The following is a 57,671-nucleotide window of genomic DNA, read 5'->3' as shown; positions in this document are numbered from 1 at the left end:
CGTGATCGGCCGCGTGGAGGAGATCCGCCGCACCATCCAGGTGCTCAGCCGCCGTACCAAGAACAACCCCGTGCTCATCGGCGAGCCGGGCGTGGGCAAGACCGCCATCGTGGAGGGCCTGGCGCAGCGCATCGTCAACGGCGACGTTCCGTCCACCCTGCGCGACAAGGACATCGTGGAGCTTGACATGTCCGCCCTGGTTGCGGGCGCCAAGTACCGCGGCGAGTTTGAGGACCGCCTGAAGTCCGTGCTCAAGGAGGTCGGCAAGTCGGACGGTCGCATCATCCTGTTCATCGACGAGCTGCACACCATCGTGGGAGCGGGTGCCACCGAGGGCTCCATGGACGCTGGCAACATCTTGAAGCCGGCCCTAGCTCGCGGCGAGCTGCACGCCATCGGCGCCACCACGCTCGACGAGTACCGCAAGTACATCGAGAAGGACGCGGCGCTCGCCCGCCGCTTCCAGACCGTCATGGTCTCCGAGCCCACCGTGGAGGACACGATCTCCATCCTGCGTGGCCTCAAGGAGCGCTACGAGCAGCACCACCGCGTCCGCATCACGGACTCCGCGCTGGTCAGCGCCGCGGACCTCTCCAACCGCTACATCTCCGACCGCTTCCTGCCGGATAAGGCCATCGACCTGGTGGACGAGGCGGCAAGCCGCCTGCGCATGGAGCTCGACAGCATGCCCGCGGACATTGACGCCGTGGACCGCCAGCTCACGCAGATGCAGATCGAGGAGCAGGCCCTCATGAAGGAGGAGGACGCTGCCAGCAAGGAGCGCCTCGAGGCCCTGCGCGGCGAGATTGCCACCACGCGCGAGAAGCTCGACGGCATGAAGGCCAACTGGGAGAACGAGAAGGGCGCGATCGACCGCGTGCAGGACCTCAAGTCCAGGATCGAGGACGCGCGCGTGGAGATGGAGCGTGTGACCCGCGAGGGCGACCTCGCGCGCGCCTCCGAGCTGCGCTACTCCACCATCCCGGCCCTCCAGCGCGACTACGAGGACGCCGAGTCGGCGCTCGCCGCCAAGCAGGAGGCGGGCGGCCTGCTCAAGGAGGAGGTCACCACCGAGGAGATCGCCGAGGTGGTGAGCTCCTGGACCGGCGTGCCCGTCTCCAAGATGATGCAGGGCGAGATGGACAAGCTCAAGAACCTGGAGGCGGAGCTCCACAAGCGCGTGATCGGCCAGAACGAGGCCGTCTCGGCCGTGGCCGCCGCCGTGCGCCGCAGCCGCGCCGGCCTCTCCGACCCCGACCGCCCCATCGGCAGCTTCTTCTTCCTCGGCCCCACCGGCGTGGGCAAGACCGAGCTTGCCAAGGCGCTCGCCGAGTGCCTCTTCGACGACGAGCGCGCGCTCGTGCGCATCGACATGTCCGAGTACATGGAGAAGTTCAGCGTCCAGCGTCTCATCGGCGCGCCCCCGGGATACGTGGGCTATGACGAGGGCGGCCAGCTCACTGAGGCCGTACGTCGTCGCCCGTACTCCGTGATCCTGCTCGACGAGATGGAGAAGGCACACCCCGACGTCTTCAACATCCTGCTCCAGGTGCTCGATGACGGCCGCCTCACGGACGGCCAGGGCCGCGTGGTGAGCTTCAAGAACACGATCATCATCATGACGTCCAACGTCGGGTCCCAGTTCATTGCCGGTGCCAACGCATCGAGCGACCCGGACGAGGTTCAGCGCGCGGTCAACGACGCCCTGCGTCAGACCTTCAAGCCGGAGTTTTTGAACCGCATCGACGACGTGGTGGTCTTCCACGCCCTCGGTCTCGAGGACATCGAGAAGATCGTGGACATCCAGCTCAAGGACGTGCGCGAGCGCCTCGAGCGCGACCGCATCCGCCTGGAGCTCACGCCGGCGGCCAAGCAGTCACTCGCCTTCGACGGGCTCGACCCGGTCTACGGAGCGCGCCCGCTCAAGCGCCTCATCCAGCGCCAGGTGGTGGACAGCGTGGCCAACCTCATCATCGACGGCAGGCTGGGGGAGGGCGACGTGGTTCGCATCGACGTGGGCGACGACGACCGCCTTTACGCCGAGCCGGTGATCCCGGGCGCCGACGAGCCCCTCGAGCCCGACGCCCTCGAGTAGCCCCCTGGGGTGCCCGGCTTGCACTGAGCGCAAACCGGGCACCCCTGAGCTACAATCGAGCTTCAACGAAAGGTTGGAGGCGATATGGCATCGACTGAGGACAACGAGAGGCCCGTTGCGGACGAGACCGTCATGATGTCTCCCGAGGAGCTTCCGACCACGATGATGCCGGAAAGCCCCGCGCCCTCTGTCGATCCGGCCCCTGCCGCCGGCCCCGCCCCCGCACCCAACCCCGCCTCGGACCTCACCGCGCCCGACGGCATCGACGCCCTCGACGACCCGTACTTCTCGCCGGTCGTGCCGGAGGACCTCACCACCGCGCACCAGCCCGTCTCCATTCCCTCGCCGGTAGAGAGCCTGCCCGAGCGCAAGCGCCGCCTCCCGCGCTGGGGAATCGCGCTCATCGTCGTGGTTCTTCTCGCCGCGGCGGGAGCCGTGGCCTGCCTTACCTACGAGAGGGAGCTCTGGGGTGGAAAGACCATTCCCAACGTGATGGGCATGAGCGCCGACCAGGCCGAGCAGACCTTGACCGACCTTGGCTTTAGCGTGGATGTTTCCTATCAGGCCGCAGACGAGAACCTGGGCGTGGTCATCTCATGCGACCCGGTGCCCGGCATTCGCACGGACCTCTCCGAGACCATCACCATTACCGTGACCGCCGAGCGTGTCATCCCCTCCGTCGTGGGCATGAACGTGAACGACGCAACGCGCGCCCTCGCGGAGGCGGGTGCGGCCAACGTCTCCCTGACCTACCTCAACTCGGAGCAGGAGAGCGGCACGGTGCTCGACGTGAGCCCCGGCGAGGGGAGTGCCTTCGTCTCGTCCGACCAGGTGACGCTCACGGTTGCCCGGACCTACGCGGTCCCCAACGTCGCGGGTATGACCGCAGAGGAGGCCCTGGCCGCGCTCGAGCGCGACGGGCTCACGGGCAGCGTCACCTACGTCGAGTCCGACGCCGAGCGCGGAACCGTTGTGGCCGCGAACCCCGACGTGGGCTCCGAGGTCTCTGCTGGCAGCACCGTTGAGCTGAGCGTCTCGAGCATCTACCCCTCGTCCCCCACGAGCCTGCTCGAGTACTTTGAGGTGGAGCCCACCGATCTTGCCACCTATCTCGATGACGAGGGCTACACCCTGCGCTACGGGGCAACCTTTGCGGCGGGCGGCAACGCCCACGCGGCGTACGAGGGCAAGGACGGTGACGTCCTGCAGATCACCGACGCGCCTGAGACGGGCAGCTACGAGGGGGACTCAAAGGCTGACGTGCTCGCACGCGGCGCGGGCGTTGGGGGCGTGCGCTACGCCTTTGCCGCCGCCTCCGTTCCCGAGGGCGGTTCCGTGGAGAGCGAGAAGGGCCTGCGCGCCGTCATGGAGGCGTGCGGCCTCACCGGCCTGCGCAACACCTGCACCCAGGAGGACGTTGAGGCCCCCAACGAGCTCAGGGGGAGCGAGGCGTTCAAGGACGCGCACTTCATCTGCGGTAGCGGCGTTCAGGGTGGATACACCTGGGCGGTGCTCATCGGTGGCACGGGCAGCTCGACGCACGTCGTGGCGCTGGTTGCGCCGTCGAGGCACTTCTCGGAGCTGGACCTCTCCGACTACGGCGGGGACGTCTGCGACTACGTTGCGTGCACGGATTTGTTTGCGGCGATGCTGAGGAGCGACGCGCATGAGTGACGAGAAGGACAAGCGGGCAAAGCAGGCCGAGAAGGACGAGTTTATCCGCGCCGAGAACGAGGACGACGACGGCTACGACCCCTATTCCGACCGGCGTCCCGACCCCGAGCCGCTCTTTGAGCGCGATCCCTGGAGCTAGCGCGGCGCGCCTGCGCCCCTACAGCGAGGCGGCGCCCCAGTTGGCCTGCATGTACTCCCAGAGGAAGTAGACCACCACGGCCAAGACGGCAAGGACCACGATGAGCGCGATGGCGGACTTGATGCGGGTCTTGCGCTCGCGCGACGCGAAGATGTCCCGGCGACCCTTGGGAATCTCGAGGTACTGACCATAGTGGAGGTCGCGGCGGAGCTGTGCCCCCTCAGAGCGGGAGCGACGGTACGCGCCGCCGGAGAGAACGCTGCCGCGCGTGGTGAAGTCTGAGTCGTGCGCGTAGCTCTCGGGCTCCTCGGCCTCGTGGGCAAGGTCGTCGATGGGCTCGACGCTGCGGTGCGCGGGCCGCTGGCGGACGTAGGGGGCGCTCTGCTCGGGCATGCTCTCGGGCTCGCGCCCGAGCTCGTTCTCGTTGCTCATGTATCGTGCCTCCGATGAGAGTCTCGCACGGCAATGCACTCATGATAGGGCAGGCCGGGGCATGCGCGCGCCCCGCTGGAAAAGACTCTCAAAAATGTAAGGAGCGCGCAACAGCCTGAACAATATCTAAGTCATAGACGCTTAGATATGATGAGTATGTGACGCTAAGAAAAAGTGTCTCTGTGCGTATAAAAGCGGCGACGCGGGGAACAAATAAGCATGAGCAACAAGGGCGCCAACCCGGTGCCCGCAATCACAAGGGAGTGATTATCATGGCAAGCATGGTTCCTTACGATCGTTACGCACGTGCGCTCCGCAACTGGCCGTTCGATGAGATCGACCGCTTCTTTGACGCGCCGTTCGCGGCGCTCTCCACCGGCAACGCCGGGTTCAAGATGAACGTCGAGGACGCGGGCGACAGGTACGTGGTCACCGCCGAGCTGCCGGGCGTCACCCGCGACCAGATTGACGTCGAGCTCAACGAGGGCCGCCTCTCCGTCTCCGTTGAGAAGAAGGAGTCCGACGAGGAGAAGGGCAAGAACTACCTCTACAAGGAGTCCGGCGAGTGGAGCGCCACGCGTGGCGTCTATCTCAAGGACGCCGCGGTCTCCGGCCTTTCCGCCAAGCTCGAGGGCGGCATCCTCACGGTGAACGTTCCCAAGCAGGTCGAGAAGGCCAACGTCACCAAGGTCTCCATCGACTAATGATGACAAAGGTGACAGGGTAAACTGTCAGGTTTTGCGACGGGTCGGGGCCTTCGGGCTCCGGCCCGTTTGCGTGCGGCGGTAAGAGAGGCGAGAAGGGCCACGTCGCCCTACCACACGCTCATCGGCCAGTCCTGCGCGGCACAGCAGATCGTGAGCCGACCGTCTTTCGTGCGCGCCTCAGGACGGCCCTCGTCATCGGCTCCCACCTGCGCTCCCATGGCCTCCGCGAGCGTTCGCACGCAGACGCTCGGCCGGTTGTTCTCCTGCGAGAGGTGCATGGCCACCACCGTCTCGGTGTCCTCGCCCACAAGGCAGACCAGCGCCTCCGCCGCCTGGGCGTTTGAGAGGTGGCCGCACGGCCCGCCCACGCGCGCCTTGAGGTAGGCGGGGTAGTCGCCGGTTGCGAGCATGCGCTCGTCGTGGTTGGACTCAAGCGCAAGGATGCGCGTGCCCGCGAGCGCGTCCAGGGCCTCCTCGCCCAGCTCGCCGGTGTCCGTGCAAAAGCCGAGCGCGTCGTCTTCCGTCGAGAAGCGCAGGCCCACCGGGTCCGCCACGTCGTGCGAGGTGGGGAAGGTCCGAACGCGCATCCCCGCCACCTCAAACTCGTCGGAGTGTCCCACCAGCACAAACGGCAGCTCGGTGAGGTAACGCCGCGCCCCGGCGGTTCCCGCCGTGGCAAAGAGCGGCCCGTCAAAGCGGTTGCAGAACACGCTGAGCCCGCCCACATGGTCGGAGTGCTCGTGCGTGAGGATGACGCCCACGATGCGCCCCGGGTCCACGCCCAGCTCGTCCGCGCGGGTCAGCAGCGCCTTCCGCGAGATGCCGTCGTCCACGAGCACGATCCCGCCCGGCCCCTCTATCAGGGCGGCGTTGCCCTTTGAGCCGCTGGCCAGCACGTGAAGGTGAATCTCGGGGGTCATCGCGCTCCTCCCTGATGAAAAGCGACGGTCACTTTTCATCGTTGTCGTACACTTGAGTCCGCCATCTAGGGTAACCGTTGGGAGGTCGCTCATGCCAAGCGTTTCTCGCCGATACGCGGGCGGCAAGTCCCGCTTTGACCGCCCGAGCGGCCGTGCGGACGAGGAGCTCGCCGGCCCCGTGATCCTCATGGTCTCGGGCGGCGCGGACTCAACGGCGCTGCTCGTGCTGGCGGCCACCTCCACCCTGGACATCGACGACGGCCGCGGCCCCGCGCGCATTGCCCGCGAGCGCCTTCACGTTCTGCACGTCAACCATCGCCTGCGCGGCATAGACGCCGAGGAGGACGAGGAGTTTGTGCGCGACCTCGCGGCGCGCTACGGCATCCCCTGCACCATCCGGCGCGTGGACGTGGCCGAGCTCGCCGCGCGCACGGGCGACAACGTGGAGAACGCCGGCCGCGCCGTGCGCTACGAGGAGGCGGCGCGCCTCGCGGGCGAGCTCTCCCGCGAGCTCGGCACCCCCAGCTCGGCGGCGCGCATCCTCACGGCCCACACCGCCAACGACCGCGCGGAGACCTTCTTCATGAACGCCATCCGCGGCACGGGCGCCTCGGGTCTCTCGTCCATCCCGCGCCGTCGCAACCGCATCGTGCGGCCGCTGCTCGACCGCACGCACGAGGAGCTCTGCGACCTACTGCGCATGCGCGGCATCGTCTGGCGCGAGGACGACACCAACGCCGACACGCGCTACCTGCGCGCCTACGTGCGCCACGAGCTCATGCCCGTGGTGGAGCGCCGCAACCCACGCGTCACGGCGAGCCTTGCCACCACCTGCGACATCCTCTCGGACGAGGATGCCTACCTCACCTCCGTTGCCGCGCGTGCCCTGCGCGACCTCACGCGCCGCGAGGCCGAGGGGCTTCTCGTCCTGGACGCGGCGCGCCTGGCCGCCCTTGACGTTGCCATCGCGCGCCGCGTGGTGCGCGCCGCCCTGCTCGCCGTCTCGCCCGAGGCCCGTCTTGAGGCACGCCACATTGCGGGCACCCTGCGGGCGGTGGCGGCGGGGGAGGGCTCGCTCACGGTTCCCCTTGCGGTTGACGTGCGCGTGGAGCACGGCCTGCTCCTCCTGCGCGCCCGCTGCGACGCGCCCGCGCCCCCTGCCGTCTGGCTGGAGGTGCCCGGCCGGGTGGAGCTGGCGGACGGCCGCATCCTCACGGCGCGCGTTCGCAAGGTCCCCGTTGGCAGCGACGTGGAGGCCCGCGCCCGCGCGCATGCGCTCGAGTGGGCGGGGGAGTCCGTTCTTCTCGACGCCAAGGCGGCCGGCGTTGACCCCCTGCGCGGCGGGCGCCTCTGGGTGGACGGCCTGCATCCCGGCGACGTGCTCTGCCCCCTGGGCATGCACGGCCAGTCCAAGAAGGTGTCCGACCTCCTGAGCGAGGCGCGCGTGCCGCTTGAGGAGCGTGCGGGCGTGCCCGTGGTGCGCACCTCGCCCACGGGGTCCGTGGTGTGGGTGGCGCCCGTTCGCGCCGACGAGCGCGCCCGCTGCACCCCGGCAACCAAGTGGCTGCTAGAATTAACCATCAGCGAGTCATGACAAAAGTGACAGGGTAACTTGTCACGTTCTGCCGCCCGAGCCATCAAGGAGAGGAGAGGGCAATGGAGACGCTGCATCCCGACGTGAAGGAGGTCCTGTTTTCCGAGGAGGACATCCGTGCCATAGTGAGCCGCATGGGCAAGGAGATCTCACGCGACTACGCTGACAAGAACCCGCTGATCGTGGCCGTCCTGCGCGGGGCGGTGGTCTTCACGGCGGACCTCATGCGCGCCATCAGCTGCCCGCTCTCCATCGACTTCATGGCCGTCTCGAGCTACGGCGAGGCCGCCAAGAGCTCCGGCGTGGTGCGCATCGTCAAGGATCTCGACACCAAAATCGAGGGCCGCAACGTGCTCATCGTCGAGGACATCCTCGACTCCGGCCTCACGCTCTCCTACCTCATCGAGCTGCTCAAGGGCCGCGGCCCGGCCTCGGTTGAGGTGGCCGCCTTCCTCGTGAAGGACGTCGAGGGCAACCGCCCCGCCATCGACCCGCGCTACGTGGGCACCCACGTGCCCGACGAGTTCATCGTGGGCTACGGCCTGGACTACGCGGAGCGCTATCGCAACCTGCCCTACATCGGCATCCTCAAGCCCGAGGTCTACAGCAAGTAAAACGCGCCGCCGCGCCGCCGACGTCAGGCTTGGGCGGCGCGGCGGCACGCAACCAGCAAGGAGAAGTACGTGCCCGAGAAGAACAGCCGCTCGGCAAGCATATCGACGCTCATCATCCTCGCCATCGTCGTGTACCTGGCGTACTCGATGGGCACGAGCGTGATGGGTGGCGCCCCGTCGCAGGACACGCTCGCCACCAACGAGTTTGTCTCCGCCCTCAAGGACGATCGCATCGACGACGTCACCTATCGCACCGACGACGGCTCCGTCACGGGCTCCTACTGGCGCGAGGACGCCGAGAAGGGCAACGAGGACCAGCTCACGGGCTATAAGAGCGTCTACGTGGGCTCTGACTCGCTCGCCGAGCTCATGGCCGCCCACCCCGACGTCACCTACACCATCGACACGGCGGACTCGAGCATGCTCGAGACCATCCTCGTCTCGGTGGTGCCCACGCTGCTTCTGGTGGGCGTCTTCGTTTACTACATGAACCGAATGTCCGGTCAGCAGGACAAGACCATGTCCTTCTCCAAGACCAAGGCGCTCACCGCTGAGGCCGAGCGCCCCAAGGTCACGTTTGCCGACGTCGCGGGCATCGACGAGGCCGTCGAGGAGCTCCAGGAGGTCCGCGACTTCCTCTCCGATCCAGACCGCTACCACAAGATGGGCGCCCGCATCCCGCGCGGCGTGCTGCTCGTGGGCCCTCCGGGAACGGGAAAGACCCTGCTCGCCAAGGCCGTGGCCGGCGAGGCGGGCGTGCCGTTCTTCTCGATCTCCGGCTCTGACTTTGTGGAGATGTTCGTGGGCGTGGGCGCCAGCCGCGTGCGCGACCTCTTCAAGCAGGCCAAGGAGGCAGCTCCCTGCATCGTCTTCATCGACGAGATCGACGCCGTGGGCCGCCAGCGCGGCGCAGGCCTGGGCGGCGGCCACGACGAGCGCGAGCAGACCTTGAACCAGCTGCTCGTTGAGATGGACGGCTTTGAGGACAACTCCTCCGTCATCCTCATCGCGGCGACCAACCGCCCGGACATCCTGGACCCGGCCCTGCTGCGCCCCGGCCGCTTTGACCGTCGCGTGACCGTGGACCGCCCCGACGTGGTGGGGCGCGAGAAGATCCTGCGCGTCCATGCGGCAGGCAAGCCCTTTGCCGACGGCGTGGACTTTGAGCGCCTTGCCAAGGTGACGCCGGGCTTCACGGGCGCCGACCTCGCCAACCTCATGAACGAGGCCGCGCTTCTCGCCGCGCGCAGGCACGAGGAGAAGATCGGCCCCGCCGAGGTGGAGGAGGCCATGGAGCGCGTGATGGCGGGCCCCGAGCGAAAGAGCCGCGTCATCACCGAGAAGGAGCGCCGGATCATTGCGTTCCACGAGTCCGGCCACGCGCTCGTGGGGCACGTGCTGGAGAACTCCGACCCCATCCACAAGATCAGCATCGTGAGCCGCGGCCAGGCCCTTGGCTACACGATGCAGGTGCCCGAGGAGGACCACTTCCTGGAGACGCGCGACGGCATGCTGGACCAGATCGCGGTGCTTCTGGGCGGGCGCACGGCCGAGGAGCTCTTCTGCGACGACATCACCACCGGCGCGAGCAACGACCTCGAGCGCGCCACCAAGCTCGCGCGCACGATGGTCACGCGCTACGGCATGAGCGACGAGCTGGGCGCGCAGGTCTTTGGCGAGGCGCAGCACGAGGTGTTTCTCGGCCGCGACTACGCCAACCACCAGGACTTCTCTGCCGAGACGGCCAAGCGCATCGACGACGAGGTGGAGCGCATCATGCGCGAGGGCCACGAGCGGGCGCGCGAGGTGCTGGAGGGGCGCCGCGAGCAGATGGGCACGATGGCGCGCGTGCTCCTGGAGCGCGAGACCGTTGAGGGCGAGGCCGTGGAGGCCCTGCTCGATGGTCGCTGGGACGAGTTCTCGGCGGGCGAGAAGAGCAACGAGGAGTAGTCCTTCTCGGCGCGCTGCGTTCTCTGGGGCCGCCGCCCCGTAACGTTTTCCCAGGTTTTGGGCAACAAGTTTGATGCGGCAGACGCCATCGCATCAAACTTGTTGCCCAAAACCCTTTGAATCAGGGTGAGGGCGCACATTTTGCGTACAGCTTGCCCTCCTGCGGGCTTCTCCGTATCAAATGTGTTGCCCAAAACCACTGCAAAGCTCCCCAAAACGCCTCCCCACCGAGCGCGGCAGCCCCTCACAAAACAAAACTTCGATTTCGCGACAAGGGCCTTGCGCCCGGACCGCCCCTTGCCGCGAGTACAATGGTCCCAGCACACAAGCGAGAGGAGCGCCATGTCCATCAACGAGGCCAGCCGCGCGTACGGCGCGCAGAAGTCGTCTATCCGCGAGATCTCCGCCTACGCCAACGCGCGCAAGGCAGAGATCGGGGCCGAGAACGTCTTTGACTTCTCGCTGGGCAACCCCTCCATCCCCGCGCCGGATGCCGTGCGCGCCTCCATCGAGCGCGCGCTTGCGCTGCCGGCCACCCAGCTTCACGGCTACACGCCCGCAAACGGCCTGCCCGCCGTGCGCGAGGCCGTGGCGGCAAGCCTCTGCCGCCGCTTTGGCGAGAAGACCGCGTCCGCGGGCGACCTCTACCTCACCTGCGGCGCCGCGGCATCGCTCTCCATCACCTTCCACGCCATCGTGAACCCCGGCGACGAGGTCATCGTGATTGCGCCGTACTTCCCGGAGTACCGCGTCTGGATTGAGACCTCTGGCGCCACCTGCGTGGAGGTCATGGCCGACGCCAAGACGTTCCAGATCGACGTGGCGGCCGTTGCCGCGGCCATCACGCCCCGCACGCGCGCCATCGTGATCAACACGCCCAACAACCCCGTTGGCTCCGTGTACTCTCGCGAGAACCTTGATGCGCTCGCCGCCGCCCTCCGGGACGCCGAGAAGCGCCTCGGCACCACGATCACCATCGTCTCCGACGAGCCATACCGCGAGATCACCTACGGCGCCGAGGTGCCCTGGGTGCCCGCGCTCTATGACCGCACGATCGTGTGCTACTCCTACTCCAAGAGCCTGTCGCTTCCCGGCGAGCGCATTGGCTGGGTGCTTGTGCCGCCCACCAACCCCGAGCACGACGACCTGGTCTTTGCCGTTGCCGGTGCTGGTCGCAAGCTGGGCTTTGTCTGCGCCCCGGCGCTCTTCCAGCGCGTGCTTGCGGACTGCGTGGACTGCCCCACGGACGTTGAGGCCTACGCCGAGAACCGCCGCGCGCTCACGGATGGCCTGGCGCGGCTGGGCTACGAGTTCATTAAGCCTGAGGGCGCGTTCTACCTCTGGGTCAAGGCGCTCGAGCCGGACGCAGGCGCGTTCTTCGAGCGCGCCAAGGCCCTCGAGCTGCTGCCCGTTCCCTCCGACTCCTTTGGCTGCCCGGGCTGGGTGCGCGTGGGCTACTGCGTCTCCCACGAGACCATCGTGAACTCCATGCCCGCCTGGGAGAAGCTCGCCGCCAGCTACCGCTGATTCGAGGGGTGATTCAAAAGGGACAGCCCCTTTTGAATCGCTTTGAGGGGAGAAGCATGCTACAGAACCGCTGCGACGTCCACACCCATACGCTCTACTCGCGCCACGCGTACTCCACGGTGCGCGAGGACGTGCTCGCCGCACGCGAGGCCGGGCTCGAGCTTCTGGGCGTGACGGACCACTTTAGCGACATGCTCTTCCCCAACACGGACCTCGCCCACGCGAGCCTGCGCGACTACCAGCACTTCATCAACATGCGCGTGCTCCCGCGCGCCTGGGAGGGCGTCCGCCTGCTCCACGGGGCCGAGGCGGACATCCGCGGCTTGGACGGCTCGCTCTTTGGCCAGGGGATCGAGGTTACCGAGGACATCACCGGCCGCCCCGTCCAGCGCGTTGCCACGCTCTACGACCGCGTGACGGCAAGCTGCGACTACGTCATCGCAAGCGTGCACTACAAGGACTTTGCCGCCGGAGCCACGCTCGCCCAGACCACCGAGATGTACCTCGGCGCGCTCGCCCAGCCCAAGGTTCTCGTGCTCGGGCACACCGGTCGTGCCGGCATACCGTTTGACGTGCGGGAAGTTGTGGGTGAGGCGGCGCGTCGGGGCAAGCTCATCGAGATAAACGAGCACAGCCTCGAGGTCTCGCGCGAGGGCGGGCGAACGCAGACGAGCTGCCGCTCCATCGCGGAGGCATGCGCCGAGGCCGGCTGCCAGATCGCCGTCAACACGGACGCGCACGTCTGCTGCGCCGTGGGTCACACACCGCGCGCCCTTGCCATGCTCGAGGAGATCGGCTTCCCGCAGGAGCTCGTGGCCACGCGCTCGGCCGATGCGTTTCTTGCCGCCATGGCCGCCACCGGGCTTGCCGTGCCGGGGCTCTAGGAGGGCCGAGAAGCACCCCCAAGGATTCGGATACGCTAGCGTGAGCCGGCAAAGAGAAAGGACCGTCATGCCCACCCCTCGCGAGCTGCGCCTCGTTTCATGGAACGTCAACGGCCTGCGCGCCGTCATGAAGAAGGACCCAAGCTTCACGGACGTGGTGGAGGCAACGGGCGCCGACGTCTTTGCCATTCAGGAGACCAAGCTGCAGGAGGGCCAGATCGAGCTTGACCTGCCCGGCTACCACCAGACGTGGAGCTACGCCGAGCGCAAGGGCTACTCGGGCACCGCGGTCTTCTCGCGAGAAGAGCCGCTGCAGGTGATCAACCACATCGGCGCGCCGGAGGCGGACAACGAGGGCCGCGTCTGTGCGCTCGAGTTTCCCAGCTACTGGTTTGTGGACGTCTACACGCCCAACGCCCAAAACGAGCTCGCCCGCATTGACACGCGCCTTGCGTGGGACAGCGCCTATCGCGAGTTCCTCACCGGACTTGCCGCCGAGAAGCCCGTGGTGACCTGCGGAGACTTCAACGTTGCCCACAACGAGATCGACCTCAAGAACCCCGGTCCCAACCGCGGCAACGCGGGTTTTTCTGACGAGGAGCGCGAGAGCTTCACGCGTCTTCTCGACGCTGGCTTCACGGATACGTTCCGTGCGCGGCACCCGGACGTCACGGGCGCCTACAGCTGGTGGAGCTACCGCTTCAACGCGCGCAAGAACAACGCGGGCTGGCGCATCGACTACTTCCTCGTGTCAAACGACATTGCCGACCGCGTGACGGGCGCCTCGATCCTCTCCGAGGTCTACGGCTCAGACCACTGCCCCGTGGAGCTCACGATCGAGCTTTAGTCGCTCTCCGGCATCATCGCCCGGGCCGGGGATGTCGTTATCCCAGCGTGATGTAGCCGGTGCCCTGATCGGGGTCGGCGGGCTGGGGGCCGGCGTCCGGCGCGCCAAACAGGAACTCGCGCAGGCGCGGCAGCTCGCGCACGTACTGCTCGTGACCCGCGTCGTAGGCGGCGGCGAGCTTGTGCGGGTCAACGGTGGAGTTCTCCACGGGCATCTCGTCCGGGTAGATGACGAGCGCCTTGCCTGCCTCCGCGAGCTCCTCCACGTGGTCGAGCGCCGTGTTATAGCGCTCCCAGCGCGTGAGCAGCGCGTTTCTCAGGTAGGGGTGGTCCTTGGCAACGGCCTTGAACATCTGAGCGTCGCGCGTGCCGGGCTCCTTCTTGCGGTAACCGCGCGGTCGCGTGGCCACAAAGACAAAGCGGTCAAAGCCGTCGTCCTCAGCCATGCAGAGCGGGATGCCCGCGCCCGTGCCCAGGCCGCCGTCCAGAAGGACGCGCCCGTCAACCTCGAGCGGCTTCATCATGCCCGGCAGCGTGGAGCTGGCGCGCACGAGGTCGATCATGCGCATGTCGCTGGTCATGTCCTCGCGACCAAAGCGCACCGTGCGGCCGGTGTCGCGCTCAAACGCCTGGATGCGCAGGCGGGCGGGGTTGGCGGCAAACGTCTCCCAGTCAAACACGAGCGTCCCCTCGCGCAGTGCCCCCTCGTAGAGTGCGTCGGCGTCAAAGTAGCCGCGCCCACGAAGCAGCGAGCGCAGTCCCACAAGGCCCCGAGCCGGGCCGTCGGTCATGAAGGCGTCGCGCACGCGCTTGCGGTCGCGCGAGAGGTAGTTCACCGTGTTGCTCGCCCCGGCCGAGAGGCCGCAGACGTAGTCAAAGTAGATGCCCTGCTCAAGAAGGACATTGGCAAAGGCACAGGTGTACGCGGCACGGTACCCGCCGCCCTCAAAGATGAGCGCGCAGTCAAAGACGTTGCTCTCCGGTGCGGTCATGGGGCCTCCTTACGTCGTGCATGAAGCTGTTTCTTCCCCAAACGCGCTGGATCGAGTCCATCCCGACGGATTCTCCAGAAAGGCGTCGTGAATGGTACCAGCGGTGCGAGAATGGGTGTGACACACGATTGGCCAACGGGTGAGGAGGCTTCCATGGCGCGTACGATCACGGACCCTGCGGAGGCGGCGGCTGAGCTCAGGGAGCGCTTCGAGAGGGCGAGAAGCGCCGTCTTCTTTGGCGGCGCAGGTGTCTCCACGGCAAGCGGCATCCCGGACTTCCGCAGCGCCGACGGCCTCTACCATCAGCGGTTCAAGTACCCGCCCGAGGAGATGCTCGGGCACGACTTCTTTGCCGGTCACACCGCCGAGTTCTACGACTTCTATCGCGAGCGCATGATCTGCCTCACGGCGCGGCCCAACCAGGCGCACCTCAAGCTCGCCGAGCTGGAGCGCGAGGGGCACCTCGCCGCGGTGGTCACGCAGAACATCGACGGTCTGCACCAGATGGCGGGCTCGCGCACGGTCCACGAGCTCCACGGCTCCGTCCACCGCAACGTCTGCCTGCGCTGCGGCGAGGTCTACCCCGCTGAGTGGGTCATGGCCACCACGGGCATCCCCAAGTGCGAGAAGTGCGGCTCTCTCGTGAAGCCGGACGTGGTGCTCTACGGCGAGCAGCTCAGCGAGAGGGTCCTTCTCGCCAGCGTTGAGGCCATATCAAATGCGGACCTGCTCGTCATTGGCGGCACGTCGCTCGTGGTGTACCCGGCGGCCGGGCTTGTGAACTACTTTGGCGGCGATGAGCTCGTGGTTGTCAACCGCGACCCCACCCCCGCGGACGCCCGCGCCGGCCTCGTCTGCGCCTGCGACATCGCCGCCGCCTTCGATTGGTGAGCTGCAAAAACGCGTCCCCTTTTTGCGCACGGCAATGCGGGGGAGCCGGCGCGGATGGGCATCTTCAACGGCTTGAGGGCCGTGCGGCGCGGGCCGCCGAGCCGGGTACAATGGGTGAGAGGAAGCCGCCACGAGGAGGAACACCATGCTTCGAGAGAACTACGCCACCTGGCACTGCGGGTCTCATGAGATCTCGCTCACGCGCCCGCGGATCATGGGCATCCTCAACGTGACCCCCGACTCCTTCTCCGACGGAGGGGTGAACCTCGACCACAAGAAGGCCGTCGCGCGCGGCCTTGAGATGCTCGACGAGGGCGCCGACATCATAGACGTGGGCGGCGAGTCCACGCGCCCCGGGCACGAGTCCGTCTCCGCGCAGGAGGAGGCCGAGCGCGTTGTCCCCGTGGTCCGCGCGCTCGTGGAGGCGGGCGCCGTCGTCTCGGTTGACACCCGCCATGCCGACGTGGCCCGCATGTGCGTGCGCCTGGGCGCCGCCATCGTGAACGACGTCTCGGGCTTCACCGACCCCGAGATGGTCCAGGTTGCGGCGGACACCGACTGCGGCTGCGTCGTCATGCACTGGAGCCACGAGGGCCTCGGCACGCGCGCGCCGCGCCGCCAGGTCCTTCTCGACGAGTCGCGCCCCACGGGCAGCGCCATCCAGCACCCCGTTAGCTCCCAGCGCCGCTTTACCCTGCCCGACCAGGCCCAGGTCATGCGCCAGGTCATGGGTTTTCTCGGCGACCAGGCCCGCGTCCTCATGCGCGCCGGGGTCTCGCGCGACCGCATCTGCATGGACCCGGGCGCGGGCTTTGACAAGCTCGCGGACGAGGACGTGGTCATCCAGCGCGCCACGCGCTCCATGGTCTCGATGGGCTACCCGCTCATGTGCGCCGTCTCGCGCAAGCGCTTTGTTGGCGCCGTCTCGGGCGTGGCCGACGCCGCCGCGCGCGACGCCGCCACTGCGGGCGTGTGCATCTCCGCCATCGAGGGCGGTGCCCGCATCCTGCGCGTCCACAACGTCGCCGCCGTCTCCCAGGCCGTGAACGCCTATTGGGCGGTCTCGCACCGCGACCCGCGCCAGGGCTTTGTCTCCCTGGGCTCCAACGTGGGCAACCGCGTGGCCAACCTGGCCCGCGCCGCCCAGCTCATCGACGACATCCCGCTCACCTGCGTGGTGAGTGTGAGCCACGCCTACGAGACCGAGCCCGCCTACGGGATCGCCACGCCGGTGGCCAACGCCGTGGCGGAGATTCGCACCGAGCTCCACCCGCTTGTGCTCATGGACAAGCTCATCGAGGTCGAGGACGCGCTCGGCCGCATCCGCGAGAAGGGCCGCGACCCCAAGAAGCCCGGCAGCGCGCCGCGCATCATCGACTGCGACCTCATGTGGCTCGAGGGCGAGACCCATGCCGGCGCCCGCCTCACGCTGCCGCACCCCCGCCTTGGGGAGCGCGACTACGCAATCGTGCCGATGGAGGACCTCATGCACGACCCCGAGCGCTTCCTCGCACACGCCGGCGTCCCGGTGACGCCGCGCGACGAGCGCGTGGGCCACGTGACGGCCGACCTGGGGGAGATCTCATGGGAGTAGCGTCGTTCACCGTCCGTCCCGCGGTGCCGATGGGCCACGTGACGGGCGTGCCGTTTGTGGTGGCGCTCGGCGTGGCGGAGTCGTTGGATGCGCGCCTGGGCTGGCCGTACGAGGTGCTCCGGGCGCCCGGCGAGCCGCTGGCGCACGTGCGCGCCCGCGCCGGCTACGATGACGAGGGCGTCTTTGTGGCCTGCGACGTAGTTTCGCAGGGCGAGAAGGACCTCGATGCCGCCGCGCTTGAGGCGGCCGCGCGCGCCCGCGTTGACGCCTGGGCCGCCGACGTTGCCGCCGGCCGCGCCGCCGCCGGCCCGCTCGCGCCCGTTTTGGGCACCTACTTTGATGCGCTTCTCGGCATGGGCGAGACGTGCGAGGTCGTGCGGGCCGGTCGCGTCATTGCGCGCGGCGAGCTGGCTGGCGTTGACGTGTGGGGCCGCGCCACGGTGCGCCTCGAGAACGGCACGCAGGAGCTGGAGATTGCCCCCGAGCAGGCCGAGCTGCGCCCGGTGTCCGCCTAAGAGCTGCCCCCTCCCAAACCTGCGCTTCTCGCCCCAAAACGTTGGGGCGAGAGGGATTAAGCTGTCTGAACCCTTTCAAACACACATTCTGACCCCAAAAGTGTGGGTTTGGGAGGGAGCATGCCGGCCCCCGCCGAGAAGAGCTCGCCGGGCTACTCGCGCCCGCCCGCCCGCTCCCAGAGCCAGATCTCGCGGATGCCGCGCAGCGTGAGGTCGGGGTCGATGGCGTCAAAGAGCTCGGTCGCCTTTGCCACCGTGCGCGCCAGGCCGCCCGTGCCCACCACGGTTGCCCCGGGCGCGCCCAGCTCCGCGCGGATGCGCGCCACGAGCCCCTCGGCCTGCGCCGCCGCGCCTATGACCAGGCCGGACTGCAGCGCGGCCTCGGTGCTGTCGCCCAGGGCGCGCTCGGGCGCCTCGATGGGGATGCTCGCCAGCTTGGCAGCGCGCGAGAAGAGCGCCCCGGCCGAGAGCATGAGGCCCGGCGAGATGGCGCCACCGCGGTACGCCCCGCTCGCGTCCACCACGTCGATGTTCGTGGCCGTGCCAAAGTCGACCACGATGACCGGCGCCCCGTACGTGGAGCGCGCCGCGATGGCGTTGGCGATGCGGTCCGCCCCCACCTGGCGCGGGTTGGGCATCGCGACCTCCATGCCGTAGCTCTCGCCCGCGCGCACGACGAGCGGCCGGTGCCCGAGGTGCGCCTCGAGGCAGCGCCGCCAGGAGCGCTCGAGCGCCGGGACCACGCTCGCCACGCCCGCCTCGCTCACGCACCCCAGCTCGAGCCCGTCCTTAGCAAAGAACGAGAAGAGCCGCGCGTGCAGCATGTCCGAGGTGTCCGTGGCGGTGGTGGACATGCGCCAGCCGCGCACGAGCGAGCCGGCCTCGTCAAAGAGCCCGAGCGTGGTCTGCGTGTTGCCAACGTCGATCGCGAGAAACATGGGGAACCTCCCGGCCTGCCGCCCAGCGCGGCGCGTTCTTCTCGCCCCATTATCCCACGGCGCCCGGCTCGCCGCCGAGTTCCCTCCCATACCTTTGTTTCCCGGGCCCGGACGTGGGTTTGAGAGGGTTCAGGTTGCTTAATCCCTCCCGCGCCCACGCTTTGGGGCGAGAAACGCGGGTTTGGGGGGGACTAACGCCGCGCGGCGAGAAGTACCTCGCCCCGCAAATCTCCACAGACGCGCCACAGCACTTCTGATATAGTCATACAGCTATTGTGTCTTGGTCGGAACCAAGACGAACCCCTGCCCTGGTCGGAAACCAGGGCCGAAGAAGAGGAGTCCTGCCATGAAGCAAGGTATCCACCCCGACTACGTGGAGTGCACCGTCCGCTGCACCTGTGGCAACACCTGGAAGACCCGCTCCACCAAGAGCGAGATGACGGTCGACCTCTGCGACAAGTGCCACCCGTTCTACACCGGCCAGCAGAAGCTCGTCGATACCGGCGGACGCGTCCAGCGCTTTGCCGACAAGTTTGGCGGCGCCGCTGCCGCCCAGCTCAAGAAGGCCGAGGAGGCCAAGGCCGCCCGCGCCGCCAAGGCTGCTGAGGAGGCCGCTGCCAAGAAGGCCGCCAAGGAGGCCAAGGCTGCCGAGAAGGCCAAGCGTGCCGCCGAGTACGCCAAGAAGGCCGAGGTCGAGGCCGCTGCCGCCCCCGCCGAGGAGGCCGCTGCCGAGCCCGAGACCACCGAGGCCGAGTAGCCCGCACGCTCACACGCAGCGCAAGGCGCCCCGTGGCAAGCCAGCCACGGGGCGCCTTTCTGTTTGGCTCAGTCGCACCTCTTGTTGAGAGGGGCGCGCCGGCTACGCGTTCTTTCTCAGCGAGAAGAGATCGGTGTAGGTGAGCGTCTCGTCCACCGGGAAGAAGAGAATCGAGCCGGTGTGCTGGTAGGAGCTCGTGAGGCGCGCCGTCACGGCAGAGGGGTCGTCCTCGGTGCCAAAGCTCAGGGCAAGCGTGGCGGACCCGTCCACGTCCTCGGGCAGCTTGGCCTCAAACGCGAGGATGCCGCCCTCCGACTCCACGAGCTTGGCGGTGAAGGGGACGTCCTCAAGGACGAGGTCGCCCTCGCAGTCGGTCGCGTCCTTGTTCGGGTGCTCGTGGTAGTGCGCAACGCCCGAGATGGTGCCGGAGATCTCGTCGGTGCCGGCCTCGCTCACCACGACCGTCATGCCGGCATCGCGCGCGGCCAGGCACTTCTCGCCGTCCGTGTCCTGGCTCTGGAAGGTCCCCGTCCAGGTGCCCAGCAGCGCATCTAGGCTGCGCTCGCGCGCGCCGTCCGCAACGGAGACCGACTCCACCTCCCACTGCCCGCTCGCTTGCCTAAACGCAAAGGTCACGGTCATGGTGCAGGCGTAGGAGGAGAACGCCTCGCCTCGCGTGCAGGTGAGCGTGAGGGTGTCCGTCTGGGCGTCCTCGTCAAAGTGCTCGTCTGAGACCTCCGCCGTGGCGTTGGCGTAGAGTTCGGCGAGGGGCTGCTCTCCCTCGGGGACGCCCTGCTCGTCCGCGCGCTTAAGCAGCAGGTGGGCGTTGCGCACGACCTTCTCCTGGTCCACGCCCGCGCTCGCGCGCCACGCAACCTCAACGTCGCGCGCCCCGCCAACGTCGACCCACGAGCCGTCCAGGAGGGCGTACTCGAGCGTGGCGCCCTGGTCGGCGCTGACGTACGAGCCGGTGTAGGAGACCACGACCTCAGCGCTCGCGTAGCCCGAGGCGCCAAACTGCGCGTTGTCGCCCTCGCTCGCGGAACCCGAGCGCGAGATGCGGCGCACGTCGACCACGCGCGCAACCAGCGCGTCGTCGTGGCCAAACGTCCCGCCGGAATACGCGGGCGCGGAGAGGCGCTCTCGGGCGTCCGCGTCAATGAGCTCCCCGCTCGGGACCCTCCCTGCCTGGGCAAACGCAATCGCAAGGGCCGCCACGGCCACCACCGCGAGCACGGCGAGAAGGACCGTCGCCGCGCGATGGCGCCTCGTAAAGGAGGCGAGCGCCTCGCGCCGGCCCCTGACGTAGTCGCCAAAGGTCCCCGTCACGTCGCGCAGGCGCGGCGCGGGCTCCATCTGCGTCGTTGGCCGCGCGGACGTCTCGTCGACGAGCGCGCGGCGCACCGTGGGCTGGGTCTCCTCGGGGGAGCTTGCGCTCTTCTCGCCGGCGCTCTTATCGGTCTCGGGCGTGTCCATGGGCCTCCGTCCCTTGTCTCTACGCATAGTTTGGCACAAGGGGCCCTTGCGCTCACCACCTCCACAACTCCGCAGCGTCCGACCCCCGCGCCCCGCGCACGGGGTATGATGTGAAGGTTGAGACAACAAGGTGGGAGAATGCGAGACCCCGCCCCGCAAGGAGAGAACATGCGAGACAAGCTCACCAAGATCATCAAGGCCTACGAGGAGCTCGAGGCCAAGCTCATGGACCCGGCCGTGGTCTCCGACCCCAAGGAGTACGCGCGCCTGGCCAAGGAGCACGCCAGCCAGTCCGAGCTCGTGGCGCGCGCCCGCGAGTACCTGGGCGCGCTCGATGACATCGACGCCGCCAAGGAGATGCTCCACGAGGCGGACGCCGAGGAGAAGGCCATGCTCCAGGAGGACATCTCCGCCAACGAGGCCAAGCTCCCCGAGCTCGAGGACGAAATCAAGTTCCTGCTCATCCCGGCCGACCCCAACGACGAGAAGGACACGATCGTTGAGATCCGCGCCGGCGTGGGCGGCGACGAGGCCGCCATCTTTGCCGGCGACCTCTTCAAGATGTACCAGCGCTTCTGCGAGAGCCGCGGCTGGAAGATCCAGATCCTCTCGTCCTCCCCGAGCGAGGCCGGAGGCTTCAAGACCATCGAGTTCAAGGTCACGGGCGAGAAGGTCTACTCCGTCATGAAGTACGAGTCCGGCGTGCACCGCGTCCAGCGCGTGCCCAAGACCGAGAGCCAGGGCCGCATCCAGACCTCCACGGCAACCGTGGCGGTGCTCCCCGAGGCCGACGAGATCGACATCCAAATCGACCAGAACGACCTGCGCATTGACACCTACTGCGCCTCCGGCCCCGGTGGTCAGTGCGTCAACACCACCTACTCCGCCGTGCGCATCACGCACCTGCCCACCAACACCGTGGTGCAGTCCCAGGACCAGCGCTCGCAGATCCAGAACCGCGAGGTCTGCATGCAGATGCTGCGCGCCCGCCTCTACGAGATGGAGCTCGAGAAGCAGCAGGCCGAGCAGGGCGCGGCGCGCCTCTCCCAGATTGGCCACGGCAACCGCTCCGAGAAGATCCGCACCTACAACCAGCCGCAGGACCGCGTGACCGATCACCGCATCGGCTTCAACGGCACCTACAATGGCGTGCTTCTGGGCGACGCGCTCTCCAGCGTGATCGAGGCCCTGGCCGCCGCCGAGCGCGCCGAGAAGCTCGCCCAGGCGGTGTAGCGCTTTCGCGGGCGCCTCTCGCCCCCCGTTGCGTTCTATGCCGCCGCGCTTCTCGTCCCCGTTACGTTTTTGCCGGTTTTGGGCAACAAGTTTGATGCGAAGTCCTTCTCACCATCAAACTTGTTGCCCAAAACCCTTTCTAGCTGATCAAATTCATGTCTTGCCCATATAACTGAACAGCGTCGTTGTATAACACATAAAACCTTTTGCCCAAAACCAGGAGAAAACGCTCCGAGAGGCGCTTCTCTGCAGCGCGCGGGCGAGAAAAACCCAAAAGCTGGCATTTTTGGACAGACCTGCAGCGTCTCCGGCGCCTCGTCCCCGCATGCCGCCATCCCCTGAGGCCGCATGCGCTATGATGCGGTTTCCTGGACCCGACGAGAGGGGGCGGCGTGGCCGCTGACGAGCTCTGGACGATAAAGCGCGTGCTCGACTGGACGAGCGGCTATCTTGAGCGCAAGGGCGACGAGCACCCGCGCCTTTCCGCCGAGTGGCTGCTCGCAAACGTGACGGGGCTCTCGCGCGTTGAGCTCTACGTGAACTTTGACAAGCCGCTCGAGGCGGGGGAGCTCTCCGCCATGCACGCCGCGATCGAGCGCCGCGCCGCCGGCGAGCCGCTCCAATACGTGACGGGCGAGATGCCCTTCCGCCACATCGTGCTCAAGTGCGAGCGCGGGGTGCTCATTCCGCGCCCCGAGACAGAGATCCTCGTGGACGCCGCCCTTGAGGGCGTGGACGCGGCGGCCGAGAAGCGCGAGAAGCCAGAGGATGCCGAGAAGAACGTGCGCGTGCTCGAAGTGGGCACCGGCACGGGCTGCATCGCGCTCTCGATTGCCTCCGAGCGCCCCGGAACGCACGTTACCGCGACGGACCTCTCGGAGCGCGCCGTGGCGCTTGCGCTGCGCAACCGCGAGGCGCTGGGGCTTGAGGACGCCGTCGACGTCATCGAGTGCGACCTCGCCTCGGGCGTTGACCCCGAGCTCATGGGCACGTTCTCCGTCCTCGTCTCCAATCCGCCCTACATTCCCACGCGCGTCCTGCGCGAGGAAGTGCCCGCCGAGGTCGCGGACTTTGAGCCCGAGCTCGCCCTCGACGGGGGAGACGACGGGCTCGACGTCTTTCGTCGCCTGCTCGAGCTTGCCCCGCGCGCGCTCGAGCCGGGCGGTATGCTCGCCGTCGAGCTCTTTGAGGGCGCGCTCGAGCGTGCCGCCGCGCTCGCCCGTGAGCAGGGCGGCTGGTCGCGCGCCGAGGTGCGCGAGGACCTCACGCACCGGCCCCGGATCCTTGTTGCCGTGAGGGAGGTATAGCCATGGGCGCCGTCATCACCGTCGATCAGGCCCATCCGTCCGCCGAGGTCGTGGCGCGCGCCGCGGCCGTGCTGCGCGACGGGGGAGTGGCCGTTGTCCCCACCGACTCCGTCTACGGAATCTGCTGCGCCGCCGTTCCGGGAAACCCCGCCCACGGCCGCATCTTTGAGATCAAGCGGCGCGACCGCGCGCAGACGCTGCCGTGGTTTGTCGCCGATCCCGCGGACCTCCTCCGCTATGGGCGCAACGTGCCCGCATGGGCGCTCCGCCTGGCGGAGGCGCACTGGCCGGGCGCCCTCACGCTTGTGGTGCGCGCCTCCGACGAGGTGGCGCCCGAGTACGCGCAGCCCGCTCCCGACGGGGCGACGATTGCCCTGCGCGTCCCCGAGTCCGAGCTCTGCCGGGCCCTGGTGCGCGCCCTTGGCTGCCCGCTCGCTCAGACGAGCGCAAACACGCACGGCGCCCCGGCGGCAACGTCGGGTCACGGCGTCGAGCCGGGCATCGTGGACGCCGTCGACCTCACGCTCGACGGTGGGGCGGCACCCGTGGGCGTGCCCTCAACCATAGTTGACGCCACGGGGCCAGAGCCGCGCATCCTGCGCCTGGGAGCCCTCTCCGCCGCGGACGTGACGGGCCGGTAACGCCTCAACCCCTCGGCGCGCCCGCCTTCCGGCGGCGTGCTACGCTGAGTGTGGCCCGCCAGCAAGCGCCGGCATGCCGTGCGCTTCTGCACAAAGGAGGTTCCATGACCTACGAGCACCTGAGCGCGTCCGACCCCGAGGTTTTCTCCGCCATCTCCGACGAGCTGCGCCGCCAGCGCTCCTCGATCGAGCTCATTGCGTCCGAGAACTTCGTTTCCCCGGCCGTCATGGAGGCCGTGGGGTCCCCTCTCACCAACAAGTACGCCGAGGGCCTTCCTGGCAAGCGCTACTACGGTGGTTGCTGGGCCGTTGACGAGGTCGAGAACCTCGCCCGCGAGCGCGCCTGCAGGCTCTTCGGCGCCGCGCACGCCAACGTGCAGCCCCACTCCGGCGCGCAGGCCAACTACGCCGCCCTCTCCGCGCTCGCCCAGCCCGGCGACAAGATCATGGGCATGGCGCTCGACAACGGCGGTCACCTCACGCACGGCTCACCTGCCAACTTCTCCGGCAAGCTCTACGACGTGGTCTCCTACGGCGTGGACGAGAAGACCGAGCGCATAGACTACGATGCCGTGGCCGCCCAGGCCCAGGCCGAGAAGCCCAAGGTCATCATCGCGGGTGCCTCCGCCTACCCGCGCATCATCGACTTTGAGCGCTTTGCCGAGATTGCACACTCCGTGGGCGCCGCGCTCATGGTGGACATGGCGCACATCGCGGGCCTCGTTGCCACGGGGCGCCACCCCTCGCCGGTGCCCTGCGCGGACGTGGTGACTACCACCACGCACAAGACGCTGCGCGGCCCGCGCGGCGGCCTCATCCTCTCCAATGATGACGAGCTGGCCAAGAGGCTCGACTCTGCCGTCTTCCCGGGCAGCCAGGGCGGCCCGCTCGAGCACGTCATCGCGGGCAAGGCCGTGGCCTTTGGCGAGGCCCTGGCGCCTGACTTTGCGGACTACGCGGACGCGATTCTCGTCAACGCCCGCGCCCTCGGACGTGGCATGGAGTCGCACGGCCTGCGGCTGGTCTCCGGCGGCACCGACAACCACCTCCTGCTCGTTGACCTCACCCCGGCGGGCGACGTCACCGGTCGCGACGCCGAGCGCGCCCTCGACGAGGTGGGCATCACCGTCAACAAGAACACCATCCCCGGCGAGAAGCGCTCGCCCTTTGTCACGAGCGGCATCCGCGTGGGGTCTGCCGCCGTCACCACCCGCGGCTTCTCCGAGCAGGAGTGCGAGCGTGTGGGCGAGCTCATCGGCGAGGTCGTGGGCGGCCTCGACAAGCCCGACCTGCTCGACCGCGTGAGCATGGAGGTCCGCGAGCTTCTCGCCGTCCACCCCCTCTACCCCGAGCTGTAATTTGGGGATGTGTTTTTTCTGACAGAGTTTTTGGGACAGGTTTTTGAAAGCGGCGCCGCGCGGAGCAAAGGAGCAGTCATGGCAAACGAGTTCGACCCCAAGCGCTTCACCGTCATTGACCACCCGCTCGTGCAGCACAAGCTCTCCTTCCTGCGCGACAAGGACACCTCGACCAAGCAGTTCCGCGAGCTTGTGAATGAGCTCGCCATCCTCGAGGGTTACGAGGCCACGCGCGACCTGCCGCTCGAGGACGTTGAGGTCGAGACACCGCTCGAGAAGGCCGTCTGCAGGCGCCTCTCCGGCAAGAAGGTCGCCGTCATCCCCATTCTTCGTGCCGGCATGGGCATGGTCGACGGCATCCTCGAGCTTGTCCCCTCCGCGCGCGTGGGTCACGTGGGCATGTATCGCGACCCCGTGACGCACGAGCCGCACCAGTACTACTGCAAGCTCCCGTCCGACGTGGAGAGCCGCACGTGCCTCGTCGTGGACCCCATGCTCGCCACGGGCGGCTCGCTCACCGCCGCGATTCAGTTCCTGCGTGAGGCGGGCGTGCGCGACATCCGCGCCCTCACGATCGTCTCGTCCCCGGAGGGCGTGCGCGCGGTGCTCGACTTTGACCCCGAGGTGCGCCTCTACACCTGTGCGCTCGACCGCCAGCTCAACGAGCGCGCCTACATCCTGCCCGGCCTCGGTGATGCCGGTGACCGCATCTACGGCACCAAGTAGCGACAAGTACGACTGCAAAAAGGGGACGCGTCTCCCGCCCGGGGGGTTTGGTGACAAAGGTGATGGTGACAAAGGTGACAGGGTAAATTGTCACCATGGGTTCCATGGTGACAATTTACCCTGTCACCTTTGTCACCATCACCTTTGTCACCAAACCCCCCGGGCGGGAGACGCGTCCCCTTTTTGCAGAGTGTCATGTCCGTGTGAGGACTCGATTTCTCCCACTTGACGTTTCCCGCCGATGGTCTAGAGTATCCGTACTCTGACAACCGTCCGAGCAAGGAGGCGGGCCATGGACCTTCCGGTCGCCGTCGTCTCCGGCGCGCTCTTTGGGCTCTTGGGGTGCGTTGCGCCAGCCGCGCTGTTCGAACGGGCTCTGAGGGGCCGCGTCCCGGTGAGTCTTGCCGCGGGCATGGCGGCGGTGCTCGTCTCTTTTCTGACGCTCACCGTCGTGCTTCTTGTGGTGTACCTGGCCACGAGCGAGCACTTCTTGGAGTTTGGCATAGCGATGGTCGCCTCCTACCTGCTTCTCTGGGTCGTGGAGGCGGCAAGGGCCTGGCGGGCGGCCAACGCTCGCCCGTAAGTTGAGAGGGAAGGACATAGCGTGGGCAATCCTCTGGACAGCCTGGGCGAGGAGGTAAACGAGCTCGTCAAGAGCTTCACGTCCCAGCCGATCTTCGGAGACCTCAACTCCGTCGGCCTCACCCAGTACACGTTCTGGTTTGCGGTCGCCGTCATCTTGATGCTCGTGGCGCTGTTCGCCTTTAAGAAGCGCCAGGCGCGCGGGCTCGTCCCGCAGGGCGTCTTCGTCAACGGCATGGAGTACCTCGTCGAGTTCGTTCGCGACGACATGTGCAAGGGCCTACTCGGCGAGTCCTGGAAGCGCCACTTCCCGTTCATCGCCACGACCTTCCTCGTGGTGCTCGCCAACAACATCGTGGGCATCATCCCGGGCTGCAAGCCGGGCACCGGCACCATCTCCACCACCGCCGCGCTCGCGCTCTGCTCGTTCGTCTACTTCATCGTCTGCGGCATCAAGAAGAAGGGCACGCTCGGCTACGTCAAGAGCCTGGCCCCGGCGGGTGTCATGTTCCCGCTGAACGCCCTCGTCTGGCTGATCGAGGTCTTCTCCACGATCCTGCGCCTCATCACGCTCGCCGTCCGACTCTTCTGCAACCTCTTCGCTGGTCACGTGGTCATGGGCACCTTCGCGATCCTGGCGTCCCTCTTCTTCGAGCCCATGATCCAGGCCTTCTCGGTCGCCACCGCCGTGCAGGCGGGCGCGTCGGTGCTGTGGGTCGGCATCCTGCTCGTCATCTACGTCGTGGAGATCATGGTGGCCGCCATCCAGGCCTACGTCTTCGCGCTTCTCTCCGCCGTCTACATCCAGATTGCCGAGTCCGACGAGGAGTAGGCGAGAAGAACGGCAACTCGCGGGCGTCCGCCTGCAGAGGAATAGCACGTTGGTTTGAAACTCGTCCCGGCCCACAAACCAATCGGGGCGAATGTCAAAGGAGGAACAGTGGGAGCTCTCGGTGTCGTTGGTTATGGTCTCGGCGTTATCGGCGCGGGCATCGGCATTGGTCTGGCCGCCAGTGGCGTCGCGCAGGGCATGGCGCGTCAGCCTGAGGTCCAGGGCCGCCTCTTCACGGTCTTCATCCTCGGCTCGGCGTTCGTCGAGGCCCTCGCCCTCATCGGCTTCGTCGTCAGCCTCATCGTCAAGTAGCGCTGTCGTACGTTTCCGAGTGGAGGCAAGCATGAAGAACACTGTCACGAAGCTGCTTGCGCACGCGGGCATCGTCGGTGGCGTCGCCCTCGCGACGCCCGTCGTGGCGCTCGCCGAGGAGTCGGCGGTCGGCCCGGACATCCTGATTCCCAAGCCGGCGGAGCTCATCCCCGCGCTCATCGCCTTCCTCATCATCCTCGTCGTTATGGCCAAGCTCGTGTGGCCGCCGGTCCTCGAGATGATGGAGAAGCGCCAGCAGAAGATTCAGGACGACCTCGACGCCGCCGAGCGCTCCAAGGTCAAGGCGGCCGAGGAGGCCAAGAGCTACGAGTCCAAGATCCTCGAGGCTCACCACGAGGCCGACGCCATCGTCGCCAAGGCCAAGAAGGAGGCCGAGGAGGTCCGCTCCGCGGTGCTCGCCAAGGCGCAGCGCGAGGCCGCCGACATCATCGCCAAGGCCCACGGCGCCGTGGACTCCGAGCGCCACAAGGCCATGATCGAGCTCTCGAGCTCGGTGGTGGACCTCTCCGTGGAGATTGCCAGCAAGATCATTGGAAACGACCTCTCCGAGGACGAGCAGCGCAGGCTTGCCGAGAAGTACCTCGCGGAAGTGAGCACCCCAGATGAGCGGAAGTAAGCGCGCGGAGGCCGAGAAGGTCGAGGCCTACACCCGTGCCCTTCTCGAGGCGGCGCACTCCGAGGGCCGCGCCAACGCGGACCTCGTGCAGTGGCAGCATGCCAGGAAGTTCACGCCCGAGGTGCTCGAGACCCTCGCCGCCATGCAGCGCGAGGACGACCTCGGTCTGCTCGACCAGGTGGCCAAGCGCTACAAGGAGCTGCTCGACGCCCAGGACACCACGGTCTCCGTCACGGTGACCACGGCCGTCCCCATGGACGACAGCCTCCGGAGCAAGGTGCGCTCCAAGGCCGAGGCAGACCTCAAGTCCCCGGTCTACCTCGTCGAGCGCGTTGACCCGGCCATCATCGGCGGCATCATGCTCGAGGTGCGCGGCAAGCGCTACGACGCGTCCGTTCGCGCCCAGCTCGCCAACATCAGAAAGACCCTCTCGTCTACCTTCATCGAAGGCGAGGAGAAGTAATGGAAACGATTAGCTCCGAGAAGATCATGAGCACGCTGCGCGAGGAGCTCGCGCAGATCAACGCCACGGTCGACCGCCAGGAGGCCTCCGTCGTCACCGAGGTGGCAGACGGCATCGCCCGCGTCTCCGGCCTCAAGAGCGCCATGTCCGGCGAGCTGCTCAAGTTCACGAGCTCGCTCACCGGTCTCGACGTCTACGGCCTGGTCCAGAACCTCGACCAGGACGACGTGGGCGCGGTGCTCTTTGGCGAGGCCGAGGAGATCAAGGAGGGCGACGAGTGCCGCACCACCGGCCGCGTCCTCGACATCCCCGTGGGTCACGCCATGCTCGGCCGCGTGGTGAACCCGCTCGGCCAGCCCATCGACGGCCTTGGTCCCATCAACACCACGCACCGCCGCCCCATCGAGTTCAAGGCGCCGGGCATCATGGACAGGAAGCCGGTCTGCGAGCCCGTGCAGACGGGCCTCATCGCCATCGACGCGATGGTGCCCATCGGCCGCGGCCAGCGCGAGCTCATCATCGGCGACCGCAAGACGGGCAAGACGGCCATTGCCATCGATACCATCGTCAACCAGCGCGGCACCGACATGATCTGCATCTACGTGGCCATCGGTCAGAAGGCCTCGACGGTCGCCGCCATCCGCGAGTCCCTCGCCCAGCACGGCGTCCTCGACCGCACCGTCATCGTGGCGGCAACCGCGGCGGACTCCGCCTCCATGCAGTACATTGCGCCCATGTCCGGCGCCGCCATCGGCGAGTACTTCATGTACAACGACGAGCACGGCAACCCCGCCGATGCCGAGCATCCCGGCGGCCACGCCCTCGTGGTCTACGACGACCTCTCCAAGCAGGCCGTTGCCTATCGACAGATGTCGCTCACGCTGCACCGTCCGCCCGGACGCGAAGCCTATCCCGGTGACATCTTCTACCTGCACTCGCGCCTGCTCGAGCGCGCCTGCAAGCTCTCCGACGCCAACGGCGGCGGGTCGCTCACGGCGCTGCCCATCATCGAGACACAGGAGGGCGACGTCTCCGCCTACATCCCGACGAACGTGATCTCGATCACCGACGGCCAGATCTACCTGCAGTCCAACCTCTTCTTCCAGGGCCAGCGCCCTGCTGTTGACGTGGGCATCTCCGTGAGCCGCGTCGGTGGCGCCGCTCAGATCCCCGCCATGAAGCAGGTTGCCGGCACGCTGCGCCTCGACCTCGCGAGCTACCGTGAGAAGCAGGCCTTCTCGCAGTTTGGCTCCGACCTCGACTCCACCACGCAGTACCAGCTCAACCATGGCGCGCACATGATGGAGATGCTCAAGCAGCAGCGCTTCTCGGCGCTTGACGTCTGCGACCAGGTCATTGCCATCTTTGCCGCCAAGGAGGACTTCCTGGACGACATTGACCTCGCCAACGTGACGCTTTTCAGAAACGAGCTCGCCAAGTACATGGCGGGGCACTGCCCCAAGCTGCGCCACGCGGTTCTGGAGGGCAAGCTCGACGATGCCACCTCAAAGCGCCTGCGCGCCCGCATCGCCCGCTTCAAGAAGGGCTTCCTCGCGGAGCACCCCAACAAGCGTTCCGCGGCGGACGTTGAGCGTGCCGCCGAGCCCACGGTCGCGGCGCCCCCCGAGGGCGGCCACGCGCCGCTTGGGGGCCAGGAGTAGAGCAGATGGCCAACCTTCGCGAGATACAGCGGCGCATGAGCTCCATCCGGAGCACGATGCAGATCACGCGCACGATGGAGATGATCTCCACGGCGCGCATCCGCCGTGCCCTCGAGCGCGCCGAGTTCGCTGAGCCCTACAAGGACGCCATCACGCGCATGCTCGCCAACGTGGCCGAGGCCGGCTTCAGCTCCGAGCAACCGCTGCTCATGAAGCACCTCGAGGAGAAAAACGTCCTGTTCATCCTCATCGCCTCCGACCGCGGCCTGGCTGGCGGCTTCAACATCGTCCAGCAGCGCGCCGTGGAGGCGGAGATGAAGCGCCTTCGCGCGCAGGGCATCTCCTCCTCGGTCATCACCTGCGGCCGCAAGCCCACCGAGTACTTCACGTACCGCAAGATGCCGCCCGCGATGTCCTTTGTGGGCATCTCGTCCGAGCCCAACCAGGACCAGGCGGACCGCATCGCCTCGTACGTGATGCGCGGCTACGCCTCCGGCGAGATCGACCGCGTGGTGCTCTACTACTGGCACGCGAAGAACCGCGTCGAGCAGACGCAGGTTGTCGAGCAGCTGCTCCCCATCAGCAAGGAGCAGCTCACGATGCCCAACAAGCCGCGCGAGCGCGAGGCGCTCTCGCTCGTTGAGGGCCACGCCTACACTGACTTTGCCTTCGACCCCTCCGCCGAGGAGGTTCTGGGCAAGCTCATGCCGGCGTACTTTAGGACCGTCATCTTCCACGCGCTGCTCGACTCGGCGGCCGCGGAGCACGGGGCGCGCCGCCGCGCCATGCAGTCCGCGACCGACAACGCCAAGGAGGTCCTTGGCACGCTCGAGCGCACGTACAACCGAGTCCGCCAGGGCTCCATCACCACCGAGCTCAACGAGATCATCGGCGGCGCTTCCGCATTGGAGGACAACTGATGGCAGAGAAGAACAACGAGACGCGCACCGCCCTCGAGGAGGCGGCGTACAACAAGCTCAACCGCACCGTCGGCGTGGGCTCCGTCGTCCGCGTCGTGGGCCCCGTCGTCGACGTCAAGTTTGACGGCCAGGTGCCCGGCATCTACACCGCGCTCGTCGTGGAGGGCGACACGCCCGTCGGTCGCGTGAGCACCGTGCTCGAGGTCGAGTCGCAGCTGCCGGGCGGCATCGTCCGCACCGTCGCCATGTCGTCGACCGACGGCCTCACCCGCGGCCTCAAGGTTCGTGACACCGGCCATCCCATGATGATGCCCGTCGGCCCCTCCACGCTCGGCCGCGTCTGGAACGTTATGGGCCAGCCCGTCGACGGCGGCGAGGTGCCCGATGACGTGCAGTACTACCCGATTCACCACCCGGCGCCGTCCTTCGACGACCTGACCACCCAGACGGAGGTCTTCGAGACCGGCATCAAGGCCATCGACCTTCTCGAGCCCTATGTGCGCGGCGGCAAGACGGGCCTCTTTGGCGGCGCGGGCGTGGGCAAGACCGTCCTCATCCAGGAGCTCATCAACAACCTCGCCCAGCAGCACGGCGGCACCTCGGTCTTCACCGGCGTCGGCGAGCGCACGCGCGAGGGCACCGACCTCTACCTCGAGATGACCGAGTCCGGCGTCATCGAGAAGACCTGCTTGGTCTACGGCCAGATGAACGAGCCGCCCGGAGCCCGCATGCGCGTGGCCCTGGCCGGCCTCACCACCGCGGAGTACTTCCGCGACCAGGGCCAGGACGTGCTGCTCTTCATCGACAACATCTTCCGCTTCTCCCAGGCGGGCTCCGAGGTCTCGGCCCTTCTCGGCCGCATGCCGTCCGCCGTTGGCTACCAGCCCACGCTGGCAACCGAGATGGGCGAGCTCCAGGAGCGCATCACCTCCACCAAGGAGGGCTCCATCACCTCGGTCCAGGCCGTCTACGTTCCTGCCGACGACCTCACCGACCCGGCCCCGGCCACGACGTTCACCCACCTCGACGCCACGACGGTTCTCTCCCGCTCCATCTCGGAGCTTGGCATCTACCCGGCCGTTGACCCGCTGGCGAGCTCGAGCTCAGCGCTCGACCCCTCGATCGTGGGCGAGGAGCACTACCGCGTGGCCATGGCGGTCCAGGAGACGCTCCAGGAGTACTCCGACCTTCAGGACATCATCGCCATTCTGGGCATGGACGAGCTCTCCGAGGAGCAGCAGCACGTCGTTGCGCGCGCCCGCAAGATTCAGCAGTTCCTCTCGCAGGCCTTCCACGTTGCCGAGAAGTTCACCGGCAACCCCGGCACGTACGTGACCGTGGAGGACACGGTGCGCTCCTTTGCCGAGATCGTTGACGGCAAGTGCGACGACCTGCCCGAGCAGGCCTTCCGCTTTGCCGGCACTATCGAGGACGTGCGCCGTCGCGCCGCCGCCATGGCGGCTCCCGCGGCCGATAAGGCCGAGGAGTAGCTCATGGCAGAGCTCAACTGCCAGATCGTCCGTCCGGACCGCTCCCTCTACGAGGGGGCGGTCGCCAACCTCGTGCTCGTCACCTACGCGGGCGAGCTGGGCGTGTGGCCCGGTCACGCGCCCGAGGTCGTGGCGCTGGGCGACGGCGTCGTGCGCATCAGGCGCACGCCCGAGGACGGCGGCGGCGAGTTTGACGTCGTGGTCTCCGGCGGCTACGCCGAGATCGACCGCGAGGGCGTCATCATCCTTGCCGACCACGCGCGCCGCACCGACGACATCGACGTGGAGACCGTCCGCCGCACGCGCGAAAAGGCGCTCGACCTTCTCGACGAGATGGAGGACGGCGACTATCGCGCCGCCTACTACGAGAAAAAGGTCAGGTGGTGTAACCTTCTGCTCAAGCAGGCGACGGGCGATCCCGCGCCGAGTACCCGCTAGCACGGAGGTTTCATGGACGTCATACAGGTAGAGGGCGGTCATCGCGTCACGGGCGAGGTGCGCGTGGAGGGCGCCAAGAACTCCGCCCTCAAGCTCATGGCGGCAACGATCATGGCGCCGGGGGTGACGACCCTCAAGAACGTCCCCAACATCGCAGACGTCCACGTCATGGGCAAGGTTCTCAAGAACATCGGGGCCCAGATCGAGGTTGTGAACGAGCACGAGCTGAAGATTGACACCTCAACCGTTGATTCATGGGAGACGCCCTATCACCTCGTTGCGCAGATGCGCGCCTCCACGGCGGTTCTCGGCCCGCTCCTCTCGCGCTTTGGCCGCGCGATCGTGGCCATGCCGGGCGGCTGCAACATCGGCGCCCGCAGCATTGACATGCACATCCTCGGCCTTGAGGCCCTGGGCGTGGAGTTCAAGGTCGATCACGGCAACATCCACGCCAGCGCCCCGCACGGCCTGGTGGGCGATACCGTCACCCTCTCGTTTGCCAGCGTGGGCGCCACCGAGAACCTCATGATGGCCTCGGTCTTTGCCAAGGGCACCACCACCATCGACAACGCCGCGCGCGAGCCTGAGATCGTGGACCTCGCCAACCTCCTCAACGAGATGGGCGCCAAGATCTCCGGTGCCGGCTCGCCGGTCATCGAGGTCGAGGGTGTCTCCGAGCTTCACCCCGTCACGCACGAGGTAGTGGGGGACCGCATCGAGGCGGGCACCTTCCTCGCCATCGGCGCCCTGGCCAAGGAACCCGTGACGGTTACCGGATTTGACCCCAAGCACCTTGGGCTCGTGCTCAAGAAGTTCGAGCAGATGGGCGCCTCCGTGGAGCGCGCTCACCGCAGCTGCACCGTCTGGCGCGAGCGCCCGCTTCTCCCCACGGACATCCAGACGCTCCCGTTCCCGGGCTTTCCCACGGACATGCAGGCCCAGACCATGTGCCTGCTGGCCCTGGCCAAGGGAAGCTGCATCATCACCGAGAACGTCTTCGAGAACCGCTTCATGTTCGCGAGCGAGCTCTCTCGCATGGGGGCAAACATCCAGATCGAGGGGCACCATGCCATCGTCCATGGCGTCGACGGCTTCTCCGGGACGCAGGTGAAGTCGCCCGACCTGCGCGGCGGCGCGGCGCTCGTCATGGCGGGCCTCGTGGCCGACGGCATCACCACGGTGTCCGACATCCATCACATCGATCGCGGCTACGAGGGCTTTGTCGAGAAGCTCGGCTCCCTCGGCGCCCGCATCAGGCGCACGACCCTGCCCGACGAGGAGTACGAGCTCTAGGACGCGCCGCAGCGAGGAGGCAGAGCATGAACGGCACAACCTCTCAGGAAGATCACGCCCTCAGCCGCGCCAGCGAGGACTACCTCGAGGCCATCTATCGCCTCTCAACGGAGGGCGCCTCCGCTGACGGGACGGTTCGCTCCGTTGACGTTGCCGACCAGCTGGGCGTCTCCAAGGCGAGCGTCAACAAGGCGCTCTCCACGCTCAAGGAGAGCGGCATGGTCACGCAGAGCCGCTACGGTCGCGTCACGCTCACGGAGGAGGGTCGCGAGTACGCCGCCCTCGTGTGGCGGGCGCACCGGGCGCTGCGCCTCTTCCTCGAGAGCGACCTTGGCGTCAAGCCCGAGGTCGCGGACGAGGAGGCCTGCCTCATGGAGCACGTCCTCTCCGCGGACACCATGAGCCGCCTCATCGGCTACCTCGAGGGACAGGGCATCGTCGTCCCGGAGTAGCCCCACGGCGCGCCGAGAAAACCCGGCTCCTGTACCGCCCGCGTGATCAGCCGCCGAGAAAACCCGGCTTCTGTGCCGCCTTTCCAAATTGGCGCCGAGAAAAGCCCGAGGCTGTGCCGGCGGCCACAACACACCGCCGAGAAATGCGACCCGCCGTACCGTTTCCCGAGCTATGTGCCGAGAAAACCAGCCCTCTGTACCGCCATGTGCGCCCTCACGGAGGCGCTGTCGGTACAGAGGGCGGCTATTCTCGGCGCACGGGCAGGGCGGGTGGTACAGAGGACCGATTTTCTCGGCAGCGATTGGCGAAGTTGGTACAGAGGTCGGGTTTTATCGGCAACAAAAATGGGCGACGGCACAGGTGCCCGGTTTTCTCGGCACGCTGCTTCTGCGAGCGGCACAGATGCCCGATTTTCTCGGCGGCGGCAAGAGAGGGGCAACGCGGAGAGCCCGGCCTTCTCGGCATCCGGCGGGCGGGCCAACACGGCGGCGCCATGTGAAGCAGATGTGGCCCCTCTACTCAAAGATGACGGAGAGCGGGCATATTGGGCCGCTTACAGGTATGTAAGAATCGCCGGCCTTCCAAAGGGGTATGTTTCTTGTGCCGCCGGTCCATCCCGGTGGCGCACTGACGTCAATCCGAAAGGAAGGCCATGAAGGCAATCATCCCCGCCGCTGGACTGGGCACGCGCTTCCTGCCCGCAACCAAGTGCTCCCCCAAGGAGCTCCTGCCGGTTCTGGACAAGCCCGTTATCCAGTACGTGGTCGAGGAGGCGCTCGAGCCCGAGGGCGTCGAGGGCGTCGTCATCATCAACTCCCACGAGAAGCCGCAGATCGAGCAGTACTTCTCCGTTGACGAGGACTTTGAGTCCATGCTGCGCGAGCGCGGCAAGGCCAAGGAGGCCGACCGCATCCACGAGGCGGCAACGCTGCCCGTGTCCTTTGTCTATCAGGACGAGGCGCGCGGCCTTGGCCACGCCGTCCTCCAGGCGGCGCCCGCCATCGACGAGGACCCGTTCTTCGTGCTCCTTGGCGACTACTTTGTGCCCGACCGTCAGATGTGCGTCCGCATGGGCGAGGTCTCCCGCGCCCACGGCGGCGCCTCCGTCATCGCCGTCGCGCCCGTCCCCGCCGATCAGGTGAGCCGCTACGGCATCATCGCGGGCGAATGCGTGGGCTGCCTTCCCGGCACCAATGCCACGGGCGAGCAGGAGGGCGCGGTCTGGAAGGTCACCGGCCTCGTTGAGAAGCCCCGTCCCGAGGAGGCGCCCTCGCACCTCTTCATCGTTGGTCGCTACCTGCTCTCCCCGCGCATCATGGAGCTCCTTGCCACGCAGGGACCCGGCGCCGGCAACGAGATTCAGCTGACAGACGCCATGGAGCGCCTGCTTGCCGAGGAGGAGATGTACGCGCTCGTCGTTGACCCCTCCGAGGGCTGCGACACCGGTACCCCTGCCGCATGGGCTGCCACCAACGCCCGCATGGCTCTTCAGGACCCCGCCTTTGCCGGGGCGTTCCGCGAGGAGTTTGGCGAGAAGGGCGTGGCGCTCCTTGGATAGAAGGGGAGACATCATCCGCTTTGGCGTCGACGGCTGGAAGGCGCGCTTTGACGAGGGGTTTGACGACGAGGGCGTTGCTCGCGTTGCGGACGCCCTTGGTCTCGTGTGGGCAGACGCCGCGCCTGGTGCCACCATCTACGTGGGCTTTGACACGCGCCACGGGGCGCGTGGGTTTGCCCATCTGGTGGCGGGGATCCTCTCTTCCTACGGCCTTTCGGTGAGGGTGTCCGACTGCCCGTGCCCCACCCCCGCCGTCGCATGGTGCTGCTCGCGCGACGAGGCCGCGCAGGGCGCCGTCATTGTCACCGCGAGCGAGCTCTCCTGTGAGTACGGCGGGATTCTCGTTCGCGGTGCGGACGGCGGGCCCCTCTCGCGCCGCTTCCTCGACGAGGTCGAGCAGGCCATCTCGCTCGCTCCCTCCCGCGAGCTCGGCGCCTTCGAGGAGTGCGACCTCGTGGGACCCTATCTCGCGGAGCTCGCGTCGCACGTGGACCGCGCGCCCATAGCGGCCCGTCGTCCCCGCGTGGTCGTCGACGCCATGTGCGGCGCGGGGACCACGCATCTTGCGGGGCTTCTCACCGAGCTTGGCTGTGACGTCGTGGAGATGCACGTCGAGCCCCGCGAGGACTTCGGCGGCATCCACCCCGACCCGCATGACCCCTGGGCGGACGCCTGCGAGCAGGCCGTGGTGGCGCACGGGGCAGACATGGGCCTGCTGCTCGACGGAGACGGCGACCGCGCCTCCGTGATTGACGAGAAGGGCAACCTCCTCCCGGCGCGCGTGCTCGTGCCCATGCTCCTGGGAAACCTCGTGATGGGGCATGGCGCCCACGGCCGCGTGGTGACCACGCTCACGTGCTCGGCCTGCATCAGCAGGGAGGCCGAGCGCCTTGGCTGCGAGACGACGGCGGTCCCCGTTGGGTTCAATCGCATCTATAGAGAGACGCTCGACTCGGACGTGATCATGGGCGTCGAGGAGTACGGCGGCGTGTGCGTCCCCGTTCACCTGCGGGAGCGCGATGGCCTGCTCGTGTGCCTGCTCGCTGTGGAGATGCTGGCGCGCTCCGGCAAGTCGCTGACGCAGATGACGGCGGAGCTCGAGGAGAAGATCGGCACGATGTGCTACGCACGCCGCGACCTTCGTCTGGACCCTGCCGCAACGCAGGCGTTCAGGAACGTGCTCCCAGGCCTCAACCCCGGCACCCTGGTGGGGAAGGAGCCCGTTGAGGTCTCTCATGCGGACGGCCTCAGGGCCCAGTTTGACGACGACTCCTGGGTGCTCATCCGACCGTCCCGCACGAGCTCGGTCGTGAGGGTCTACGCCGAGGCGCCCACGGCATCGGTCAGGGACGACCTCATCACCGAGGCGTGCGACCTCGTTCGCAACGGTATATAGATAGGGAAGGGCCGAGAAGGCCATGGGCGCCGGCATCCAGAAAACGGATGCCGGCGCCCCCGTTTATGTAGGAATTGTGAACCCGCGGATTCACGCCCCCAGGGGCGGCCGAAGTGCGTATAGTTATTCCCCGCGCAGCGACGAGGACATCGCCTCCGACCTGCGCGGGAGTACCTTGAGAACCGGATACTGCGATCGAAAGATCGACGAAGACAGACTAAGCGAAATCGAATCTGACACCACGTCAGAACGTCAATTTCACTGAATCCGAGATCAGCGGGATCTTAGACGGGGTCGACCGAAACTCACGCGAAACCGGCTCTAGCCGGTCTCATTTGAACGGAGAGTTCGATCCTGGCTCAGGATGAACGCTGGCGGCGCGCCTAACACATGCAAGTCGAACGGTTAAAGCACCTCCGGGTGTGCATAAAGTGGCGAACGGCTGAGTAACACGTGGGCAACCTGCCCCTCGCACCGGGACAGCCTCGGGAAACCGTGGATAATACCGGATACTCCGCAGCCCCCGCATGGGGGAGGCGGGAAAGCCCAGACGGCGAGGGATGGGCCCGCGGCCTGTTAGCTAGTTGGTGGGGCAACGGCCCACCAAGGCGATTATGGGTAGCTGGGTTGAGAGACCGACCAGCCAGATTGGGACTGAGACACGGCCCAGACTCCTACGGGAGGCAGCAGTGGGGAATCTTGCGCAATGGGCGAAAGCCTGACGCAGCGACGCCGCGTGCGGGATGAAGGCCTTCGGGTTGTAAACCGCTTTCAGCAGGGACGAGGCCGCGAGGTGACGGTACCTGCAGAAGAAGCCCCGGCTAACTACGTGCCAGCAGCCGCGGTAATACGTAGGGGGCGAGCGTTATCCGGATTCATTGGGCGTAAAGCGCTCGTAGGCGGTCCGTTAGGTCGGGAGTCAAATCCGGGGGCTCAACCCCCGCACGCTCCCGATACCGGCGGACTTGAGTTTGGTAGGGGAAGGCGGAATTCCAAGTGTAGCGGTGGAATGCGCAGATATTTGGAAGAACACCGGTGGCGAAGGCGGCCTTCTGGGCCACAACTGACGCTGAGGAGCGAAAGCTAGGGGAGCGAACAGGATTAGATACCCTGGTAGTCCTAGCCGTAAACGATGGACACTAGGTGTGGGGGGACCCTCCCTCCGTGCCGCAGCTAACGCATTAAGTGTCCCGCCTGGGGAGTACGGCCGCAAGGCTAAAACTCAAAGGAATTGACGGGGGCCCGCACAAGCAGCGGAGCATGTGGCTTAATTCGAAGCAACGCGAAGAACCTTACCAGGGCTTGACATCTAGGTGAAGCGGCGGAAACGCCGTGGCCGAGAGGAGCCTAGACAGGTGGTGCATGGCTGTCGTCAGCTCGTGTCGTGAGATGTTGGGTTAAGTCCCGCAACGAGCGCAACCCTCGTCGCATGTTGCCAGCGGTTCGGCCGGGCACCCATGCGAGACCGCCGGCGTCAAGCCGGAGGAAGGTGGGGATGACGTCAAGTCATCATGCCCCTTATGTCCTGGGCTGCACACGTGCTACAATGGCCGGCACAATGGGCTGCCACTGCGCGAGCAGGAGCGAATCCCCAAAGCCGGTCCCAGTTCGGATTGGAGGCTGCAACCCGCCTCCATGAAGTCGGAGTTGCTAGTAATCGCGGATCAGCACGCCGCGGTGAATATGTTCCCGGGCCTTGTACACACCGCCCGTCACACCACCCGAGTCGATTGCACCCGAAGTCGTCGGCCCAACCTCGTGAGGGAGGCGCCGAAGGTGTGGTTGGTAAGGGGGGTGAAGTCGTAACAAGGTAGCCGTACCGGAAGGTGCGGCTGGATCACCTCCTTTCTAGGGAGAAACACCTCTTCCGGAAGAAGACATCACATGACGGACGACCCGTCTCTTCCGCTGGATCTCGTCTTCGCCGCGCCGCCAGGCGCGCAGTGTCCGGTCCCCGGGGGACTCCCCCGCCGTACCTTGAGAGCTGCATAGCGTGACGAAGATTCTTCTTCAAAGATCGCATCTATATGACAGTATGTTCGAGCCATCGAAGAGAAGATGGTAAGGGCAGACGGTGGATGCCTTGGCACAGGAAGCCGACGAAGGACGCGACAAGCTGCGATAAGCCGCGGTTAGGGGCACTTGCCCGCTCGACCCGCGGATCTCCGAATGGGAAAACCCGGCGGGAGTCATTTCCCGTCACGCCCGGCTGAACACATAGGCCGGGCCGAGGCAACCGGGGGAACTGAAACATCTAAGTACCCCGAGGAAGAGAAATCAAACGAGATTCCCCTAGTAGTGGCGAGCGAACGGGGACCTAGGACAAACCGGCGGCCGCTTCGGCGCCGCCGGGGTTGTAGGACCAGGAATCGTGCAGTTACAAAACCGCGCGGAAGCGGAACGGCATGGGAAGGCCGGCGGGACAGGGTTAGAGCCCCGTACGCGAATCCGCGAGGACTGCCTCCTGGCACCTGAGTACCGCCGGACACGTGAAACCCGGTGGGAAGCTGGGGGGTCCACCCTCCAATCCTAAATACTCTCCTGTGACCGATAGTGGACCAGTACCGTGAGGGAAAGGTGAAAAGCACCCCGGGAGGGGAGTGAAATAGTACCTGAAACCGTCTGCCTACAAGCAGTCGGAGCACCCTTTTGGGTGTGACGGCGTGCCTTTTGTAGAATGAGCCAGCGAGTTACGGCGCGTGGCGAGGTTAAGCCAGCAAGCGAGCCGCAGCGAAAGCGAGTCCGAATGGGGCGAGCAGTCGCGCGCCGTAGACGCGAAGCCGGGTGAGCTATCCATGGGCAGGCTGAAGCGGGGGTAAGACCCCGTGGAGGGCCGAACCCACCTAGGTTGAAAACTGGGGGGATGACCTGTGGATAGGAGTGAAAGGCCTATCAAACCCGGAGATATCTCGTTCTCCCCGAAATAGCTTTAGGGCTAGCCTCGGACGTTTACCTGCGGGGGTAGAGCACTGAATGGACGCGGGGGCCTCACCGCCTACCAACTCCAATCAAACTCCGAATACCGCCGGTCCAGAGTCCGGGAGTCAGAACATGTGGGCTAAGCTGTGTGTTCGAAAGGGAAACAGCCCAGACCGCCCGCTAAGGCCCCCAAATCCATGCTAAGTGGCAAAGGATGTGCGTTTGCCTAGACAACCAGGATGTTGGCTTAGAAGCAGCCATTCATTTAAAGAGTGCGTAATAGCTCACTGGTCGAGTGGACATGCGCCGACAATATACGGGGCTAAGCATGGTGCCGAAGCGGCGGACTAGTCTTTGACTAGTGGTAGGGGAGCTTTCCGTCTGGGGCGAAGCGTCGGGACGACCCGGCGTGGACCGGCCGGAAGTGAGAATGCTGGCATGAGTAACGAGAGCGGCGTGAAAAACGCCGCCGCCGTAAACCCAAGGTTTCCTGGGCAAGGCTAATCCTCCCAGGGTCAGTCGGGAGCTAAGGCGAGGCCGGAAGGCGTAGCCGATGCACAGCAGGTGGACATTCCTGCACCCCCGAACGGGCGTCATCACCGATGGGGCGACGGAGAAGGGTAGCTGGACGGGGTTCTGGACGTCCCCGCGATGGCACGTAGGCTGAGGGGTAGTGAAACGCGCCCCTCGCGACGGCTGAGGTGCCGGACGAAGCGACTGAGCGAAGCCAGTGAGCCCATGCTCCCAAGAAAACCCCCTAGGGAGCCCGCAGGGGCCCGTACCGCAAACCGACACAGGTGGGTGGGTAGAGCATACCAAGGCGATCGGGAGAACCATGGTTAAGGAACTCGGCAAAATTGCCCCGTAACTTCGGGAGAAGGGGTGCCGCCTCGGGTGGAGGGACTTGCTCCCCGAGCCCAGGGCGGTCACAGTAAATAGGCCCAAGCGACTGTTTATCAAAAACACAGGACTCTGCTGAAGTCGTAAGACGACGTATAGGGTCTGACGCCTGCCCGGTGCCGGAAGGTCACGAGGAGCCGTCAGCTTGCGCGAAGCGGCGAATCCAAGCCCCGGTAAACGGCGGCCGTAACTATAACGGTCCTAAGGTAGCGAAATTCCTTGTCGGGTAAGTTCCGACCTGCACGAAAGGCGTAACGATTTGGGCGCTGTCTCAACCATGGACCCGGTGAAATTGCACTAGTCGTGAAGATGCGACTTACCCGCGGAAGGACGGAAAGACCCCGTGAACCTTTACTGCAGCTTGACATTGGCTGCCGGTTCGCCGTGTAGAGGATAGGTGGGAGACGCTGAACCAGGGACGCCAGTCTCTGGGGAGTCGCCCTTGGAATACCACCCTCGGCGTTCTGGCATCCTAACCCGCGACCGTTATCCGGCGTGGGGACCGTGTCAGGTGGGTAGTTTGACTGGGGCGGTCGCCTCCTAAAGTGTAACGGAGGCGCACGTAAGGTCTGCTCAGGACGGTCGGCAACCGTCCCTTTGAGTGCAAGAGCATAAGCAGGCTTGACTGCGAGACGGACAGGTCGAGCAGATGGGAAACCAGGTTCTAGTGATCCGGCGGCTCAGTGTGGTATGGCCGTCGCTCAACGGATAAAAGGTACTCCGGGGATAACAGGCTGATCTTCCCCAAGAGTCCACATCGACGGGAAGGTTTGGCACCTCGATGTCGGCTCATCGCATCCTGGGGCTGGAGCAGGTCCCAAGGGTATGGCTGTTCGCCATTTAAAGCGGTACGCGAGCTGGGTTCAGAACGTCGTGAGACAGTTCGGTCCCTATCCTCCGTGGGCGTAGGAGAACTGAGGGAGGCTGCCCCTAGTACGAGAGGACCGGGGTGGACGGACCTCCGGTGTACGGGTTGTCGACCAACGGCACTGCCCGGTAGCTGAGTCCGGTTCGGATAACCGCTGAAAGCATCTAAGCGGGAAGCCAGTCCCGAGATGAGTTCTCCCTTCGGTAAGGCCACTCGTAGACTACGAGTTCGATAGGCCGCAGATGTAAGCCCTGCGAGGGGTTGAGTCGAGCGGTACTAATCGGCCGAGCTCTTCTCTTCGATTCACTTCTCGAGCATCGCGATCTTGAGGAGCGTCGACGTCACGCTGTGCGGCCCTGAGGGCACGGCGACGCGCCCCCAAAGCAGAATGCCCCTTGTTGGTCAGCGACCATGGCAGGGGAGGCACACCCGGTCCCATTCCGAACCCGGAAGTTAAGCCCCCGAGCGCCGATGGTACTGCGGAGTCAGTCCGTGGGAGAGCAGGACGTCGCTGACCAACAAGGGGCATTTTGCTATAGAAAGCACTCAAGCCGCTGGGCATCACCGCCTGGCGGCTTTTTTGTTTTCGATCGTCTTCACCTGGGTTCTTGAGAAGGATGCACGGGCCCTCAGAGCGGCGACATGATTAAGGGCACGCTAGGAGCGTGCGGCAAGGACGAGACACGTGCTCGACGCGTCAGTGCGATGTCTTCGGGCTTACAGGACAAAAAGTGTGTATTGGCCTAATCCCAATCCATGCGCAAGGGCTGCGAGTGATGGAGCTCTGACCACGCTATGGCATCTCCCCACTGAGGAATGGTTCCTTGTAGCTTGTCCTGCTGATTGAGTCTTTCGTATATGGCTCTGATAGAGCCGTCCGTCGGCATGACACGCAGGATCTCCGCTGCAGGCAAGGGGCTCGGGCTGTGCATATAGCACCACCAGAAGACCGCCTTGAGCCTGCGCTCGACAGACAGCCCCCTATGGTCCCTGAGCATGGCCCTGAGCTGTGAATTCACGCCGCCCTCGATACGATTGTTGGTCGAGGGAAGCGGGGCAAGATGCTCCAGGCGCGGATCGAGGTAGGTAAACAGCGTCCCGGCGTTGACGAGCCGAGCAAGGGATCTTCGCGCCTTGACGAGACGCTCGTGCGTGAGGACGAACCTTCCGTCCTCTGTTCTCGTTCTCTCCGACAGGAAGTCGTCCCATCGCTCGGACCACGCGAGAAACGCCTCCACACACTCTTGCGCCTCCCCGAGCGTCGTGATGGCAAGCAGCGCCTTGGCGAGGCCGTAAAGTTCCACCCCTGCCCGGGTGCGGGGTCTTGAGGTGGTATAACACTTGACCTGGGAGAACGCGTGGAAGACACAGCGCTGGTGAGGCGTGCGGGGCCAGGTCTTTCCGAGCGCCTTCTGAAAGCCGTCGCCCCCGTCCGAGACGACCATCTCAGGAGCGGCTATACGCTGCATCAGGGCCGCCCAGCCGCGGCTGTTCTCGGTGCGGCACAGATGCCAGCCCAGGGCGTGGCGCTCGTCCGAGGCGACGAGCACGACGGCCTTTCTTCCGAGATGTATGCCGTCGACGTGGACGACGCTCCGCGGCTCCTCTATCCTGGGCGGCATGGGCCATATGTTCCAGAAGGGGGCGCACTTCCTTCTGAAGGTCCTGCCGCCGCCCGGCATGTCGGACTGCCGCTTGCGGGACAGCAGCCAGCCCAGGAAGGCCTTGAGGGCCTTGGCGGAGGTGTCGATCTTCCTCACTGGGCTCGAGCCGCAGCGCATGCATCTGAAGCGAGTCCTGCCGGCTTTCGCCCTCCCGTTTTTGACCATATTCGAGCCGCAGGCAGGGCAGCGGGGATTTCCCATGGCAACCTCGCAGACAGACCGACTCCACTGTTGGGAACAGCATGGTCTACCTGCGATGACACGAGAATCTATACACACTTTCCGTCCAGGTAAAAAGTTGTGGCGACGCAACTCACGAGGCCGATTTGTGGGTGTCTACCTGCAGAAAGACGGGCATTTCATACACACTTTTTGTCCTATAAGCCTGTCTTCGCGTGAGACCAAAGGATCTGTGAAGGTACCTGATTCTTGTGCAGTACGGAAGAGCTTATAGAGAGAACCTCGCACTTTAACTAGCTGTCGAACGGACGCGGGCAAACACCAAGGTGAACCTGTCATGGGCGCCCCCGTTTATGTAGGAATTGTGAACCCGCGGATTCACGCCCCCAGGGGCGGCCGAAGTGCGTATAGTTATTCCCCGCGCAGCGACGAGGACATCGCCTCCGACCTGCGCGGGAGTACCTTGAGAACCGGATACTGCGATCGAAAGATCGACGAAGACAGACTAAGCGAAATCGAATCTGACACCACGTCAGAACGTCAATTTCACTGAATCCGAGATCAGCGGGATCTTAGACGGGGTCGACCGAAACTCACGCGAAACCGGCTCTAGCCGGTCTCATTTGAACGGAGAGTTCGATCCTGGCTCAGGATGAACGCTGGCGGCGCGCCTAACACATGCAAGTCGAACGGTTAAAGCACCTCCGGGTGTGCATAAAGTGGCGAACGGCTGAGTAACACGTGGGCAACCTGCCCCTCGCACCGGGACAGCCTCGGGAAACCGTGGATAATACCGGATACTCCGCAGCCCCCGCATGGGGGAGGCGGGAAAGCCCAGACGGCGAGGGATGGGCCCGCGGCCTGTTAGCTAGTTGGTGGGGCAACGGCCCACCAAGGCGATTATGGGTAGCTGGGTTGAGAGACCGACCAGCCAGATTGGGACTGAGACACGGCCCAGACTCCTACGGGAGGCAGCAGTGGGGAATCTTGCGCAATGGGCGAAAGCCTGACGCAGCGACGCCGCGTGCGGGATGAAGGCCTTCGGGTTGTAAACCGCTTTCAGCAGGGACGAGGCCGCGAGGTGACGGTACCTGCAGAAGAAGCCCCGGCTAACTACGTGCCAGCAGCCGCGGTAATACGTAGGGGGCGAGCGTTATCCGGATTCATTGGGCGTAAAGCGCTCGTAGGCGGTCCGTTAGGTCGGGAGTCAAATCCGGGGGCTCAACCCCCGCACGCTCCCGATACCGGCGGACTTGAGTTTGGTAGGGGAAGGCGGAATTCCAAGTGTAGCGGTGGAATGCGCAGATATTTGGAAGAACACCGGTGGCGAAGGCGGCCTTCTGGGCCACAACTGACGCTGAGGAGCGAAAGCTAGGGGAGCGAACAGGATTAGATACCCTGGTAGTCCTAGCCGTAAACGATGGACACTAGGTGTGGGGGGACCCTCCCTCCGTGCCGCAGCTAACGCATTAAGTGTCCCGCCTGGGGAGTACGGCCGCAAGGCTAAAACTCAAAGGAATTGACGGGGGCCCGCACAAGCAGCGGAGCATGTGGCTTAATTCGAAGCAACGCGAAGAACCTTACCAGGGCTTGACATCTAGGTGAAGCGGCGGAAACGCCGTGGCCGAGAGGAGCCTAGACAGGTGGTGCATGGCTGTCGTCAGCTCGTGTCGTGAGATGTTGGGTTAAGTCCCGCAACGAGCGCAACCCTCGTCGCATGTTGCCAGCGGTTCGGCCGGGCACCCATGCGAGACCGCCGGCGTCAAGCCGGAGGAAGGTGGGGATGACGTCAAGTCATCATGCCCCTTATGTCCTGGGCTGCACACGTGCTACAATGGCCGGCACAATGGGCTGCCACTGCGCGAGCAGGAGCGAATCCCCAAAGCCGGTCCCAGTTCGGATTGGAGGCTGCAACCCGCCTCCATGAAGTCGGAGTTGCTAGTAATCGCGGATCAGCACGCCGCGGTGAATATGTTCCCGGGCCTTGTACACACCGCCCGTCACACCACCCGAGTCGATTGCACCCGAAGTCGTCGGCCCAACCTCGTGAGGGAGGCGCCGAAGGTGTGGTTGGTAAGGGGGGTGAAGTCGTAACAAGGTAGCCGTACCGGAAGGTGCGGCTGGATCACCTCCTTTCTAGGGAGAAACACCTCTTCCGGAAGAAGACATCACATGACGGACGACCCGTCTCTTCCGCTGGATCTCGTCTTCGCCGCGCCGCCAGGCGCGCAGTGTCCGGTCCCCGGGGGACTCCCCCGCCGTACCTTGAGAGCTGCATAGCGTGACGAAGATTCTTCTTCAAAGATCGCATCTATATGACAGTATGTTCGAGCCATCGAAGAGAAGATGGTAAGGGCAGACGGTGGATGCCTTGGCACAGGAAGCCGACGAAGGACGCGACAAGCTGCGATAAGCCGCGGTTAGGGGCACTTGCCCGCTCGACCCGCGGATCTCCGAATGGGAAAACCCGGCGGGAGTCATTTCCCGTCACGCCCGGCTGAACACATAGGCCGGGCCGAGGCAACCGGGGGAACTGAAACATCTAAGTACCCCGAGGAAGAGAAATCAAACGAGATTCCCCTAGTAGTGGCGAGCGAACGGGGACCTAGGACAAACCGGCGGCCGCTTCGGCGCCGCCGGGGTTGTAGGACCAGGAATCGTGCAGTTACAAAACCGCGCGGAAGCGGAACGGCATGGGAAGGCCGGCGGGACAGGGTTAGAGCCCCGTACGCGAATCCGCGAGGACTGCCTCCTGGCACCTGAGTACCGCCGGACACGTGAAACCCGGTGGGAAGCTGGGGGGTCCACCCTCCAATCCTAAATACTCTCCTGTGACCGATAGTGGACCAGTACCGTGAGGGAAAGGTGAAAAGCACCCCGGGAGGGGAGTGAAATAGTACCTGAAACCGTCTGCCTACAAGCAGTCGGAGCACCCTTTTGGGTGTGACGGCGTGCCTTTTGTAGAATGAGCCAGCGAGTTACGGCGCGTGGCGAGGTTAAGCCAGCAAGCGAGCCGCAGCGAAAGCGAGTCCGAATGGGGCGAGCAGTCGCGCGCCGTAGACGCGAAGCCGGGTGAGCTATCCATGGGCAGGCTGAAGCGGGGGTAAGACCCCGTGGAGGGCCGAACCCACCTAGGTTGAAAACTGGGGGGATGACCTGTGGATAGGAGTGAAAGGCCTATCAAACCCGGAGATATCTCGTTCTCCCCGAAATAGCTTTAGGGCTAGCCTCGGACGTTTACCTGCGGGGGTAGAGCACTGAATGGACGCGGGGGCCTCACCGCCTACCAACTCCAATCAAACTCCGAATACCGCCGGTCCAGAGTCCGGGAGTCAGAACATGTGGGCTAAGCTGTGTGTTCGAAAGGGAAACAGCCCAGACCGCCCGCTAAGGCCCCCAAATCCATGCTAAGTGGCAAAGGATGTGCGTTTGCCTAGACAACCAGGATGTTGGCTTAGAAGCAGCCATTCATTTAAAGAGTGCGTAATAGCTCACTGGTCGAGTGGACATGCGCCGACAATATACGGGGCTAAGCATGGTGCCGAAGCGGCGGACTAGTCTTTGACTAGTGGTAGGGGAGCTTTCCGTCTGGGGCGAAGCGTCGGGACGACCCGGCGTGGACCGGCCGGAAGTGAGAATGCTGGCATGAGTAACGAGAGCGGCGTGAAAAACGCCGCCGCCGTAAACCCAAGGTTTCCTGGGCAAGGCTAATCCTCCCAGGGTCAGTCGGGAGCTAAGGCGAGGCCGGAAGGCGTAGCCGATGCACAGCAGGTGGACATTCCTGCACCCCCGAACGGGCGTCATCACCGATGGGGCGACGGAGAAGGGTAGCTGGACGGGGTTCTGGACGTCCCCGCGATGGCACGTAGGCTGAGGGGTAGTGAAACGCGCCCCTCGCGACGGCTGAGGTGCCGGACGAAGCGACTGAGCGAAGCCAGTGAGCCCATGCTCCCAAGAAAACCCCCTAGGGAGCCCGCAGGGGCCCGTACCGCAAACCGACACAGGTGGGTGGGTAGAGCATACCAAGGCGATCGGGAGAACCATGGTTAAGGAACTCGGCAAAATTGCCCCGTAACTTCGGGAGAAGGGGTGCCGCCTCGGGTGGAGGGACTTGCTCCCCGAGCCCAGGGCGGTCACAGTAAATAGGCCCAAGCGACTGTTTATCAAAAACACAGGACTCTGCTGAAGTCGTAAGACGACGTATAGGGTCTGACGCCTGCCCGGTGCCGGAAGGTCACGAGGAGCCGTCAGCTTGCGCGAAGCGGCGAATCCAAGCCCCGGTAAACGGCGGCCGTAACTATAACGGTCCTAAGGTAGCGAAATTCCTTGTCGGGTAAGTTCCGACCTGCACGAAAGGCGTAACGATTTGGGCGCTGTCTCAACCATGGACCCGGTGAAATTGCACTAGTCGTGAAGATGCGACTTACCCGCGGAAGGACGGAAAGACCCCGTGAACCTTTACTGCAGCTTGACATTGGCTGCCGGTTCGCCGTGTAGAGGATAGGTGGGAGACGCTGAACCAGGGACGCCAGTCTCTGGGGAGTCGCCCTTGGAATACCACCCTCGGCGTTCTGGCATCCTAACCCGCGACCGTTATCCGGCGTGGGGACCGTGTCAGGTGGGTAGTTTGACTGGGGCGGTCGCCTCCTAAAGTGTAACGGAGGCGCACGTAAGGTCTGCTCAGGACGGTCGGCAACCGTCCCTTTGAGTGCAAGAGCATAAGCAGGCTTGACTGCGAGACGGACAGGTCGAGCAGATGGGAAACCAGGTTCTAGTGATCCGGCGGCTCAGTGTGGTATGGCCGTCGCTCAACGGATAAAAGGTACTCCGGGGATAACAGGCTGATCTTCCCCAAGAGTCCACATCGACGGGAAGGTTTGGCACCTCGATGTCGGCTCATCGCATCCTGGGGCTGGAGCAGGTCCCAAGGGTATGGCTGTTCGCCATTTAAAGCGGTACGCGAGCTGGGTTCAGAACGTCGTGAGACAGTTCGGTCCCTATCCTCCGTGGGCGTAGGAGAACTGAGGGAGGCTGCCCCTAGTACGAGAGGACCGGGGTGGACGGACCTCCGGTGTACGGGTTGTCGACCAACGGCACTGCCCGGTAGCTGAGTCCGGTTCGGATAACCGCTGAAAGCATCTAAGCGGGAAGCCAGTCCCGAGATGAGTTCTCCCTTCGGTAAGGCCACTCGTAGACTACGAGTTCGATAGGCCGCAGATGTAAGCCCTGCGAGGGGTTGAGTCGAGCGGTACTAATCGGCCGAGCTCTTCTCTTCGATTCACTTCTCGAGCATCGCGATCTTGAGGAGCGTCGACGTCACGCTGTGCGGCCCTGAGGGCACGGCGACGCGCCCCCAAAGCAGAATGCCCCTTGTTGGTCAGCGACCATGGCAGGGGAGGCACACCCGGTCCCATTCCGAACCCGGAAGTTAAGCCCCCGAGCGCCGATGGTACTGCGGAGTCAGTCCGTGGGAGAGCAGGACGTCGCTGACCAACAAGGGGCATTTTGCTATAGAAAGCACTCAAGCCGCTGGGCATCACCGCCTGGCGGCTTTTTTGTTTTCGATCGTCTTCACCTGGGTTCTTGAGAAGGATGCACGGGCCCTCAGAGCGGCGACATGATTAAGGGCACGCTAGGAGCGTGCGGCAAGGACGAGACACGTGCTCGACGCGTCAGTGCGATGTCTTCGGGCTTACAGGACAAAAAGTGTGTATTGGCCTAATCCCAATCCATGCGCAAGGGCTGCGAGTGATGGAGCTCTGACCACGCTATGGCATCTCCCCACTGAGGAATGGTTCCTTGTAGCTTGTCCTGCTGATTGAGTCTTTCGTATATGGCTCTGATAGAGCCGTCCGTCGGCATGACACGCAGGATCTCCGCTGCAGGCAAGGGGCTCGGGCTGTGCATATAGCACCACCAGAAGACCGCCTTGAGCCTGCGCTCGACAGACAGCCCCCTATGGTCCCTGAGCATGGCCCTGAGCTGTGAATTCACGCCGCCCTCGATACGATTGTTGGTCGAGGGAAGCGGGGCAAGATGCTCCAGGCGCGGATCGAGGTAGGTAAACAGCGTCCCGGCGTTGACGAGCCGAGCAAGGGATCTTCGCGCCTTGACGAGACGCTCGTGCGTGAGGACGAACCTTCCGTCCTCTGTTCTCGTTCTCTCCGACAGGAAGTCGTCCCATCGCTCGGACCACGCGAGAAACGCCTCCACACACTCTTGCGCCTCCCCGAGCGTCGTGATGGCAAGCAGCGCCTTGGCGAGGCCGTAAAGTTCCACCCCTGCCCGGGTGCGGGGTCTTGAGGTGGTATAACACTTGACCTGGGAGAACGCGTGGAAGACACAGCGCTGGTGAGGCGTGCGGGGCCAGGTCTTTCCGAGCGCCTTCTGAAAGCCGTCGCCCCCGTCCGAGACGACCATCTCAGGAGCGGCTATACGCTGCATCAGGGCCGCCCAGCCGCGGCTGTTCTCGGTGCGGCACAGATGCCAGCCCAGGGCGTGGCGCTCGTCCGAGGCGACGAGCACGACGGCCTTTCTTCCGAGATGTATGCCGTCGACGTGGACGACGCTCCGCGGCTCCTCTATCCTGGGCGGCATGGGCCATATGTTCCAGAAGGGGGCGCACTTCCTTCTGAAGGTCCTGCCGCCGCCCGGCATGTCGGACTGCCGCTTGCGGGACAGCAGCCAGCCCAGGAAGGCCTTGAGGGCCTTGGCGGAGGTGTCGATCTTCCTCACTGGGCTCGAGCCGCAGCGCATGCATCTGAAGCGAGTCCTGCCGGCTTTCGCCCTCCCGTTTTTGACCATATTCGAGCCGCAGGCAGGGCAGCGGGGATTTCCCATGGCAACCTCGCAGACAGACCGACTCCACTGTTGGGAACAGCATGGTCTACCTGCGATGACACGAGAATCTATACACACTTTCCGTCCAGGTAAAAAGTTGTGGCGACGCAACTCACGAGGCCGATTTGTGGGTGTCTACCTGCAGAAAGACGGGCATTTCATACACACTTTTTGTCCTATAAGCCTGTCTTCGCGTGAGACCAAAGGATCTGTGAAGGTACCTGATTCTTGTGCAGTACGGAAGAGCTTATAGAGAGAACCTCGCACTTTAACTAGCTGTCGAACGGACGCGGGCAAACACCAAGGTGAACCTGTCATGGGCGCCCCCGTTTATGTAGGAATTGTGAACCCGCGGATTCACGCCCCCAGGGGCGGCCGAAGTGCGTATAGTTATTCCCCGCGCAGCGACGAGGACATCGCCTCCGACCTGCGCGGGAGTACCTTGAGAACCGGATACTGCGATCGAAAGATCGACGAAGACAGACTAAGCGAAATCGAATCTGACACCACGTCAGAACGTCAATTTCACTGAATCCGAGATCAGCGGGATCTTAGACGGGGTCGACCGAAACTCACGCGAAACCGGCTCTAGCCGGTCTCATTTGAACGGAGAGTTCGATCCTGGCTCAGGATGAACGCTGGCGGCGCGCCTAACACATGCAAGTCGAACGGTTAAAGCACCTCCGGGTGTGCATAAAGTGGCGAACGGCTGAGTAACACGTGGGCAACCTGCCCCTCGCACCGGGACAGCCTCGGGAAACCGTGGATAATACCGGATACTCCGCAGCCCCCGCATGGGGGAGGCGGGAAAGCCCAGACGGCGAGGGATGGGCCCGCGGCCTGTTAGCTAGTTGGTGGGGCAACGGCCCACCAAGGCGATTATGGGTAGCTGGGTTGAGAGACCGACCAGCCAGATTGGGACTGAGACACGGCCCAGACTCCTACGGGAGGCAGCAGTGGGGAATCTTGCGCAATGGGCGAAAGCCTGACGCAGCGACGCCGCGTGCGGGATGAAGGCCTTCGGGTTGTAAACCGCTTTCAGCAGGGACGAGGCCGCGAGGTGACGGTACCTGCAGAAGAAGCCCCGGCTAACTACGTGCCAGCAGCCGCGGTAATACGTAGGGGGCGAGCGTTATCCGGATTCATTGGGCGTAAAGCGCTCGTAGGCGGTCCGTTAGGTCGGGAGTCAAATCCGGGGGCTCAACCCCCGCACGCTCCCGATACCGGCGGACTTGAGTTTGGTAGGGGAAGGCGGAATTCCAAGTGTAGCGGTGGAATGCGCAGATATTTGGAAGAACACCGGTGGCGAAGGCGGCCTTCTGGGCCACAACTGACGCTGAGGAGCGAAAGCTAGGGGAGCGAACAGGATTAGATACCCTGGTAGTCCTAGCCGTAAACGATGGACACTAGGTGTGGGGGGACCCTCCCTCCGTGCCGCAGCTAACGCATTAAGTGTCCCGCCTGGGGAGTACGGCCGCAAGGCTAAAACTCAAAGGAATTGACGGGGGCCCGCACAAGCAGCGGAGCATGTGGCTTAATTCGAAGCAACGCGAAGAACCTTACCAGGGCTTGACATCTAGGTGAAGCGGCGGAAACGCCGTGGCCGAGAGGAGCCTAGACAGGTGGTGCATGGCTGTCGTCAGCTCGTGTCGTGAGATGTTGGGTTAAGTCCCGCAACGAGCGCAACCCTCGTCGCATGTTGCCAGCGGTTCGGCCGGGCACCCATGCGAGACCGCCGGCGTCAAGCCGGAGGAAGGTGGGGATGACGTCAAGTCATCATGCCCCTTATGTCCTGGGCTGCACACGTGCTACAATGGCCGGCACAATGGGCTGCCACTGCGCGAGCAGGAGCGAATCCCCAAAGCCGGTCCCAGTTCGGATTGGAGGCTGCAACCCGCCTCCATGAAGTCGGAGTTGCTAGTAATCGCGGATCAGCACGCCGCGGTGAATATGTTCCCGGGCCTTGTACACACCGCCCGTCACACCACCCGAGTCGATTGCACCCGAAGTCGTCGGCCCAACCTCGTGAGGGAGGCGCCGAAGGTGTGGTTGGTAAGGGGGGTGAAGTCGTAACAAGGTAGCCGTACCGGAAGGTGCGGCTGGATCACCTCCTTTCTAGGGAGAAACACCTCTTCCGGAAGAAGACATCACATGACGGACGACCCGTCTCTTCCGCTGGATCTCGTCTTCGCCGCGCCGCCAGGCGCGCAGTGTCCGGTCCCCGGGGGACTCCCCCGCCGTACCTTGAGAGCTGCATAGCGTGACGAAGATTCTTCTTCAAAGATCGCATCTATATGACAGTATGTTCGAGCCATCGAAGAGAAGATGGTAAGGGCAGACGGTGGATGCCTTGGCACAGGAAGCCGACGAAGGACGCGACAAGCTGCGATAAGCCGCGGTTAGGGGCACTTGCCCGCTCGACCCGCGGATCTCCGAATGGGAAAACCCGGCGGGAGTCATTTCCCGTCACGCCCGGCTGAACACATAGGCCGGGCCGAGGCAACCGGGGGAACTGAAACATCTAAGTACCCCGAGGAAGAGAAATCAAACGAGATTCCCCTAGTAGTGGCGAGCGAACGGGGACCTAGGACAAACCGGCGGCCGCTTCGGCGCCGCCGGGGTTGTAGGACCAGGAATCGTGCAGTTACAAAACCGCGCGGAAGCGGAACGGCATGGGAAGGCCGGCGGGACAGGGTTAGAGCCCCGTACGCGAATCCGCGAGGACTGCCTCCTGGCACCTGAGTACCGCCGGACACGTGAAACCCGGTGGGAAGCTGGGGGGTCCACCCTCCAATCCTAAATACTCTCCTGTGACCGATAGTGGACCAGTACCGTGAGGGAAAGGTGAAAAGCACCCCGGGAGGGGAGTGAAATAGTACCTGAAACCGTCTGCCTACAAGCAGTCGGAGCACCCTTTTGGGTGTGACGGCGTGCCTTTTGTAGAATGAGCCAGCGAGTTACGGCGCGTGGCGAGGTTAAGCCAGCAAGCGAGCCGCAGCGAAAGCGAGTCCGAATGGGGCGAGCAGTCGCGCGCCGTAGACGCGAAGCCGGGTGAGCTATCCATGGGCAGGCTGAAGCGGGGGTAAGACCCCGTGGAGGGCCGAACCCACCTAGGTTGAAAACTGGGGGGATGACCTGTGGATAGGAGTGAAAGGCCTATCAAACCCGGAGATATCTCGTTCTCCCCGAAATAGCTTTAGGGCTAGCCTCGGACGTTTACCTGCGGGGGTAGAGCACTGAATGGACGCGGGGGCCTCACCGCCTACCAACTCCAATCAAACTCCGAATACCGCCGGTCCAGAGTCCGGGAGTCAGAACATGTGGGCTAAGCTGTGTGTTCGAAAGGGAAACAGCCCAGACCGCCCGCTAAGGCCCCCAAATCCATGCTAAGTGGCAAAGGATGTGCGTTTGCCTAGACAACCAGGATGTTGGCTTAGAAGCAGCCATTCATTTAAAGAGTGCGTAATAGCTCACTGGTCGAGTGGACATGCGCCGACAATATACGGGGCTAAGCATGGTGCCGAAGCGGCGGACTAGTCTTTGACTAGTGGTAGGGGAGCTTTCCGTCTGGGGCGAAGCGTCGGGACGACCCGGCGTGGACCGGCCGGAAGTGAGAATGCTGGCATGAGTAACGAGAGCGGCGTGAAAAACGCCGCCGCCGTAAACCCAAGGTTTCCTGGGCAAGGCTAATCCTCCCAGGGTCAGTCGGGAGCTAAGGCGAGGCCGGAAGGCGTAGCCGATGCACAGCAGGTGGACATTCCTGCACCCCCGAACGGGCGTCATCACCGATGGGGCGACGGAGAAGGGTAGCTGGACGGGGTTCTGGACGTCCCCGCGATGGCACGTAGGCTGAGGGGTAGTGAAACGCGCCCCTCGCGACGGCTGAGGTGCCGGACGAAGCGACTGAGCGAAGCCAGTGAGCCCATGCTCCCAAGAAAACCCCCTAGGGAGCCCGCAGGGGCCCGTACCGCAAACCGACACAGGTGGGTGGGTAGAGCATACCAAGGCGATCGGGAGAACCATGGTTAAGGAACTCGGCAAAATTGCCCCGTAACTTCGGGAGAAGGGGTGCCGCCTCGGGTGGAGGGACTTGCTCCCCGAGCCCAGGGCGGTCACAGTAAATAGGCCCAAGCGACTGTTTATCAAAAACACAGGACTCTGCTGAAGTCGTAAGACGACGTATAGGGTCTGACGCCTGCCCGGTGCCGGAAGGTCACGAGGAGCCGTCAGCTTGCGCGAAGCGGCGAATCCAAGCCCCGGTAAACGGCGGCCGTAACTATAACGGTCCTAAGGTAGCGAAATTCCTTGTCGGGTAAGTTCCGACCTGCACGAAAGGCGTAACGATTTGGGCGCTGTCTCAACCATGGACCCGGTGAAATTGCACTAGTCGTGAAGATGCGACTTACCCGCGGAAGGACGGAAAGACCCCGTGAACCTTTACTGCAGCTTGACATTGGCTGCCGGTTCGCCGTGTAGAGGATAGGTGGGAGACGCTGAACCAGGGACGCCAGTCTCTGGGGAGTCGCCCTTGGAATACCACCCTCGGCGTTCTGGCATCCTAACCCGCGACCGTTATCCGGCGTGGGGACCGTGTCAGGTGGGTAGTTTGACTGGGGCGGTCGCCTCCTAAAGTGTAACGGAGGCGCACGTAAGGTCTGCTCAGGACGGTCGGCAACCGTCCCTTTGAGTGCAAGAGCATAAGCAGGCTTGACTGCGAGACGGACAGGTCGAGCAGATGGGAAACCAGGTTCTAGTGATCCGGCGGCTCAGTGTGGTATGGCCGTCGCTCAACGGATAAAAGGTACTCCGGGGATAACAGGCTGATCTTCCCCAAGAGTCCACATCGACGGGAAGGTTTGGCACCTCGATGTCGGCTCATCGCATCCTGGGGCTGGAGCAGGTCCCAAGGGTATGGCTGTTCGCCATTTAAAGCGGTACGCGAGCTGGGTTCAGAACGTCGTGAGACAGTTCGGTCCCTATCCTCCGTGGGCGTAGGAGAACTGAGGGAGGCTGCCCCTAGTACGAGAGGACCGGGGTGGACGGACCTCCGGTGTACGGGTTGTCGACCAACGGCACTGCCCGGTAGCTGAGTCCGGTTCGGATAACCGCTGAAAGCATCTAAGCGGGAAGCCAGTCCCGAGATGAGTTCTCCCTTCGGTAAGGCCACTCGTAGACTACGAGTTCGATAGGCCGCAGATGTAAGCCCTGCGAGGGGTTGAGTCGAGCGGTACTAATCGGCCGAGCTCTTCTCTTCGATTCACTTCTCGAGCATCGCGATCTTGAGGAGCGTCGACGTCACGCTGTGCGGCCCTGAGGGCACGGCGACGCGCCCCCAAAGCAGAATGCCCCTTGTTGGTCAGCGACCATGGCAGGGGAGGCACACCCGGTCCCATTCCGAACCCGGAAGTTAAGCCCCCGAGCGCCGATGGTACTGCGGAGTCAGTCCGTGGGAGAGCAGGACGTCGCTGACCAACAAGGGGCATTTTGCTGTCTAGATTCTTTGCTCCATTGAGGGGACGTGTCATTTGTCTGGCACGTCCCCTTCTTTTGTTTTGGGCAAGCTCGGTCAGTCTGAGTCACGCTTGGTTTCTGTTCATGCTGCTCAAACGGCAATCTTCCCGTTAGCTGTCACCTAACTTCATAAAACAATAGCTTCACCCACCGAAATAACGCTTTACAGACTATTCAGAATGGTATTGTAGGACCCACTCGTTACGCGCGGAAGTACGGTATGGAGTGGTTCTTATGATGTCCGATGATTCACACGTTAAGAATGAGATGAAGCTCTTTGCCTCACCGACAGCTCTTTTCGAGGCCTCTTCTCGAGGAGAGCAGCTTCTTCTTGCCATCTGCGCCGAGCCCGGAATGGGCCGCCATGACCTTGTGGGCGAGATTGTCTCTGAGGCTCAGCGTCGCAGCTTTGTGATTCATTCCCGACAGCTGCGCTCGTCAGGTCCCAACAAGGCGGTGCGAACCCTCTCGCGTCTCGCCCGTGATGTTATCAAGCCCGACGCCAGGACGCTTCTTGTCTTGGAGAACGTTCCGTCGTTTGACGAGCATGAGGTCTCGCGCTTTGTCACTGCGCTTGGAAAGGCCATGCTCCCTGGCGTCTCCGTTGTTCTCACGCTCTCTCCCGATGCGCGCCAGCTTTTGGAGGAGCTCCCGGAGTATCGCGTCATCTGGACCTCCGACCTGCTAGCGCTGGGGTATGCCGAGATCTCCCGCTCTCGGTACCCGCAGGAGCTGCGCTCGCTCACGAGGGGCATCCCCTCCCTTCTGCGCTCCCTGGGCGATGCTCGCCTTGCGGGCTGCACGCCCGGAGCGCCTCCCCAGGCATACTTTGATGCGCTCGGATCGCTTGTGGAGCAAACCGTGCGCAGGGGCCTTTCCGATGAGGAGCTTGAGGTTCGTCTCGCGATGCTTCTTCTTGGATCGGGGACGACAGACGATGTCCA

40 protein-coding genes and 9 rRNA genes (2 of these 49 running past the window's edge) are annotated in these 57,671 nt (G+C 65.0%); 42 read left to right on the top strand and 7 right to left on the bottom strand.

Annotation, left to right across the window (positions count from 1 at the left end; translation table 11 throughout):
* The 3 genes from clpB to QUW25_RS03590 all read left to right on the top strand — a co-directional run.
* Positions 1 to 2,095: the 3' portion of an ATP-dependent chaperone ClpB gene (gene clpB / locus QUW25_RS03600; protein ID WP_289510864.1), read on the top strand. It extends 536 nt beyond the left edge of the window; the window shows 2,095 of its 2,631 coding nt (coding positions 537-2,631); its start codon lies off the left edge, out of view; it ends in the stop codon at positions 2,093 to 2,095.
* A gap of 84 nt (positions 2,096 to 2,179) precedes the next feature.
* Positions 2,180 to 3,769: a PASTA domain-containing protein gene (locus QUW25_RS03595; protein ID WP_289510863.1), complete on the top strand. Its 1,590-nt coding sequence runs from the start codon at positions 2,180 to 2,182 to the stop codon at positions 3,767 to 3,769.
* Positions 3,762 to 3,908: a hypothetical protein gene (locus QUW25_RS03590; protein WP_289510862.1), complete on the top strand. Its 147-nt coding sequence runs from the start codon at positions 3,762 to 3,764 to the stop codon at positions 3,906 to 3,908. Before QUW25_RS03595 ends, QUW25_RS03590 begins: the two co-directional genes overlap by 8 nt.
* Positions 3,909 to 3,926: 18 nt before the next feature.
* Here the strand turns inward: QUW25_RS03590 and QUW25_RS03585 are convergent, their stop codons facing one another.
* Positions 3,927 to 4,340 (bottom strand): hypothetical protein, encoded by a 414-nt coding sequence (locus QUW25_RS03585; protein ID WP_289510861.1) that lies wholly within the window; start codon positions 4,338 to 4,340, stop codon positions 3,927 to 3,929.
* Positions 4,341 to 4,612: 272 nt separating this feature from the next.
* Between QUW25_RS03585 and QUW25_RS03580 the strand changes: the two genes are divergently transcribed.
* Positions 4,613 to 5,044 (top strand): Hsp20/alpha crystallin family protein, encoded by a 432-nt coding sequence (locus QUW25_RS03580; RefSeq protein ID WP_289510860.1) that lies wholly within the window; start codon positions 4,613 to 4,615, stop codon positions 5,042 to 5,044.
* Positions 5,045 to 5,154: 110 nt separating this feature from the next.
* On the opposite strand, the gene QUW25_RS03575 is transcribed toward QUW25_RS03580, so the two are convergent.
* Positions 5,155 to 5,967 carry an MBL fold metallo-hydrolase gene (locus tag QUW25_RS03575; protein ID WP_289510859.1) on the bottom strand — a complete coding sequence of 271 codons (813 nt, stop codon included), beginning with the start codon at positions 5,965 to 5,967 and terminating at the stop codon, positions 5,155 to 5,157.
* Between the two features lie 91 nt (positions 5,968 to 6,058).
* Here QUW25_RS03575 and tilS point away from each other — a divergent pair, with 91 nt between their 5' ends.
* The 6 genes from tilS to QUW25_RS03545 all read left to right on the top strand — a co-directional run bounded on the left by tilS (position 6,059) and on the right by QUW25_RS03545 (position 13,383).
* A complete protein-coding gene (gene tilS, locus QUW25_RS03570) occupies positions 6,059 to 7,561 on the top strand; it encodes a tRNA lysidine(34) synthetase TilS (protein ID WP_289510858.1) in 1,503 nt (500 codons plus the stop codon).
* A gap of 62 nt (positions 7,562 to 7,623) precedes the next feature.
* Positions 7,624 to 8,175 (top strand): hypoxanthine phosphoribosyltransferase, encoded by a 552-nt coding sequence (hpt, locus tag QUW25_RS03565; RefSeq protein WP_289510857.1) that lies wholly within the window; start codon positions 7,624 to 7,626, stop codon positions 8,173 to 8,175.
* A 69-nt stretch (positions 8,176 to 8,244) separates the two neighbouring features.
* Positions 8,245 to 10,125 (top strand): ATP-dependent zinc metalloprotease FtsH, encoded by a 1,881-nt coding sequence (gene ftsH, locus QUW25_RS03560; RefSeq protein ID WP_289510856.1) that lies wholly within the window; start codon positions 8,245 to 8,247, stop codon positions 10,123 to 10,125.
* Positions 10,126 to 10,467: 342 nt separating this feature from the next.
* Positions 10,468 to 11,652 (top strand): pyridoxal phosphate-dependent aminotransferase, encoded by a 1,185-nt coding sequence (locus QUW25_RS03555; RefSeq protein ID WP_289510855.1) that lies wholly within the window; start codon positions 10,468 to 10,470, stop codon positions 11,650 to 11,652.
* A 56-nt stretch (positions 11,653 to 11,708) separates the two neighbouring features.
* Complete coding sequence (locus tag QUW25_RS03550) at positions 11,709 to 12,536, top strand: phosphatase (RefSeq protein WP_289510854.1); 828 nt, start codon at positions 11,709 to 11,711, stop codon at positions 12,534 to 12,536.
* A 67-nt stretch (positions 12,537 to 12,603) separates the two neighbouring features.
* Entirely contained in the window at positions 12,604 to 13,383 is a 780-nt protein-coding gene (locus QUW25_RS03545) for an exodeoxyribonuclease III (RefSeq protein WP_289510853.1), read from the top strand.
* 37 nt (positions 13,384 to 13,420) lie between these two features.
* Here QUW25_RS03545 and QUW25_RS03540 read toward each other — a convergent pair whose 3' ends face one another.
* Positions 13,421 to 14,374: a patatin-like phospholipase family protein gene (locus QUW25_RS03540; protein ID WP_289510852.1), complete on the bottom strand. Its 954-nt coding sequence runs from the start codon at positions 14,372 to 14,374 to the stop codon at positions 13,421 to 13,423.
* 153 nt (positions 14,375 to 14,527) lie between these two features.
* Here QUW25_RS03540 and QUW25_RS03535 point away from each other — a divergent pair, with 153 nt between their 5' ends.
* The 3 genes from QUW25_RS03535 (at position 14,528) to QUW25_RS03525 (ending at position 17,374) form a co-directional block, all read left to right on the top strand.
* Positions 14,528 to 15,265, top strand: a complete 738-nt coding sequence (locus tag QUW25_RS03535; protein WP_289510851.1) for an NAD-dependent protein deacylase — start codon at positions 14,528 to 14,530, stop codon at positions 15,263 to 15,265.
* 145 nt (positions 15,266 to 15,410) lie between these two features.
* Positions 15,411 to 16,859 carry a dihydropteroate synthase gene (gene folP / locus QUW25_RS03530; RefSeq protein ID WP_289510850.1) on the top strand — a complete coding sequence of 483 codons (1,449 nt, stop codon included), beginning with the start codon at positions 15,411 to 15,413 and terminating at the stop codon, positions 16,857 to 16,859.
* Positions 16,850 to 17,374: a hypothetical protein gene (locus QUW25_RS03525; protein WP_289510849.1), complete on the top strand. Its 525-nt coding sequence runs from the start codon at positions 16,850 to 16,852 to the stop codon at positions 17,372 to 17,374. The genes folP and QUW25_RS03525 overlap by 10 nt, the downstream gene beginning before the upstream one ends.
* Before the next feature lie 152 nt (positions 17,375 to 17,526).
* Here QUW25_RS03525 and QUW25_RS03520 read toward each other — a convergent pair whose 3' ends face one another.
* Positions 17,527 to 18,312 (bottom strand): type III pantothenate kinase, encoded by a 786-nt coding sequence (locus tag QUW25_RS03520; RefSeq protein ID WP_289510848.1) that lies wholly within the window; start codon positions 18,310 to 18,312, stop codon positions 17,527 to 17,529.
* A gap of 346 nt (positions 18,313 to 18,658) precedes the next feature.
* Between QUW25_RS03520 and rpmE the strand changes: the two genes are divergently transcribed.
* Entirely contained in the window at positions 18,659 to 19,069 is a 411-nt protein-coding gene (gene rpmE, locus QUW25_RS03515) for a 50S ribosomal protein L31 (RefSeq protein WP_289510847.1), read from the top strand.
* A 102-nt stretch (positions 19,070 to 19,171) separates the two neighbouring features.
* Here the strand turns inward: rpmE and QUW25_RS03510 are convergent, their stop codons facing one another.
* The gene (locus tag QUW25_RS03510; RefSeq protein ID WP_289510846.1) at positions 19,172 to 20,545 is read right to left on the bottom strand and encodes a hypothetical protein; all 1,374 of its coding nucleotides are present in this window, start codon (positions 20,543 to 20,545) and stop codon (positions 19,172 to 19,174) included.
* 168 nt (positions 20,546 to 20,713) lie between these two features.
* Here QUW25_RS03510 and prfA point away from each other — a divergent pair, with 168 nt between their 5' ends.
* From prfA to rrf (QUW25_RS03405), 21 genes are all read left to right on the top strand, one after another.
* Positions 20,714 to 21,778: a peptide chain release factor 1 gene (gene prfA, locus QUW25_RS03505; protein ID WP_289510845.1), complete on the top strand. Its 1,065-nt coding sequence runs from the start codon at positions 20,714 to 20,716 to the stop codon at positions 21,776 to 21,778.
* A 392-nt stretch (positions 21,779 to 22,170) separates the two neighbouring features.
* Positions 22,171 to 23,085 (top strand): peptide chain release factor N(5)-glutamine methyltransferase, encoded by a 915-nt coding sequence (prmC, locus tag QUW25_RS03500; RefSeq protein ID WP_289510844.1) that lies wholly within the window; start codon positions 22,171 to 22,173, stop codon positions 23,083 to 23,085.
* Positions 23,086 to 23,087: 2 nt separating this feature from the next.
* Positions 23,088 to 23,726 carry an L-threonylcarbamoyladenylate synthase gene (locus QUW25_RS03495; RefSeq protein WP_289510843.1) on the top strand — a complete coding sequence of 213 codons (639 nt, stop codon included), beginning with the start codon at positions 23,088 to 23,090 and terminating at the stop codon, positions 23,724 to 23,726.
* 104 nt (positions 23,727 to 23,830) lie between these two features.
* Positions 23,831 to 25,084: a serine hydroxymethyltransferase gene (gene glyA, locus QUW25_RS03490; protein ID WP_289510842.1), complete on the top strand. Its 1,254-nt coding sequence runs from the start codon at positions 23,831 to 23,833 to the stop codon at positions 25,082 to 25,084.
* Between the two features lie 78 nt (positions 25,085 to 25,162).
* Positions 25,163 to 25,810, top strand: a complete 648-nt coding sequence (gene upp, locus QUW25_RS03485) for a uracil phosphoribosyltransferase (protein WP_289510841.1) — start codon at positions 25,163 to 25,165, stop codon at positions 25,808 to 25,810.
* Positions 25,811 to 26,102: 292 nt separating this feature from the next.
* On the top strand, positions 26,103 to 26,393 hold the full coding sequence (locus tag QUW25_RS03480) for a hypothetical protein (protein ID WP_289510840.1): 291 nt from the start codon (positions 26,103 to 26,105) through the stop codon (positions 26,391 to 26,393).
* Positions 26,394 to 26,414: 21 nt separating this feature from the next.
* A complete protein-coding gene (gene atpB / locus QUW25_RS03475) occupies positions 26,415 to 27,224 on the top strand; it encodes a F0F1 ATP synthase subunit A (RefSeq protein WP_289510839.1) in 810 nt (269 codons plus the stop codon).
* A gap of 108 nt (positions 27,225 to 27,332) precedes the next feature.
* The gene (atpE, locus tag QUW25_RS03470) at positions 27,333 to 27,536 is read left to right on the top strand and encodes an ATP synthase F0 subunit C (RefSeq protein WP_075278954.1); all 204 of its coding nucleotides are present in this window, start codon (positions 27,333 to 27,335) and stop codon (positions 27,534 to 27,536) included.
* A gap of 31 nt (positions 27,537 to 27,567) precedes the next feature.
* On the top strand, positions 27,568 to 28,173 hold the full coding sequence (gene atpF, locus QUW25_RS03465) for a F0F1 ATP synthase subunit B (RefSeq protein ID WP_289510838.1): 606 nt from the start codon (positions 27,568 to 27,570) through the stop codon (positions 28,171 to 28,173).
* Positions 28,160 to 28,636, top strand: a complete 477-nt coding sequence (locus tag QUW25_RS03460) for a F0F1 ATP synthase subunit delta (protein WP_289510837.1) — start codon at positions 28,160 to 28,162, stop codon at positions 28,634 to 28,636. The genes atpF and QUW25_RS03460 overlap by 14 nt, the downstream gene beginning before the upstream one ends.
* Positions 28,636 to 30,297 (top strand): F0F1 ATP synthase subunit alpha, encoded by a 1,662-nt coding sequence (gene atpA, locus QUW25_RS03455; RefSeq protein WP_289510836.1) that lies wholly within the window; start codon positions 28,636 to 28,638, stop codon positions 30,295 to 30,297. The genes QUW25_RS03460 and atpA overlap by 1 nt, the downstream gene beginning before the upstream one ends.
* A gap of 5 nt (positions 30,298 to 30,302) precedes the next feature.
* Positions 30,303 to 31,217: an ATP synthase F1 subunit gamma gene (gene atpG / locus QUW25_RS03450; RefSeq protein ID WP_289510835.1), complete on the top strand. Its 915-nt coding sequence runs from the start codon at positions 30,303 to 30,305 to the stop codon at positions 31,215 to 31,217.
* On the top strand, positions 31,217 to 32,707 hold the full coding sequence (gene atpD / locus QUW25_RS03445; RefSeq protein ID WP_289510834.1) for a F0F1 ATP synthase subunit beta: 1,491 nt from the start codon (positions 31,217 to 31,219) through the stop codon (positions 32,705 to 32,707). Before atpG ends, atpD begins: the two co-directional genes overlap by 1 nt.
* Positions 32,708 to 32,710: 3 nt before the next feature.
* Positions 32,711 to 33,145, top strand: a complete 435-nt coding sequence (gene atpC, locus QUW25_RS03440; protein WP_289510833.1) for an ATP synthase F1 subunit epsilon — start codon at positions 32,711 to 32,713, stop codon at positions 33,143 to 33,145.
* Positions 33,146 to 33,157: 12 nt separating this feature from the next.
* Positions 33,158 to 34,438, top strand: a complete 1,281-nt coding sequence (gene murA / locus QUW25_RS03435) for a UDP-N-acetylglucosamine 1-carboxyvinyltransferase (RefSeq protein WP_289510832.1) — start codon at positions 33,158 to 33,160, stop codon at positions 34,436 to 34,438.
* A gap of 26 nt (positions 34,439 to 34,464) precedes the next feature.
* Positions 34,465 to 34,890, top strand: coding sequence for a metal-dependent transcriptional regulator (locus QUW25_RS03430; RefSeq protein ID WP_289510831.1), 426 nt, complete (start codon positions 34,465 to 34,467; stop codon positions 34,888 to 34,890).
* A 653-nt stretch (positions 34,891 to 35,543) separates the two neighbouring features.
* Positions 35,544 to 36,449: a UTP--glucose-1-phosphate uridylyltransferase gene (locus QUW25_RS03425; protein WP_289510830.1), complete on the top strand. Its 906-nt coding sequence runs from the start codon at positions 35,544 to 35,546 to the stop codon at positions 36,447 to 36,449.
* Positions 36,442 to 37,845: a phosphoglucomutase gene (locus QUW25_RS03420; protein WP_289510829.1), complete on the top strand. Its 1,404-nt coding sequence runs from the start codon at positions 36,442 to 36,444 to the stop codon at positions 37,843 to 37,845. Before QUW25_RS03425 ends, QUW25_RS03420 begins: the two co-directional genes overlap by 8 nt.
* 336 nt (positions 37,846 to 38,181) lie before the next feature.
* Positions 38,182 to 39,693, top strand: a 16S ribosomal RNA gene (locus QUW25_RS03415).
* Between the two features lie 203 nt (positions 39,694 to 39,896).
* Positions 39,897 to 42,832 (top strand): 23S ribosomal RNA (locus QUW25_RS03410).
* Between the two features lie 101 nt (positions 42,833 to 42,933).
* Positions 42,934 to 43,049, top strand: a 5S ribosomal RNA gene (gene rrf, locus QUW25_RS03405).
* Between the two features lie 226 nt (positions 43,050 to 43,275).
* Here the strand turns inward: rrf (QUW25_RS03405) and QUW25_RS03400 are convergent.
* Positions 43,276 to 44,397, bottom strand: coding sequence for an IS1249 family transposase (locus QUW25_RS03400; RefSeq protein WP_289510828.1), 1,122 nt, complete (start codon positions 44,395 to 44,397; stop codon positions 43,276 to 43,278).
* 603 nt (positions 44,398 to 45,000) lie between these two features.
* Between QUW25_RS03400 and QUW25_RS03395 the strand changes: the two genes are divergently transcribed.
* The 3 genes from QUW25_RS03395 to rrf (QUW25_RS03385) all read left to right on the top strand — a co-directional run bounded on the left by QUW25_RS03395 (position 45,001) and on the right by rrf (QUW25_RS03385) (position 49,868).
* Positions 45,001 to 46,512: ribosomal RNA gene (locus tag QUW25_RS03395) — 16S ribosomal RNA — on the top strand.
* A 203-nt stretch (positions 46,513 to 46,715) separates the two neighbouring features.
* Positions 46,716 to 49,651: ribosomal RNA gene (locus QUW25_RS03390) — 23S ribosomal RNA — on the top strand.
* Positions 49,652 to 49,752: 101 nt separating this feature from the next.
* Positions 49,753 to 49,868, top strand: a 5S ribosomal RNA gene (gene rrf / locus QUW25_RS03385).
* A 226-nt stretch (positions 49,869 to 50,094) separates the two neighbouring features.
* On the opposite strand, the gene QUW25_RS03380 is transcribed toward rrf (QUW25_RS03385), so the two are convergent.
* Positions 50,095 to 51,216 carry an IS1249 family transposase gene (locus QUW25_RS03380; RefSeq protein ID WP_289510828.1) on the bottom strand — a complete coding sequence of 374 codons (1,122 nt, stop codon included), beginning with the start codon at positions 51,214 to 51,216 and terminating at the stop codon, positions 50,095 to 50,097.
* 603 nt (positions 51,217 to 51,819) lie between these two features.
* Between QUW25_RS03380 and QUW25_RS03375 the strand changes: the two genes are divergently transcribed.
* The 4 genes from QUW25_RS03375 to QUW25_RS03360 all read left to right on the top strand — a co-directional run.
* Positions 51,820 to 53,331 (top strand): 16S ribosomal RNA (locus tag QUW25_RS03375).
* 203 nt (positions 53,332 to 53,534) lie between these two features.
* A 23S ribosomal RNA gene (locus tag QUW25_RS03370) occupies positions 53,535 to 56,470 on the top strand.
* 101 nt (positions 56,471 to 56,571) lie between these two features.
* A 5S ribosomal RNA gene (gene rrf / locus QUW25_RS03365) occupies positions 56,572 to 56,687 on the top strand.
* Together the 16S, 23S and 5S rRNA genes form the textbook arrangement of a ribosomal RNA operon.
* Before the next feature lie 277 nt (positions 56,688 to 56,964).
* Positions 56,965 to 57,671, top strand: partial view of a bacterial transcriptional activator domain-containing protein gene (locus QUW25_RS03360; protein WP_289510827.1) — the 5' end (the start) only. The gene runs 2,158 nt beyond the window's last position; only the first 707 of its 2,865 coding nucleotides appear in the window; the start codon lies at positions 56,965 to 56,967; its stop codon lies beyond the right edge, outside the window.

This window comes from Thermophilibacter provencensis, from assembly GCF_030372065.1.
GTDB lineage: Bacteria > Actinomycetota > Coriobacteriia > Coriobacteriales > Atopobiaceae > Thermophilibacter > Thermophilibacter provencensis_A.
Note: the sequence above shows the minus strand (reverse complement) of the source record. Positions and strands in the feature narration are given on the sequence as shown.

Excerpts from the sequence above, each read along its gene's own strand:
- QUW25_RS03510 (WP_289510846.1), bottom strand. The coding sequence starts at position 20,545 with ATGGACACGCCCGAGACCGATAAGAGCGCCGGCGAGAAGAGCGCAAGC.
- murA (WP_289510832.1), top strand. The coding sequence starts at position 33,158 with ATGGACGTCATACAGGTAGAGGGCGGTCATCGCGTCACGGGCGAGGTG.
- QUW25_RS03595 (WP_289510863.1), top strand. The coding sequence starts at position 2,180 with ATGGCATCGACTGAGGACAACGAGAGGCCCGTTGCGGACGAGACCGTC.
- tilS (WP_289510858.1), top strand. The coding sequence starts at position 6,059 with ATGCCAAGCGTTTCTCGCCGATACGCGGGCGGCAAGTCCCGCTTTGAC.
- folP (WP_289510850.1), top strand. The coding sequence starts at position 15,411 with ATGCTTCGAGAGAACTACGCCACCTGGCACTGCGGGTCTCATGAGATC.
- QUW25_RS03575 (WP_289510859.1), bottom strand. The coding sequence starts at position 5,967 with ATGACCCCCGAGATTCACCTTCACGTGCTGGCCAGCGGCTCAAAGGGC.
- QUW25_RS03520 (WP_289510848.1), bottom strand. The coding sequence starts at position 18,312 with ATGTTTCTCGCGATCGACGTTGGCAACACGCAGACCACGCTCGGGCTC.
- atpC (WP_289510833.1), top strand. The coding sequence starts at position 32,711 with ATGGCAGAGCTCAACTGCCAGATCGTCCGTCCGGACCGCTCCCTCTAC.
- QUW25_RS03585 (WP_289510861.1), bottom strand. The coding sequence starts at position 4,340 with ATGAGCAACGAGAACGAGCTCGGGCGCGAGCCCGAGAGCATGCCCGAG.
- QUW25_RS03425 (WP_289510830.1), top strand. The coding sequence starts at position 35,544 with ATGAAGGCAATCATCCCCGCCGCTGGACTGGGCACGCGCTTCCTGCCC.
- atpF (WP_289510838.1), top strand. The coding sequence starts at position 27,568 with ATGAAGAACACTGTCACGAAGCTGCTTGCGCACGCGGGCATCGTCGGT.
- atpD (WP_289510834.1), top strand. The coding sequence starts at position 31,217 with ATGGCAGAGAAGAACAACGAGACGCGCACCGCCCTCGAGGAGGCGGCG.
- QUW25_RS03545 (WP_289510853.1), top strand. The coding sequence starts at position 12,604 with ATGCCCACCCCTCGCGAGCTGCGCCTCGTTTCATGGAACGTCAACGGC.
- QUW25_RS03580 (WP_289510860.1), top strand. The coding sequence starts at position 4,613 with ATGGCAAGCATGGTTCCTTACGATCGTTACGCACGTGCGCTCCGCAAC.
- glyA (WP_289510842.1), top strand. The coding sequence starts at position 23,831 with ATGACCTACGAGCACCTGAGCGCGTCCGACCCCGAGGTTTTCTCCGCC.
- atpG (WP_289510835.1), top strand. The coding sequence starts at position 30,303 with ATGGCCAACCTTCGCGAGATACAGCGGCGCATGAGCTCCATCCGGAGC.
- QUW25_RS03550 (WP_289510854.1), top strand. The coding sequence starts at position 11,709 with ATGCTACAGAACCGCTGCGACGTCCACACCCATACGCTCTACTCGCGC.
- hpt (WP_289510857.1), top strand. The coding sequence starts at position 7,624 with ATGGAGACGCTGCATCCCGACGTGAAGGAGGTCCTGTTTTCCGAGGAG.
- QUW25_RS03430 (WP_289510831.1), top strand. The coding sequence starts at position 34,465 with ATGAACGGCACAACCTCTCAGGAAGATCACGCCCTCAGCCGCGCCAGC.
- rpmE (WP_289510847.1), top strand. The coding sequence starts at position 18,659 with ATGAAGCAAGGTATCCACCCCGACTACGTGGAGTGCACCGTCCGCTGC.
- QUW25_RS03380 (WP_289510828.1), bottom strand. The coding sequence starts at position 51,216 with ATGGGAAATCCCCGCTGCCCTGCCTGCGGCTCGAATATGGTCAAAAAC.
- QUW25_RS03480 (WP_289510840.1), top strand. The coding sequence starts at position 26,103 with ATGGACCTTCCGGTCGCCGTCGTCTCCGGCGCGCTCTTTGGGCTCTTG.
- prfA (WP_289510845.1), top strand. The coding sequence starts at position 20,714 with ATGCGAGACAAGCTCACCAAGATCATCAAGGCCTACGAGGAGCTCGAG.
- atpA (WP_289510836.1), top strand. The coding sequence starts at position 28,636 with ATGGAAACGATTAGCTCCGAGAAGATCATGAGCACGCTGCGCGAGGAG.
- QUW25_RS03460 (WP_289510837.1), top strand. The coding sequence starts at position 28,160 with ATGAGCGGAAGTAAGCGCGCGGAGGCCGAGAAGGTCGAGGCCTACACC.
- QUW25_RS03400 (WP_289510828.1), bottom strand. The coding sequence starts at position 44,397 with ATGGGAAATCCCCGCTGCCCTGCCTGCGGCTCGAATATGGTCAAAAAC.
- QUW25_RS03525 (WP_289510849.1), top strand. The coding sequence starts at position 16,850 with ATGGGAGTAGCGTCGTTCACCGTCCGTCCCGCGGTGCCGATGGGCCAC.
- QUW25_RS03590 (WP_289510862.1), top strand. The coding sequence starts at position 3,762 with ATGAGTGACGAGAAGGACAAGCGGGCAAAGCAGGCCGAGAAGGACGAG.
- QUW25_RS03555 (WP_289510855.1), top strand. The coding sequence starts at position 10,468 with ATGTCCATCAACGAGGCCAGCCGCGCGTACGGCGCGCAGAAGTCGTCT.
- QUW25_RS03540 (WP_289510852.1), bottom strand. The coding sequence starts at position 14,374 with ATGACCGCACCGGAGAGCAACGTCTTTGACTGCGCGCTCATCTTTGAG.
- QUW25_RS03495 (WP_289510843.1), top strand. The coding sequence starts at position 23,088 with ATGGGCGCCGTCATCACCGTCGATCAGGCCCATCCGTCCGCCGAGGTC.
- upp (WP_289510841.1), top strand. The coding sequence starts at position 25,163 with ATGGCAAACGAGTTCGACCCCAAGCGCTTCACCGTCATTGACCACCCG.
- QUW25_RS03535 (WP_289510851.1), top strand. The coding sequence starts at position 14,528 with ATGGCGCGTACGATCACGGACCCTGCGGAGGCGGCGGCTGAGCTCAGG.